Genomic DNA, 57,671 nt, shown 5'->3' on the forward strand with positions numbered 1-57,671 from the left:
CTTCCATCACGACGGATCACCGCCGGCGCATGAGCAGGCTTGGGAAAACGCACCGCAAAGGCAACCAGATCGCCGCTTCAGGCCGCCGAAAGCTCAGCGCCGTGCATCAAGCGGGCTAGCTGGGTTGGCCCGCAACCGTCAGGGCCGGATCTAGGCTCGACATTCTCGTCGCATGAGCGGCGTTGCAGATAGCCCTTCTTCGCCCGGTTACCCGTTGCGACAAAATCAGATCATCTGGTTTGCCCCAGATACCAGTCGAGGATTTCCGAACCCGTCATCATGGCGACGCCCTCGTGGCCAAGAATATAGTCGTAAAGCATCTCCAGATATTTGATGCGATGGGGCACTCCGGTAAGGAAGGGGTGGATGGAGATTGCCATCACCCGCGGGGTCTTGGCGCCATCGAGATAGAGGCGGTCGAACTGATCGACACCGCGCTTGTAGATCTCGTCGGAACGATGGCCCTGAACCGCCGTCATCACCACATCGTTGATTTCGACCGTATAGGGCACCGAGACGATCGGGCCGGTCTTGGTGTTCATCGTCACTGGCTGATCGTCCAGGCACCAGTCGCAGACATATTCGATACCGGCCTCGGCCAGACGGTCGAGCGTGGCGACGGTCTCGGTCAGGCCGGGGCTTTCCCAGCCGCGCGGGGCCTTGCCGGTCAGCACGCGGATGGCCTCGATCGTATCGGCGATAGCCGCGCGTTGATCGTCGACGCGGTGCATCGGTCGCTGGATGAAACCGTGGCCGATGAAGTCCCAGCCGGCCTCGAAAGCTGCCCTGCAAGCTTCCTCATAAACGCGGCAGGCCGAACCATTGACGGCAAAGCTTGCCTTCAGGTTACGGGCCTGCAAAACTTCCAGGAAGCGCCAGAAGCCGACGCGCATTCCATATTCGTGCCAGGCCCAGTTGGGAATGTCCGGCAGCAGCGGCTGTCCCATGGGCGGTGGCAGGACAGTGCGCGGCATAGCGTTGTCGGGCGACCAGTTTTCGACATTCACGATGGTCCAGACCGCTACCCGCTCGCCCTTCGGAAGATGCAGCTGCGGCCGCTTCGTGATCGGACTATAGGGTAGCCGGTTGCGAATGACATCGGGATCGATCGTATCGGTCATGGAAGCTCCTGACAGTTACTGGAACGAGGCGAAGGCGCTCGCGACTTCGCCCGTGTCACGGCCGGCCCCGACCAGCAGGGAAAGCAACAGCCGCGCCTTGTGCGCCGAAAGCAGGCCGGCGCCAATCAGCCCCCGGCCGATAAGGTCGATTTCCGAGCCCGGAAAGCCATAGGTGCTGGCGAAGATCGGCCCGCCGGGAACACGTGACGCCAGGATGACGGGCATCGCACGCGCCACCTGCTCGCTGGCGGCAACCAGCCCGCCCGGCAGGTGACCGGCGCCCATCGCCTCGATCACCAGACCCTTGTAACCCAATTCGGAAACGGCGCGGATCATGCGGTCATCGTCGCCGAGACCGACGCTTACCAGTGCGACCGGCCTCGCCTGCGGCGCCGGCCGGCCCAGCCCGGTATCGATGCGGGCAAGCCGCAGCGCAATACGCGCCCTGCCCTCGATGACATGGCCGAGCGGGCCGAAGCCCGGCGACGCAAATGAAGAAGGCAGCGCCTTGTGCTGCTTGGCAACGAAACGCGCGGCATGGATTTCGTCATTGAGCACGACAAGCACGCCCAGATCGCGTGCCGCGGGCGATGCGGCGACCGTCACGGCGGCCAGAAGATTGGCGTTGCCGTCGGCGCCCGCGGCGTTGGCGCCGCGCATGGCGCCAGTCACCACCACCGGGCTTTTACGACGATAGGTGAGATCGAGCAGGAAGCCGGTCTCGTCGATCGTATCGGTGCCCTGTACGACCACCACGCCATGCGCGCCTCCGTCGAGTGCCTGGTCGACCAGTTCATCGACCTGCCGCATTTGTGCGAAGGACAGCGAGGCCCCCGGCACCAAAAACGGCGTGGCGACGCTGATCGCCGCCACCTCAGCCAGTGCCGGTACCGCCGCCACCAGCTCCGCGCCTGAGATCGAGGGGGCGATGCCGGCGGTGCTCTGCGGCGCCATGGTGATCGTGCCGCCAAGCACGATGATGTGGACTTTGGGTCTGCTCATAAAGATTCCACCTGCATGCTGCGCGGACGGGCGATCAGCGCCCCTCCTCATTGCGCCAGAAGATCAGTTTCGCGTCGAGCCATTCCAGCAGGAAGTAGCCGCCGGCGCCGATCGCCGCAAGAATGGTGATGACGGCAAACACCCGGTCGATGCGCAATTGATGATTGTAGAGATCAACCAGATAGCCGAGCCCTTCAGACGCGCCGACGAACTCGCCGACGATGGCACCGATCACAGCGAAGGTCAGCGCCGCCTTGACGCCGGCAAAGATCACCGGCAGGGCGTGCGGCAGCGAGACCTTGTAGAAGGTCTGCAACTGCGTTGCCCTTATCGAGCGCATCAGCCGGCGCGCGTCCTCCGGCACACTTTCCAGCCCCACCAGCGTGTTGATGAGGACCGGGAAGAAGGCAATCACCACCGCCATCACCACTTTGGAGGTTTCGCCGAAGCCGAACCAGGCAATGAACAGGGGCGCAAACACAATCTTCGGAATGGCCTGGAAGCCGACGACGAAGGGATAGCTGACGCGCTTTACAGCAGGCCAGATGGCAAGCGCGGTGCCGATGCCGAAGCCGATCAGCGTGCCCAGCACGAAGCCGATCAGGATTTCCCGCAAGGTAACCGTGAAGTGGCGCATGAAGAAATCCTGCTGCACCAGCGTCAGCAGCGCATGAGCCACCTTGGAGAGCGGCGGCAGGATAATGGCCGAGACCAGCCCGGCGCGTGGCGCAAACTCCCACGCGGCCAGAAGGACCACGATGATGACCAGCGATATCAGCCGATAGCGCCATTGCTCGCTGAGCCCGCCGGCCCGCACGTTATTGGAAGCTGTTGCGTTGATGCTAGCCATGGCCATGCCCCAGGATTCCACGCACTTCGAAGATGAGATCGGCAAAGGCCTGTTTCTGCATCAGGCCGATTTCGCGCGGGCGCGGCAGGGCAATGTCCACCATGCCTGACACCTTGCCGGGGCGCGGCGTCATCACCACCACGCGGTCCGACATGAACACCGCCTCGGTTATGTTGTGGGTGACGAACAGCACCGTTATGCCGGCGGCCCGGGTGATGCGCATCAGTTCGAGATTCATCGCCTCACGGGTGAATTCGTCCAGCGCGCCGAAGGGCTCGTCCATCAGGAGCACTTCAGGTTCATAGGTCAGTATGCGCGCCAGCGCGACGCGCTGCTGCATGCCGCCTGAAAGCTGGCGCGGATAGGCGCCGACAAATCCGCCGAGGCCGACGGCCTCGATGACCGAACGCGCCTTGTCCCGGACCGCCTTGTCCTTGCGACCGAACACTTCGGCCGGCATCAGCACATTCTGCTCAACCGTCCGCCATGGCAGCAGGACCGGCGTCTGGAACATGAAGCCTACCTGCCTGGACGGTTCGCGAACGGCCACACCGTTGACCAGGGCTTCCCCGCCGGTGGGAGAAAGCAGCCCGGCCACCATGTTCAGGAATGTTGATTTGCCACAGCCGCTGGGTCCGACGAAGGAGATGAACTCACCCCGCCGGATGGAAAGATCCACGCCCTCGAGCGCCGTAACTTCGCTGCCGGAGATCGAAAAGGTCTTGGCTAGTCCGCGGGCCTCGACGATGGGCTTGGGCGGGGAAGCGAACCCCGGAGGACCGGGGTTCGCTTCTGGCGTCATGCTGTGCATCGTCACTGGCCTGCTATCGCCTTCCGGTCGAACGAATTGGCCGCCTCGAGAAGCGAGGAATCGAGCGCCTTCGAAAGGTCGACGTCGGCCGCAAGCGCGCCCTCCTCTTCCGTGCCCTTGCGCAGGAAGTCGTGATAGGCCTGGAACCCGTCGACATAATGCGTGCCGATCGGTTTGTCGGCGAGCGCAGCTGGAGGCGTCTTCAATATGCCGGCCGCGGCCCAGTTCTCGGCGGCCAGCTTCTCGACCTCGAATTCTTCCGGGCGCACTTTCTTGGCAATCTCCAAGGCCTTGTCGTCATGCGCTGCCGCATAGGCGACGCCCTTTGCGGCTGCGCGCAGGAAAGCGGCAAGCGTGTCCGCGTTCGACGACAGCGCTTCGGCCGTCACCACGACTCCATTGGCGGGAAAGTCCTGGGCTTCCTTGGGCAGGATGGTGACCATGTCGATGCCGCTCGCCTTGATCGCGGCGAGATCGAACAGGTTCGAGGAATAGGCGTCGACCTGGCCGGACTGAAGCGCATCCACCGTCAGCGCCGAACCGTCGCCCACCGACACGATGTCCACATCCACGCCTGCATTTAGGCCGGCGCCGGCCAGAACCGCGCGAACCAGCGGCACCTCGCCGCCGGAAAGGTCGGAGACGCCGATCTTCTTGCCCTTCAGGTCGGCAATGGTCTTGATGCCCGATTCTGCCGTGGCAGCCAGAGTGAAGATATTGGCGTATTGATAGGAAAAGACCCATTTCAGATCGTGGCCCTGGGCGACGGCATTGAGAAATGCGCTGGGTGCCGGCAGGGCGGCATCGGCGTTGCCCGCGAGCACCTGCTGGATGGCGGCGCTTGAGCCGCCGGCATCCTGAAATTCGACGTCCAGCCCTTCCTCGGCAAAATAGCCGAGCTCATCGGCGATATAGAAGGGATGGTACTGGTTCACGCTATCGACCGGGAACATGAAGCGGAACTGCTTCAGGTCCTCAGCCCATAGGCTGGTAGTGGTCAGAAGTGCGGCCAGAAGGCCCCCCGCCACACGTGCGGCTGCGGTCCGAGTGGTTTTGTTCATTTCCTCCTCCGTGGAAATCGTCCGTTTGTTTTTGACCCGGACCCTGGCGCGATTCCGTCGCCCTGACCGGACTAGATGGCGCTTGCGATCGGCAAGCTAATATATTAGATCATGGATATCAATAGTTGCTTTTCGACATCTTCCGCCGCTAGAGGAGGACTTTGACGTAGGATGTCGGCGCATGGCGCAGCCAGTCAGAACGGAGAACCGCATGGAATTGTCGGCGGAAGAACAGCAACTGGTCACGGCCCCCATCAGCCGCAAGGATGCGGTGCTGAAGCTGCTGCGCAACGCCATCATCGACGGACGGCTGCCGGCCGGTCAAAGGCTGGACCAGAATGAACTGGCGGCGCGCCTCGGGGTAAGCCGCATGCCCGTGCGCGAGGCGCTGAAGCAGCTCGAAGTCGAAAAACTTGTGGTCGTCTTTCCCTACAGAGGCGTGGAGGTCGCAAGCCTCGACCCGGCGACGATTGTCGAGATGTTCGAGATCCGCGTTGCCCTCGAAAGGCTCGCGGTCGGCCGCGCCGTCGAATGCCTGTCCGCGGCGGACCTCAAGGCGATGCGACAGACGCTGGAACTGATGGACGGGCATCTCGACGATGCCGCTGCCACCGCTCCATGGATGGAGTTGAACCACCGCTTCCACGCCACCATCAATTCGGCGGGGGGATGGCCGCATCTGGTTGAAACCATCGACCAGTATCGCGGCAATGTCGAACGCTATGTGCGCTTCTATCTCTCCGCCGGCGGGCGCGCCCGCTCGCAGGAAGAGCATTGGGAATTGCTGGCGGCCTGCGAAAAGGGCGATGTGGCCGGGGCACAGGCCGTCATCGAAAAGCATCTGCGCAACACCGCCACCGCGCTCATCGACGCCATCCGGCTTAGCGAAGGCCCGGCCGGGCGGCACACTGAAATCGGCCGGTGAAAGCACGACCAACAAGCAAGGCGCATCTTCAGAAGGTAACGATATGAGTTTTCAGTCTCAGGCTCTGTCTCGCATCGACGTGCATGCGCATTACTATTCGGCACGCTATGTCGATCTCATCGAGAGCGAAGGCTGTAACTGTGGCGCCTGCGTCAAACGAGATCCACGTGGACCGATCGTCGATGTCGGGCCGTTGCATGCAGGCCCGCTGCGGCCGCATTTCTTCGATCTCGATCTGCGCATCGCGGCAATGGACGAGCAGCGCGTCAGCGCGCAGTTCCTGTCCCTGACCCAACCCATGGTCTATTGGGCCGAGCCTTCGCTGGCGCGACGTCTGTCGGCAGTGTTCAACGACGATCTGGTGACCGCACACGAGCGCTATCCGAACCGTCTCTTCGGCCTGGCGATGCTGCCGGTACACCATGCAGGAGAAGCGCTTGGCGAGATCGAACGCATTGCCAAAGCGCCGGGAATCCGCGGCGTCTATATGGGCACATGCATCGGCGACATGGAGCTGTCGGACCCTTCGCTGTTTCCGGTCTATGAGGCGCTCGAAGCCGCCAGCCTGCCAATCTTCCTGCATCCGCTCAAGGTGATCGGCATGGAAGACCGGCTCAAGCAGTTCTTCCTTTCCAACCTTTTGGGAAATCCATTCGATACGGCGGTTGCCGCCGCGCATCTGATCTTCGGCGGTGTGCTCGACCGGTTTCCCAAACTCGACTTCGTTTTACCGCATGCCGGCGGCGCGCTGCCCTTCCTGATCGGCAGGCTGCAGCATGGCTGGACGGTCCGGCCCGAGCTTGCCCACATGGAAAAGGGGCCCGAAACCTATCTGGGCCGGTTCTACTACGACACGGTAGCGCATTCGGACGACGCACTTGCCTATCTGATCCAGCAAGTCGGCCCGCAGCGAGTGTTGCTCGGCAGCGACTACTGCTTCGACATGGGCTATGAGCGACCGGTCGAAGTGGTGGAAAAGCAGGCGCAATTGTCAGCCGCTGAACAGGAGGCGATCTTTTCCACCAATGCCGCTCGGCTGCTAAACCTTTAGCTGAGCCAAAGCGTCACCGCAGCGCTCGGAGGCTCATACGCCGCCGGCCATGGCTTTTCGCCGGCCGCGTCCCTCAACTGTAGCGTTTGGCCTGGTCGTCGTCGGCGTACCAGTCGAACAGCGTATCGGACAGATTGACGATGATGTTCTGGATCTGGGTGTATTCCTCGTAGGCGACGAGACCATTTTCACGGCCGATGCCGCTCATCTTGAACCCGCCCCATGGGGAAGCCGGATCGATCCGGTGATGATCGTTGATCCAAGTGATGCCGCACTGAAGGGCGTGCGCCACGCGATGGGCACGCGCTATGTCGCGGGTCCAGATGCTGGTGGCAAGCCCGAACTCCGTGCCGTTGGCAGCTGTCAACGCCTCTTCTTCGGTGTCGAACGGCATCACGCAGACGACAGGGCCGAAAATCTCTTCCTGCGCAATGCGCATCCGGGGTGTGACATTGGTGAATATGGTTGGCAGCATATAGAAGCCGGACGCAAAGGCGCTCCCCTGTGGCGGCTCTCCGCCGAAGGCCAGATGCGCACCCTCCTCTATCCCGATGTGCACATAGCGCTGCACCAGATCGCGCTGCTTTTTTGAAACCAGCGGTCCCATCTGCGTCGTCTCGATCTGCGGGTCACCCAGCCGGATCTCTGCGGCGCGGCGCACGAGTTCGGCCACGACCTGATCATGCATTGAGCGGTGGACCAGCAAGCGAGCACCCTGCACGCAGGTCTGCCCGCTGGCGATGAAGGACGCAAACAGCGTGGCAGCAACGGCACGCTGCACATCCGTATCCGGAAAGACGATGACGGCGGCCTTGCCGCCCAATTCGGCGGCCATCTTCACTAGGTTGCGGCCTGCAATCGAAGCCACCGCCTTGCCGGTTTCCGTACCACCGGTGAGATCGAGTTTGCGGATTCTGGGATGTGACGACAAGGCCAGGCCAGCGGTGGCGCCAAAGCCCGGAACGACATTGTAGACGCCGTCGGGCACCCCCGCTTCCTTCAGGATTTCCCCGAGCAGCAGTGGCGTTATCGGCGCGAGTTCGGACGGCTTCACCACCATCGCGTTGCCGGCGGCAAGCGAGGGCGCGACCTTCTTCGTCAAAATCAGCAGCGGATGGTTCCACGGCGTCACATGGCCAACCACGCCAAGGGGCACGCGGCGGGTATAGTTGAGGTATTCGCCGGCAAAGGGCGGCACCGTGTCCTCATGGGTGCGCGCCACAGCCCCGAAATAGCTGAACCATTCCGGCAGGCGGGCCAATTGCGCCGCCATCTCACGGCGCGGCCGGCCGATCTGATCAATTTCTATCGTGACGAGTTCGGGCAGGCGCCGCCGTAACAGTTCCGCAGTGCGGTGCATGATGTCGGCACGCTCCGCCCCCGTCAGCGCTGCCCATACAGGAAAGGCTCGCTCAGCTGCCGTCACGGCGACCTCTATATCCGCTGCATCGCCTTCGGCAACCTCCGCAACGATCGAACCGTCTTTCGGGTTCTCGACGCTAAAGCTTCGTCCTGATTTCGCCGGACGATAGCCACCGTCGATGGACAGGCCCCAATGCTTTACCGTCATTTCAGCATCCCCTTTAACTGCACCGGCCTCAATGCACGCCGAGGAAGCGCATCAGCGGGGCCTGGTCCTTCTTGACTTCTTCCACGCTTGCCGCATGCACCACCTTGCCCGTCTCCAGCACATAGATGCGCGAGGCAACGGAAAGAGCGCTGTAGAGGTTCTGCTCGACCAGCAATATGGCGAGCCCGGTCTTGCCCAGGTCGGCAATGATGGTCTCAAGATGCTGCACCATGACCGGGGCCAGGCCTTCCGAGGGTTCGTCCATCAGCACCAGCTCGGGGTCGATCATTAGCGAGCGGCCGACAGCCAGCATTTGCCGCTCGCCACCCGAAAGCTGGTTGCCGCGATGGTTCTTGCGCTCGGCCAGTCGCGGAAACATCTCCAGCACGCGGTTGACCGTCCAGCCATGTTTGGCGCTGGCGGGTTTCAGCATCGTCAGATGCTCGACGACAGTAAGCGACGGGAACAGCCGGCGACCTTGCGGCACCAGCGCGATGCGTTTCTTGGCCACTTCGTGAGGCGTGAGATGCTTCAGCTCCTCGCCCTTCCACAGCAACGAGCCCTCACGCATCTGCGGTTGCGCCAGCCGCATGATCGAGCGGATCAGGGTCGTCTTGCCCATGCCGTTGCGGCCAAGCAGCGCCACGACCTCGCCCGCCTTCACCTCAAGCGAAACGCCATGCAGGACATGGGCATCGCCATAGAAGCTGTGCAGATTGCGAACCTCAAGCATCGGCACGGGCCTTTCCGAGATAGACGTCTTGCACCAGCTGATTGTTGCTGATGTCCTCGGGCGAGCCCTCGGCCAGCATCTGGCCGTTGTTGAGGCACGTTACCTTGTCGACGAGATTGAGCACGAGTTCCATGTCGTGCTCGATCAGGACCATGGTGAGATCATGCGGCAGCGAACGGATGATGTCGGCGACCATGTGGCGCTCGGCCGGCGATAATCCCGCCGCCGGCTCATCAAGCAGGAGAAGGCGCGGGTTGGACACCAGAGCCATCGCCATTTCGAGCTGACGCTGCTCGCCATATGAAAGCTCATTGACAGCCACCGCGCCACGCTCACCCAGCCGCGACATCTGAAGGGCGGAGCTGACGCGATCGTGCTCCTCGCTCGTCAGGCGAATGGACCCCAGCATCGAGAATTTGCCGCGGCCGGTGCCACGCAGGGCAAGCTGCATGTTCTCGTCCACGGTCATCGTCGGAAACAGATTGGTGATCTGGAAGGTCCGGCTCATGCCCATGCGCGCACGTATCTGTGCTGGCTTGCCGGTCACCTCCTTGCCTTCGAAGGTGATGCGACCGGAGGTCGGTGGCCGGACGCCGGTAATGGCGTTGAACAGAGTGGTCTTTCCCGCGCCATTAGGCCCGATGACCGCGCGACGCTCACCACCTTTGACGGTTAGCGAGATGTCGTCGACCGCCTTCAGCGCCCCAAAGGCAACGACTATTTTGTTGAGGACAAGCGCTGGTTCTGACACGAGGCGGCTCTTTGTTCAGTGAAGAAGCAAGGCGCAGTGGCGACCGCCACTGCGCCTTCCGGAAGGCGGTACCCTATTTCTGGATGCCCTGGTTTTCGCGTGAGAAGGGTGGCTTTGCTAGGTACTCCTTCGGGTCATAGGTCCAGAATTGGGACACGGCCGGATAGGTCTCGATCGGCACGTTCCAGTATTTGCCATCCGCGTTCTTCACGACCTTACGGATATAGACGTCGTAGATCGGGTTGCCGTAGTCGTCGAAGCGGACCGGCCGGCCGAGCGGCGAATTGGCAAGCTCGCTCTTCAGCACTGCATCGATGAAGACTTCGCGGTCCGAGATGTCGCCCTTGAGCTGTTCGATGACCTGCCCGACCCACAACGCCCCCGAATAGTGCGAGAAGCCGTAAAGGGAAGGCATCTTGCCGTATTTGGCGCTGTAGGCTTTGACGAATGCCTGCGTCTCGGGGTTATCCGAGCCTTCGGCGAAATGCGCCGACGAGACGATACCGTCGCATTCTTCCCCAAGCGTGCGGATCACCGACTGGTCGGTGAAATTTTGTGCGCCGAGCAGCGGAATCTGACCCTTGAGGCCGAAATCGGAATATTGCTTCATGAAGCGTGCTGCGTCAGCGCCAAGCTCCATGGCGAAGACAGCGTCGACATTCATACTGGCAAGCTGGCCGATATAGGGGCTGAAATCGGCCGTATTCAGTGGGTTCCAGAGCTGGCCTGCGATCTCGCCGCCACCTTCAGTGAATACCTGGGCAAAGCCGGCGCACTGCTCATGGCCGAAAGTGTAGTCCTGGGCAATCGTGGCAATGCGCTTGTAGCCCTGCTTCAGCGCCCAATCGGCGAGCGGGCGCGGCATCTGGCTTGCAGTATAGCCGGCAACGCGGATGACGTTTCTCACGCTTTCGCGCTGGGTGAGGTCATCTGCCGCGATCACCGGGATGAAATAGGGTACGCCGTTGCCCTTCACATAGTTGGCGACTGCGAGCCCGGTATTGGCCAGAAGATTGCCGAACAGAAAGTCGACATTGGCCTGCTCGACGAGGCGGCGGGCCTTCTGCAGGGCAGTGTCCGGGTTGCCGGCATCGTCCTCCACGATGACCTCGACCGGGCGACCGGCAATGGCATTGCCTTTTTCCTCCCAGAGCATATTGAAGCCTTCGACGATCTCCTTGCCGCCGGCAGCCACGACACCACTCAGCGGAGCCATGAGCCCGATACGGATCGGCTTTGCCTGCGCAAATCCGATGCGCGGCGCTGCCAGCATGCCAGTGGCCGTGGCGGTAAGCGCCAAGCCTGTATTATGTAGGAATTTTCTGCGGTCCATGACTTCCTCCTTGTCGTTGTTCCGCGGTTGACGCGATTTGCGTTCTCAGTGCCCGACTATTGTTTCCACCCCATCAGCTTGCGCAGGGCGCCGAGCACGCCCTGCGGGGCAAAGATCATGGTGCAGATGAACATCAGGCCCAGAACCATCGGCCAGCGCGCTGTGTACTGGCTGACGAAATTCTCCAGAAGAATGATGGCGGCCGCTCCGATGAAGGAGCCGAACAGCGTGCCGACGCCACCGATGATAGCCATGAGAAGACCCTCGACCGACTGGGCCAATTGAACGGTCGACGGGCTGACGAAATCGTTGAACAGGGCATAAAGCGCGCCCGCCACTCCGGCAAACAGCCCGGTGATGGTGAAGGCGAGAAACATATGCGTGGCCGTGCCGTAGCCGAGGCTGCGCATACGGCTCTCGCTATCGCGGATGCCGCGCAGCGTCAGGCCGAAGGGCGAATGCACGAAACGCCAGATGACCAGGGTGAAAAACAGCACCGTCGCCAGTGTCATGTAGTAGAACGCGATCGGATCGGCGATGACGTCAGGGCGGCCCGCGCCGCGGATACCGTTCTCGCCGCCGGTCACGCTGGTCCAGCGCAGACACACACCCCACACGATCATTCCGAGCGCAAGGGTGAGCAGCAGGAAGTAGACGCCGCTGACACGCACCGCTAGTAGCGCGAAAACGGCAGCCGTGAGTGTCGCCGCAGCTATGCCAAGGATACATCCGACCCAGGGCGAACCGCCCATCAACGTGGTCCAGTAGATCACGACATAGGTTGAGATGCCGAAAATCGCCCCATGGCCAAGCGAAGTCCTCCCGGCATAACCGGCCAGTACGTCGATCGACATCGCCAGGAGTGCGAAAATCAGGATCTCGTTGGCGACACTCGTCTGGTAGCTTGAGACCAGGAGCGGCAGCAGCCCGAAAATCACGGCCAGCAGGGCAAGGAAGGAGAGAGGCGAACGCAGGGCCAGGGCAGTTGCCGAACGCATCATGTAGCTCTCCCAAACAGACCGAGCGGGCGAAAGGCAAGGATCGCCGCCATCGGGCCGAAAATCACGAAATAGGCGAGTTCGGGAAACATCACCTGCCCGATCGTGTTGAGAAGACCGACAAGCAATGCGCCGACGGCCGCGCCGACCAGGCTGCCGCTGCCGCCGATGATGACGATCGCCAGCGAGAAGACGAGGATTTCCGAATCCGCCGTTGGATAGAGCGTCAGGAAGGCGCCGCCGACCGTGCCGCCGAGGCCTGCCAAAGACGCACCCAGCATGGAGGTCGCAAGAAAGACGCGACGGATATTGATGCCCATCGCCTCGACCATCTCGGCATCATCGACACCGGCGCGGATAAGCGCACCGAGACGTGTGCGGTTCAGCAGAAGCCAAAGTCCGATAAAGGTGAAAATGCCCAGAACCAGCACGAACAGGCGATATTTTGGATAGAATGTGCCGCCAATATGCACGGCCCCGCGCAATATCGCCGGAACTTCGACCGAAAATGTATCGCCGCCCCAGATAACCAATGCCAGATCGTTGAGGACGAAGGCGACGCCGAGCGTCAGCAGGACTTCCCGCAGGACAAAGCCACGGACGAAGCGCAACAGGCCTTGATCGATAAACAGCCCAAGGCATGCGACCGCCAGCATGGAAGCCAGAATGCCGAGCGCGAAGCTGCCCGACATACCCGACACGGTATAGCCGACATAGCCGCCGAACAGATAGAGCGCGCCATGCGCCAGATTGACGATACGCAGCAGCCCGAAGATCAGGGTGAAGCCGGACGCGACGATGAACAATAGCGCCGCAAACGTCAGGCCGTTGAGTATCTGGACCAGATTGAGGCTGGCCATGGATCAGGCCGCGCCCGTCAGTGCATCGGGACGCTCGCCCAGATACCAATCGTGAATCTCCTCGCCGGTCCAGAAGGCGACGTCGGGAAGGCGGCTGATCTTTTCGAGGATTTGCCGGAAGTATTTGGCCCGGTGGGGAGCCCCCATGATGTAGGGATGGACCACAAGCGCCATGACGCGCGCGGAATCGGCGCTGTCGTGATAGATCTGCTCGAACTGATCCATCGCCCGGTCGTGATACTCGCTGGCCTTGTGATGCTGGATCAGCATCATGGCGACGTCGTTGCATTCCTGCGTGTAGGGAATGTTGAGGATTGGCCTTGTTCGGGTCTTGAGTGCCACCGGTTGATCGTCGAGCACCCAGTCGCACACATAGTCGAAGCCTTCTTCGACCAGCAGATCGGGCGTTTCCCAGGTTTCGGTCAGTCCGGGTCCGAGCCAGCCGCGCGGTCCCTTGCCGGTGAAGGCCTTGATCGCGTCCACGGTCTTGCGGATGTCTTCGCGCTCGTCGGGCACTTTTTGCATGTTCTTCTGGCCGAAACCGTGGCCCATGAACTCCCATCCGCGCTGCAATGCGGCGCGGGCAATGGGCTCGTAGGACGCAATTGCCTTGCCGTTGATGGCCAGAACCGCGCGAATGCCGTGATTGTCCAGCGCCTCGAGCAGACGCCAGAAACCAACGCGGTTGCCATATTCGTGCCAGGCCCAGTTGGGGATATCAGGGAGCGGCGATCCGCCGGCCGGCGGCGTCAGAACGGTGCGCGGCATGGTCTCACGCGGATCCCATTCCTCGATATTAACGATGACCCAAACGACCATCCGTTTCTTGTCCGGCAGCCTCAGCGGATCGCGTTCGGTGATGGCAGAAAATGAAATGCGTTCGGTGGGCAACATGGCTCAGGACACCTTCGGTCCGATGGAGAATGAAAAGGGGGCAAGCCCTTCGATGGATGCAGTCAGCTTGTCGCCCGGCACCAGAGGGCCAACGCCTGCCGGCGTGCCCGTCATGATGAGATCGCCTGGCTCGAGCCTGTATGACGCGGACAGGTTGGAGATGATCTCGGGCGGATTCCAGATCATCTGCGCCAGATCCCCCCGCTGCCGTTCGGCTCCATTGAGCGAGAGCGAAATTGCCCCGGCCAGACGATGCCCGATTGCAGCGACGGGATGAATTGGCCCGCATGGCGCCGACTGATCGAAGGACTTGCCGATTTCCCAGGGCAGGCCCTTGGCGAAGGATTCGCGCTGACGGTCACGCCGGGTAAGATCGACCCCTACCCCGTAGCCGAACACGACATCCAGCGCGCGCTCGACCGGAACGCCCGTAGCTGAACTCCCTATCGCCACCACCAGTTCGACTTCAAACTGGAGGTCGTCGGTCTGTGGCGGATAGGAGATATCCGTTCCTTCCGATGTCACGGAATCGGTGGGCTTTTGGAAAAAGAACGGGGGGTCGCGTTCATCGCCCTCCTTCATTTCCCTTATGTGCTCAAGATAGTTGCGGCCGACGCAATAGACCCGGCGCACCGGGAAACGATCCTGGCTGCCGACAATCGGCAGCGTCACGACATTCGGATTGAACAGCAGTGCCATCAGCGGGCCATTTCCACGCAAAAACACATCGACATATTCGGCAAAGCCTCCCCTGAAACACTGCCGAGTCCCTTGGCTGCAAGGTGGCGGTAATTTCTTGAAGTTGAAAATTATATGCATCTTACCCTCTGTCAAGCAATAATGTATACATTATGCATGAATCCTCATGTCGGGCGCCGACTTCCAAAAATGCAGCCTTCGCGCCGAAACATGGGAAAGATACGCCTTCCACCCTTGTGGAATCCGGGCGGATATGGAAGCCAACGAAATGCGGGCTCGAGGAACGTGTGCAATTGAAAGATGCGAGCATGAAGACGAATGCTGCCATGAATGACAGTGAAGCCACGACCCGTAGCGCATCCACGACCGAGGCGCTGCGCGGTGCAATTCTGGCGGGCGAGTTCCGTCCGGGAGAGCGCATGTACGAGTTCGGCCTGTCGCAACGACTAAAGGTTTCCCGGACGCCGATCCGCGAGGCGCTCAAGTCGCTGGCTGGCGAGGGGCTGCTGGATCATATCCCCAACCGCGGCTACTACGTGCGCGAATATTCCATAGACGACATCGTCCAGGCTTATGAGATTCGTGCAGCCCTTGAGGGGCTGGCGGCCAGGCGCGCCGCCCAGCTCGGCCTTGCCGCACAGGAGCGGGCCATTATCGAGAAGGCCCTGCACGACGGCGAAATGTTCCTGAAGCGGGACGCGTTCTCCCCCGCCGACCGTACCTTGTACGGGGAGATCAATGCCGCCTTCCATAATGCCATCCATGTGGCGAGCCAATCACGCATGCTACGCGACCAATTACGCCTGTCCCAGCAAGTCGCCCCGTCATCGCACCGGAACGTCATCGCTTTCGAACGCCTCGACGTGCGCCGCCGCCACGACGACCACCATCGCATTTATGAGGCCATACTCTGCCGCGATGCAGGGCGGGCGGAGCTGCTGATGCGCGACCACGTCGAAGGCGTGAAGATAGCCCTTATCCGCGCGATCTCGCGTGACATGCTGCCGACACCATGATCCCTTGAAAGTGGCTGCTGTGGGGTAAGTCCGGCTTGCAGCGGGAGCAGACGATCACCAGTCGGAACGGTGGGACAGGTGATCGGAGAGGAAGTCGAGGAAACTGCGCACCAACACCGACGTATTGCGGTTAACATAGATGGCGTGGATTTCGAGCCCGACCGGCTGAGGCGCTGCGGGCAGGACAATTTTCAGGCGGCCTTGGGCGATGTCGTCGCGGACCATATAGGTCGGATGCATGGAAATGCCCGCGCCGAGCAGGGCGGCTTGATGTAGCGCCGTGCCATAAGCAGCGCGTAGCGAACCGCTGACCGGCACCGAAACAGCCGATGCCCCTTCGCCCAATCGCCAGATATTGGTGGGTGATTTAATGGAATGGACGAGGCAATTGTGGCGGCGCAGATCGTCGGGTTCCTGCGGTTCGCCGTGGGTGCGAAGATAGGAGGGCGCGGCAACCAGGCATTGCGGGACCTGCGCGAGAAAGCGTGAGACATGGCTGGCATCCTTCAGCCCCGGCGCAATGCGGATGGACATGTTCAACCCTTCCCGCACGAGGTCGAGGCTGCCATCGTCCAACAGCAGTGAAATACCGACTTCCGGATTCAGCCGGGTGAAGACGTGGATGGCCGGCACCAGATGGGCAGCGCCGAAAGCCGGCGGCGCCCCGATCCTGATCTCGCCGCGGAGACTGCCGATGCTGGCGCGCACTTCGCTTTCCAGGCGCTCATAATCCCGGACCAGACGCAGCCCCCCTTCCAGGAAAGACTGGCCGGCCACTGTCAGCGAAACATGCCGGGTGGAGCGTGTCAGCAGCGCTACGCCCAGCATCTGCTCCAGGCTGGTGATGTGCTTGGACACACTGGAGCGCGCCATATGCAAATTGCGCGCCGCCGTCGTGTAGCTGCCGGCCTGTGCGACCTCGACGAAGACGCGGATCAGGCGCAGTTGGGGCATGGCATGATCTCGCTAGAGCATATGTGCGACCATGGCCCCTATTGCATATTGGGCAGGATGAGCGCGATGTTCGGGAAGGCGAACAGCAGCAGGATCAGCAGGATGTTGATCAGCCAGAATTGCACCGATCCGACATAGATCGTCTTCAGGCTGATCGACGGCACCGATGCCTTGACCGCGTAGAGGTTAAGTCCGACCGGCGGTGTCACCGCGGCAACCTCCATAAGCGACACCACGACCACGCCGAACCAGATCGGGTTCCAGCCCACCGTCAGCACGATTGGCATCACCAGCGGGATGGTGAGCGCCAGCAGGCTGGAGACTTCCATGAACATGCCCAGGACGATGTAGATGGCGATCAGCAGCAACAGAAGCGCGAATGGGCTGAGGTTCATCGCTAGAATGGATTCGGCGATCATATCGCTGAAACCGTTGAGCGCCAGGAAGCCGCTGAACACCATGGATCCGATGACCACAATGAACACCGATGCCGACATGTTGACCGCCTCGCAGCAGGCATCAACGAACTGGCGAAACCTGAGACGCCCCTGCAGCGCGGAAATGGCCGTGACCAGCAGGACCGCAACAGCGGCAGATTCGACCGGCGTCCATACACCAAACAGGATGCCGGCAATAACGGCTGCAATGACAAGCAGGAACGGAAGGACACCAGGCAGCAGTTCGACGCGCTCCTTAAAGCTGAAACGCGGGCCTGGAGGTCCGAGGCGGGGGTTGATCCTGCAGCGTATGACGATCAGGAGTATGTAACCCAGAGCCAGCAGCAGGCCGGGAATGACGCCCGCAATCAGCATCTTGCCGACTGATTGCTGCGCAAATATTGCATAAAGCACCAGCGTGATGCTGGGCGGGATCATGATCGACAGCGTTCCGCCGGTTGCGATCGCGCCGGTCGACATGCGCTCGTCATAGCCGAAGCGACGAAGTTCCGGCAATGCTATGCGGCTCATCGCAGCCGACGTGGCAACGCTTGAGCCCGTGATGGCGGCCATGCCGGCACAGGTGCCAACAGTTGCAACCGCCACGCCGCCCGGTAGGCGGCCGAAGCTGCGATAAAACAGATTGAACAAATCCTTGGTGATACCCGAGGCGGAGGCGATGCCTCCCATCAGAATGAAGAGCGGGATCACCATCATCGTATAGGAGCTGGAGATGTCCACGGCGTGTAGCAGCAGCAGGTTGAGGCCGGCAGTCCAGCTTCCGAGGAATACATAGGAGCCGACGATGCCCACCAGCGCCAAGGCGGCGCCGATGTGAACGCCCGCACCCAGTAGCAGCACCAGCAGCCCGAGTGACACGGCAAGCGAGAGGGTTACCGGGTCCATCTTCAGTGTTCCGCCGTAGAGTCGCGATGATCTTGTCGGGGCGTCTCGCCACGGCCGGCGAGCCGGCGCAGCGCCTCGACGCCCTGGAACAGCAGGGTGACGAGGACGAGAGCCGTCCCGGCCCAGATCATCCCCAGCGGTATCCATGTCGGAATTTCGATCATGCCGCGCAGCAGGAAGCGCCCCTCATAGGCCTTCTGGAATTCCCCCGTGGTGATCCACAAAAGCAGGCCGAATACGAGCAGCCCGGTGGCGACGTCCACCAGCGCCAGGCCGGCGACCGTGCGGCCGCGGACCCAATCGAAGATGATGTCCACGCGCAACTGCTCATGCCGGAAAAGCACCATTCCCAGCGGCAGGAACGTTGCCATCACCAGCAACACGCTGGAGACCTCGAAAACACCGGTGATCGAGCGTCCGGTGATCCACCGCAAGGTGACATCGATGCCCACCAGAAGCGAGATTGCCATGAGCGCCAGGGCACCGAGCACGGTTCCCAAGTGCAGAAGTCGGTTCAGATAGCTGGATAACCTGTGCATTGCGCCCTCCCGAAGTGAAGAGGCAGGGCGGCGCCGAATGCGACGCCGTCCTGCCCTTCCAGGGTTATTTTCCGTTGATGTAGGAATCGGCCAACGCCTGATATTTGGTCATGATCTCATCGCCTGGCAGCTTGTTTTCCTTCAGGACCTCGGCGGCCAGCGCCATGAAATCCGGCGCCTTGGCGGCAAGCGCGTCGGTGTCGTCCTGGCTCAGATGATGGATCGTCACCCCGGCCGCCTCGAATTCCCCGAATGCCTTGTCGGAATATTCGCGCACCTGCTTGGAAGCGACCGGCCCCATTTCCCTGGCAACCTTGGTGACAGCGTCGCGAACATCGGCCGGCAGCGCGTTCCAGTCGTCGAGATTGACCAGGTAGAGCACGGGCGCGATGGCAGTGAAGGCACCGGCACCCGGACCCGTGGTGAGCAGGTTCTTCGACACTTCCTGGAACTTGGCGTTCAACATGGCCGGCGGGTCGGTCATCGCGCCGTCAAGCACGCCGGTCTGCAGACTGGTGTAAATTTCCCCGAAGGCGACCGAGAGCGGCACCGCCCCGGCTGCTTCCATCAGCTTAGGCAACACATTGCCGAGCGTGCGGATCTTCTTCGAACCGAGATCTTCGAGCTTGGCGATCGGATCGTTTGAGATCACCGCATAGGCAGGCGACGGCACGAACAGCAGCGGCTTGAGGCCGAGCTTCTCATATTCGGCGGAAAATTCCGGCACCTCTTCAAGCAGCTTGGCGGTGAGATCGGCGATGTCCTCCAGCTCCAGCTTGTTGCCGTAGCGAAGATCAACCAGACTCGCCAGCGTGGCCGAGATCGGCAGCTGGCCGGGGAAGAAGGAGACAACGGTAGAGCCGAGATTGGCCACCTTGCCGCGAATGCCTTCGATCGTGTTTTCCGGCTTCAGCAGCGCACCGCCTGCCACATGCCTGATCTTGAGCTGGCCTTGCGTCTCCTCCTCGATACGCTTGAAGAATTCGTCGGCAAGCAGGCCGGTCTGGAAATGATCTTTCGCATAACCGTTCGAATAGACCCAGTTGATCTGCTCGGCCATGGCGAGACCTGACCCGCAGGTCAGGAGGGCCGCTGCCATCGCAGCCTTGATGAATGCCTTTATCATGAGTTCCTCCCTTTAGTTGACATTCGAAGATCGGGTCATTCCTGGACCAGGTCGTGGAGCGGAATCCCGAATGGATATTTTTCGGTGGTTTCCTTGGAAACACGGAAGTTGAGCAGGGCACCCTCAGTGCGGGCAAGCACGATGGTGAAATGCGAAATCGGATGCACGGAACGCACCAGGCAGCCTTCGATCAGATGACCCATATAGGACTTACCGGCATGGGTAACAGTCAGATGGATATGCAGGTTGGGCGTGTCCGCGTGATAGACAATGCCGGTGATGCTTTCGGAATCGTAGGTATCGCGCGTGATACCGATCGTGCCGACGCCGCTGCATTCGATCATACCCTCCAGCTCCAGCACGCCGGGAGGCGAATCCATATCGGTTTCCTTGATCGGCATGCTGAGCCGCGCCTTGCGCAGCCCACCCACGATGTTCAGGATGACGCCGCTGCGGATATTCTCGCGCCGACAAATCTCCATGATCTCGAGGTAGAGGTCGGCATCGGGCTCGAGCTGCGCCCAGATGACGTCGCCCATGCTGGCCTTGGCAATTATGGAAGGCATCAAATCAACTCCTTGCTTTCAGAAATTTTCTGGCCGTCGCTGGCCACGAAGCCATTGGCGAGATCGCGGACGATGCGCTGCGGATCGCGCCGGGCCGGTTCGCCGAAGCCACCGCCTCCGGGCGTCCGGCATGTGAAAGTGTCGCCGCTGGAAATGACGATGCCCTCGTCCTTGGCCAGCATGGGCGGGGTGTAGCCGTCCCCGGAAATCTCCATATCGATCCGGGTGCCGGCGGCCGGCAGACCACCCTCGATTCCATAGGGTTGGAACTTGGCGCGATCGCCGAGCACGGACAGGCGCGCTTCACCGCGCATGAGTCTGAGCTTGTATTCGACCCCCAACCCGCCGCGGAATTGGCCGGAACCCGCCGAGCCTTCGCGCAGGGCATAGCGCTCGAACAGGATGGGGGTCTGCTGCTCCACCACCTCCAAAGGCGGCGTCTTGGCAAGGCCGACCGTGCTGCAGGCATTGGAAAGGCCGTCGCCGCCCTGATAACCGCCAGCCCCACCGCCCGAATAGAAATAGAAGACGTAATGCTTCTTCTGGCCAGGATCGAAACCACCGATGGTGACGTTGATGGCCGAGCCGAACGGTGCACCCGTCAGCTCGCCCGGCGCGGCCTGCGCCATTGCCCCGAACACCACATCCACCACGCGTTGCGAAACCTCCGCCGCGCAGCCCGAGACGGGCTTGGGATAACCGACATTGAGGAAAGTCGTTTCCGGCGCGATGACCTCGACCGGATCGAAGCATCCGCCATTCATGGGGATTTCCGGATAGATGTGCTTGAGCGCCACGAACACGGCAGAAGCCGTGGTGCTGATCACCGAGTTCATGGGCCCGCGGCAAGGCGGGGACGAGCGGGAAAAATCGAAGACCAGGCGGTCCGGCTCCACGGTCAGGTCGAGCCTGATCCAGAGCGGATTGTCCTCCACACCGTCATTGTCCAGCGCATCCTCGAAACTGTAGCAGCCGGGCTTGAGGGTCGCGATGCGCTCAATCATCAGATTGGCCGAGGTCCTGCGCAGCGCGGCGATCGCCTCCTCGACCACTTCAAGCAAATATTCCGAAAGCAGCCGCTCGATCTGTGCCTCGCCCGCACGTAGCGATGCGATCTGCGCCTTCAGGTCGCCGACGCGCTGTTCGGGCACGCGAACATTGTCGAGGATCAGATCGAGAAGGTCCTGCTCGATCTCGCCGCCGCGGCAGATGCGCTGGCCACCGATGCGGATGCCTTCCTGCTGGACCTCCACTGCCCGCGTCACGAAGCCGCCCGGTACCGCACCGCCAATATCCGGCCAATGGCCGCTGGAGCCAAGGAAGCAACACAGCTTGCCTTCCACGAAGACCGGCATGATCAGCTTCACGTCCATCAGATGCGTGCCGCCCTTATAGGGATCGTTGATGATATAGATATCGCCCGGCGCATGCCCGCCCGGCCGGCGGGCGATAGTGGCGGCGGCATATTGCATGGCCCCGATATGGATCGGCATGCCGGTGGCGCCCTGCGCGATCAGCTTGCCGTCGACCGGATCGAAGATGCCCGACGCCCTGTCTTGCCCTTCCGAGATGATCGGCGAGAAGGCTGCTCGGTCGAGGATGACGTCCATCTCTTCGGTGATCTGCTGCAAGCGATGATGCAGAACCGTGAGCGTGATAGGATCAAGCATGGCCGGCCTCCTCGCGGGTGATTTCGAGATTGCCGAAGTCGTCGACCGCAGCGCTCCAGCCCGGCGGGATGATGATGGTGGTGTCGGACTGGTCGATACGGGCAGGGCCAGCGACATCCACACCGATGGGAATGGCCCAGCGATCATAGACCCGTGCCTCGTGCCAGGCGCCGCCGAAGCGCATGCGCGTGACGCCGACTACCGCATCTGCTGCGCTGCCTGTGCGGCGGATGTCGACCTTCAGCTCGATGCGGCTTTCGGCTGCGCTGACGGCCCGGACCCGCAGGTTGACGAGCCGGATCGGGAGCTCCGACACGCTGACCGAGAACGCCTTTGCATAGGCGGCCTCGAAGATGCGCGCGAGTTCGTCCGGCTCCACATTCGGTCCCGGCAACGGCACCAGCACGCGGTGAGTCTGGCCCTCATATTGAAGCGAGGCCTCATAGTTCAGCACGACTTCATCGCGGGCGAGGCCCTCGCCGTCGATGATGGCAAAGATACGCTCGCCCATCAGGTCGAACAGTTCGCGGATTTCCTTTGCGGAAATCCGGTCCAGGCGCTTCAGCACCGAGCGCGTGTCGTCGAAGCGGACGCCAGAGATGATGCAGCCAACGGCGGAGAACACTCCCGGCCAAGGCGGCACCACGACCGAGCGGATGCCGAGCTGATCTGCAATCGCACAGGCATGTACGGGACCTGCTCCGCCGAAGGGAAGCAGGCTGAACTTGCGCGGGTCCAACCCGCGCTCGAGAGAAATACTGCGGATCGCATTGGCCATCAGCAGGTCGGCCACCTTCAGCGAAGCTTCCGCTGCCGCTTCGGCGTCCAGATTAAGCTTTTCGCCAACGGCCTCGAACGCCTTCAGAGCACCGCCGATCGCCGACTTTGCATCACTTGAAATGCGCTCGACATCGATGCGTCCGAGCACGACATTGGCGTCGGCGACTGTCGGCTCGGTGCCGCCTCGCCCATAGCTGATCGGCCCGGGTATGGAGCCGGCGCTCTCGGGACCGACCGTCAGCAAGCCGCCGGCATTGACGCGAATAATGCTTCCGCCCCCTGCCCCAATCGTGTCGATGTCGATCATCGGAATCCGGGAAGGAATGCCGTAGGCTACCTCCTTCTGTTCCGACAGGATCGGCTCGCCGCCCATGACCAGGCCAACATCGAAACTGGTGCCGCCCATGTCGGCGGAAATGATGTTCCGGTTGAGCTTGCGGGCGATGAAATGCGCAGCCATCAGCCCGCCGGCCGGGCCCGACAGTACGCTACGGCAAGCCGCGCGGGCTGAATTCTCGGCGTTCAGCACCCCGCCGTTGGACTGCATGATGTGGAAGGGTCCGCTGAAGCCGGCCGAACGCAACTCCCTGTCCACCCGCTCCAGATAGCGGGAAATCAACGGCTGCAGATAGGCGTTGATGACTGTGGTCGAAGTCCGCTCGAACTCGCCGATCTCCGGCAGGACGTCATGGCTCAAACTGATGAAGACCCGATCGCCGAACTCGGCGATGAGCTCCCGGCATATCTCCTCGTGCTCGGCATTCACATAGCTGTGCATCAGGACCACGGCGATCGATTCCACGCCGTCGGCGATCAGCGCCTCGATCGCCGCTCTTGCGGCTGCGCGATCGAGCTCCACCAGCACCCGGCCTTCGGCATCCATGCGTTCGCGGATTTCCGAGCGGCGGCTGCGCGCGACCAGCGGCTGGAACTCGCCCTTCATCCCATAGGGTGTCGGCCGGGTGCGGCGCCCTAGTTCGAGTATGTCGCGAAACCCTTCGGTGGTGAGCAGGCCGGTGGCCGCCCCCTTCCTTTCAAGCAGCGCATTGGTGCCGACGGTGGTACCGTGGGCAATGGCCCGAAGCTCCGCAATGTCGCCCAATTGGTGCAACCCGCTCACGAAACCCTCGGCCTGGTTGCGCGTGGTGGGAACCTTGGTGACCTTCACGGTGCCCGTCGTCTCATCGACGACGCAGATATCCGTGAACGTTCCACCGACGTCGACACCTGCAACCAAACCCATGCTTCACTCCGCAATATATTTCGGCTGTTAGCGCCAACATGAAATTTGCTCCACTGGCGTGGTACGCTGGCAACTTTTGATATGTTATCGCTAACATGATTGATGTCAATAGGATCGAACGTCGATTTTGCCGCCCAGAGTTTCGGGAGCCGTCGCGGATAAGCCTTCAGGACGTATCGCGACAAGCCAGGGCATGCCGCCTTGGATCAATACCCATGATGATCGGCCAGACGCGGCGAGCGGGATTGTTTCTGTTTCACGAACAGCAAGATGCACCGGCGCCGGCTTTTCTTGCAGAGCGCTTCGTCCCAAGAATGACGGATCACGGCTCGGCGCCGGAAGATGGAGAGGAAGCATTGATGATGAAGGTAATACCGACCGGGGGAGCGCTTGGAGCACGCATCGAGGGCCTAGACCTGTCGCGCCCCCTGAAAGAGGATGAGGTCAAAGGGATCGTTCGTGCGGTGGGCGAACACGGCGTGATCTGCATTCCGGATCAGAAGCTCGAACCGGTTCATCTGAAGGCTTTTTCGGGCAATTTCGGCGAGCTGGAAGTCAACGTCGCCAGCAGCTTCCAGGAGAAGGATCACCCCGAGATCATGATCCTGTCCAATATGCGCGAAGATGGAAAGCCGATCGGCTTTGCCGATGCGGGGCAGGACTGGCACACCGACATGTCCTACAGCAGCACGGTCGCCTTCGCCAACATCCTTTACGGGATCAAAATCCCTCGGCGTGACGGACGTCCTCTGGGCTGCACCGCCTTTTGCGACATGCACAAGGCCTATGAGATGCTTCCGGACGACATCAAGCGCCGCATCGACGGACGTACTGCAACCCATGACTTCAACAAGTTCTGGGAGAAGATGCGCAGGGAAAAGGGCAGCGCCCGCCCGCCCCTGACCGAGGAACAGCGTCGCAAGAAGCCTCCGGTTTCGCATCCCATGGTTATGGCGCATCCAATCACCGGCCGCAGCGTGCTCTATGCCAATCCCGGGTATACCGTTTCGATTGACGGCATGCCGGCTGCCGAAAGTGACGAAATCCTGGAATTCCTGTTCACGCACCAGATACGGCCGGAGTTCCAGCACCAGCACCTCTGGACAGAAAACGATGTGCTGATGTGGGACAATTTCGGCACCATCCACAACGCTATTGCCGATTATGGGCCGGATGAGCACCGGCTGATCAAGCGCTGTCAGGTGATGGCGGACAAGGTTCTGGCCGACACCTTCGGCGTCAGGCCCGTCCACTGAAGCTGCACGGCCCGCCCGGCAAGAACCGTCAGGCGCTCTCGCGCCTGACGATCTCAAAACCGCAATCCACCACGGCTGGTCCCTCGTAGCGGCCGGCGATGCGCTCGAGCAGAATGCTTGCGGCACGCTGGCCGATCTCGACGCGCGGAACATGCACCGTGGTGAGCGAGGGGACCAGCTCCGCGGCAAGCTCGACATCGCCGAAGCCGGCCACGGCAATGTCCGACGGCACCTTCCTGCTGTTGCGCTGGGCTTCCATCAGAGCGCCGACGGCCAATGTGTCGGAGGAACAGAAGACCGCATCCACATCTGGCAGTTCCGTCAATATGTGCCGCATGGCTTCGCTACCCGCATGCATGCCGAACTGGACCTGAATCTCCAGGCGCGAATCGGCATCGAGCCCGAGTTCGGCGACCGCACGGCGATAGCCTTCCAGGCGCTGGCGCGCGCGGTCATTGTGAGGCGAATCGATCTTGACAAAGGCGATGCGCCTGTACCCCCAGCCATGCAGCGATCGCGTCATTTCATAGGAGGCCTGAGCGTTCGAAAAGCCGACGCTAACATCCAGCGGATAGCGCGGCTTGTTCCAGACCTCCACCACCGGCACCTCGGAATTTGCCAGGAGCTCCTTGGTCCTGGAGGTATGGGCGCCACCGGTTATGACGATACCGGCAGGGCGCCAGCCGACGAAGCCCGACAGCAAGTCTTCTTCCTTGTGGATGTCGAAGTCGGTCTCGCCCAGGAGCAGATGGTAATGATTGTCCGACAGATATTTCGAGATCGCCTGGATGGTTCCCGAGAAGACGGAATTCATCATGGTTGGGAACAGGGCGACGATCACCTGGCTGCGCTGGGACGACAGGCTGCGCGCCGCATAGTTCGGAACGAAGCCGCACATGCGGATCGCCTTCTCGATGCGCTCCAGCGTTTCCGGCGACACCTTGTCGGGGGTGCGAAGCGCGCGCGACACTGTCATCGTCGTCACGTCGGCCAAGCGCGCGACGTCCGCCATGGTCGCCATGCTGCCTTGGGCGCGCGCTGGAGGGCGCGCCATTTTGCTGCCGGGCTTGCGACTTTTAATGGTCATAGCATCTCATCCCCGCCCGAGCAGTTGCGGCCAAACAGTATCGCCGCCAATGCTCCATCCACTCTTCCAACGCAATTGCGGGCGCAAAACGCTGCGCAATCTGCCTTTCATTGCAAAGCGAAAAATCCCATCCCGACCGCATGGCCACGATACGAAATCGCTTTGCCATGTTATCGCTAACGCAATCCAGGATTTCAAGGGATGCCGCCGCACTCCATCAAGCAAACAAAGATTCCACGGAGACAGGAAGCAATGACGCCTGAAGACAGGATGCAAATCGAATTGCAATGCACGCGACTGGTTACGGCCTTCGCAGTCAATCTCGACCTGCGTCGCTATGACGAGGTGATCGCCCTTTTCACGCAGGACACCGTCTACAGGCCGCGCCAGACGACCTTTAACGGTCATGAAGGGGTGCGAGCCTATCTTGAGTCCCGTCCCCGACACCGCGTTTCGCGGCACGTGATCAGCAATTGCCTAGTGGATGTGCTCAGCCCCGACGAGGCAAGGGGCTTTTGCGTCCTGACGTATTTCGTTGATGAAGGTCCCGTCGCCGAGGGCGAGCCCGCTCCACTTGCGGGCGCAAGGCTGATCGGCGACTATCATGACCGTTTCGTGCGCACGCCGGACGGGTGGCGCATCGTCGAACGGATCGGCGAGATTGTCTTCGAACGCAAATAGAGGCGGCCGCCTTCTTCGGCAAGCGGCCGTGTTGCCGGCAAGCGGCGGGAGCTGCGCCCGCCGATCCGCACGGGATCAACCCTGTATTTCGGCCTTGGCCAGGGCGACGAATTCCGCGTCGGTTACGGCCCGCTTCAGGCGAACGGCTTCTTGCTTGATGGTTTGCAGCATCTGCGCCATTTGCGCCTCGGTCAGATCGAGGCCCAGCTTCTCGGCCTTGTATTTGACCGAAACAAGCCCGCTCTTCTTGCCGAGCAGGATGTCCCTCTTCTGGCCGACCAGCACCGGATCGTAGGATTCGGCCGTGTAGGGGTTCTTCAGCACACCGGCCACCACCATCCCCGCCTCATGGCGGAATGCATTATAGCCGACCACCGCCTTGTTGGCGTGCACGGCAATGCCGCTCAGCCTGTCCACCAGCTCCGACACTTCCTTGAGGCGCGAAAGCTGGATGCCGGTATCATAACCGCACAGCACTTCCAGCGCCATGACGACTTCCTCCGTCGAAGCGTTGCCGCAGCGCTCGCCGATGCCGTTGATCGTGGTGGAGACATAGTCGGCGCCAGCCATCACGCCGGCCAGCGTGTTGGCACAGGAAAGGCCGAAATCGTTGTGGCAATGAATTTCCATCGCCAATCCCGGCGCCGCTTCCTTGACGTTCTCGACGATGAGCCGGATCGCCTCGGGCAGAGCGCAGCCGGTGGTGTCGACGATGCGCAGGCGATCGACAGCCTCGCGGCGGGCGAGCTCCGCCGCCACCTTGCGCAGGAACGGCAGATTGGCGCGGGTCGTGTCGAACGGGCTGTAGACGACGGCGAGGTTCTTGCTTGCTGCATAGTCGATCAGCGCCAGCATGCGGGCGATATAGTCGGCTTCGCTGATGCCCTTAAGCTTATATTCGCGTTCGATGTCGCTGATGGGAAAGCTCAGCCGCACGCCCCACACGCCAAGTTTCGCGGCCATATCGATATCGGCCTCGAGCCCCCGGCAAAGCACGCTGATCTTGGCCTTCAGGCCGAGCTCGCAGATCGCCGCGATCGCTTCACGATCCTCCTCGCTGCTGGCCACCGTTCCGGCTTCGATCTCATAGACGCCGAGCTCCTCCAGCGCGCTGGCGATCTCTACCTTGTCGTCGCGATCAAGCACGATGCCGGCCTGCTGCTCGCCGTCGCGCAGCGTGCAATCCGCAACCCGGATCGTGCGGCCGTTCAGCCGCGAAAGCTCGGCAGCGGTGTTGAAGGGACTCGGCCAGCGGCCATTTTCGGGAGTGAATTGCATCTCTGGATACCTTTCATTGCGGCGGCCTCAGCGGCCAAACGAAAGGGAGCGGCGCCCGCAAGCGCTGGACCGTTCCCGCATTTGTCGGAGTCATGTCCGCGCGTCCGTTTGCGCGGACCTGATCGGTTCAGGTTCTGATCCGGTAGTTCCCGTACTCGGATACGGTCGCGACAGCGCCGGGCGGAACAACGATGGCCGTCAGCGGCTCCTCGATCAGCGCCGGGCCTTCCACCACATGGCCCGCTCGAAGCGCTTCGCCCTGATAGACCGGCACGTTTTCGATGCGGCCGGCATCGCGGAAGAAGGCGGAGCGCCCGCCGGAGGGGCGCGGCTCGCCATTGCCTCTTTCGCTTTGCGACAGCGTTATCTCAGGCACCAGACCGATCGCCTTGACGTTGATCTCGATGATTTCCACGACATCGGCGGCGCTGCGCACATTGTAGAGGCGCTCATGCAGGCGGTGGAAATCCTCCACCATGGCCGCCACGTCACCTGCATCGGCGAAGCGGTCGGTCTGCAGCGGCAAGGTCAGCTGCCAGACCTGGCCCTGGTAGCGAGCCTCTGCCGTGAACTCGAGGCAGCGGCGCTGGCCTTCCACACCCATTCGGGCGAGATAGGCTTCCGCTTCTGCCTTCAGTTCCGCCAGATTGCGGTTGACCGCATCGAAGTCAAAGGCGTCGGATCGCGTGAAGACGCTGCGCCCATACTGGTTCTGGACGTTGCTGGTCAGAATGCCGAAGGCCGAGAGCACCCCGGCAAAGCGCGGCACGATCACTTCCGCGATGTCGAGTTCGCGCGCGATGGCCACGGCATGGAGCCCGGCCGCCGCGCCGCCGGCCACCATGACATACTCACGCGGGTCGATGCCGCGCTTGATGGTGATCTCCTCGATCGCCCCCACCATCGACTGATCGCAGGTGACGCAGACGAGTTCTGCCGCCTCGTCGATCTCTACTCCCAGCGGCTCGGCCACGTCCCGCCGCAGCACGGTCCTCGCCGCCTCGGCATCGAGGGTCATGGTTCCAGCGGCAAAGGTCTCCGGGTTGAGGTAACCGCGCACGACATTGGCGTCAGTCACGGTGGCGCGGATGCCGCCACGGCCATAGCAGGCAGGCCCCGGACGCGAGCCGGCACTTTCCGGCCCGGTATGGACGAAGCCGCCGGCATCGACGCGCGCCAGGCTGCCGCCGCCAGCGCCGATCGTTAGCACCTCCACGCTTGGCACGCCGAACGAGTGCCCGGCAATGACGCCGTCGCGATGGGTGGGGATTTCCCAGCCGGTGACGATGCTGACATCGAAACTGGTGCCGCCCATATCCACCGTGACGATGTTGCCGCCCTCGATATTTTCGAGGCGCGCGAAACGCCGCCCCGATTCCGGCGCAGCCGAAGGACCGGAAAAGCAAAGATAGATGGGCTTTGCCTGGACATCCTGCGGCGAGGTCTGGCCACCGCTCGACGTCACCAGCGTGAGCACGCCCTTGAACCCTTCAGCAGCAAGACGCCCGGAAAGCGTGCGCACCGCCTCGTTGACGATCGGCTTCAGGGAGGCGTCAAGCGCGGTCGCCGAGGTGCGCCGGTATTCGCGGATGCTGGGACTGACCTTGTGGCTCAGGCTGTATGGCAGGCCAGGGGCCATCTCCTCGATCAGGGCCGCAAGGCGCTCCTCATGAACGGAATTGGCCACGGACCAGATCAGGGCCACCGCGATGGCGTCGACCTTCCGGTCAAGAAGCTCACGGATCGCCCGGCGTGCCTGCGCCTCGTCGAGCGGCTTAACGACCCCGCCTTCCGCATCGATGCGCTCGTCGATCTCCACCGTCAGCCGGCGGGGAATATAGGGCCCGGGATAATCCACCTCTACATTATAGGTGTCGTCCTTTCCACCCTCGCGGATGAGCAGCACGTCGCGGTGGCCGCGGGTGCACAGAAGTCCGGTCCTGGCGCCCTTGCCTTCCAGTACCGCATTGGTCGCTGTGGTGGTGCCGAAGGCGAATTTGCGGCAGTCGCCCATCACCTCTCTGAGACTCAGGCCGAGCGCTTCCGCAGCCCGGGCAACCGCGTTGATCGTGCCGTCGATGATGTTGCCCGGCGTCGTGGGAGACTTGACGCCCTTGACCATGCCGGCATCCGACTTGATGACGAGGTCGGTGAAGGTTCCGCCGACATCGACTGCGATTTCATAGGCCATGTCAGGCTGCTCCCATTTCCTTCCGGCGCGCCGCGGTTGCGGGCGCATCCACCGTGTCGATCCCGTCCTGCCCCGTCAGCACGACGCCATAGGTCTCTTCCAGCCTCGACCGCGAGATCCAGCCTTCGCGGTAGTCCCTCAGCACCCTGGCCGGGTCGCGCTCGAGCGGGCTGCCGTAACCCCCGCCGCCGGGACCGTGCGAGACCAGTGCCTCTCCCGGCTGGATCACCACGTCGCCAGTCGACGGCAATTCGATCTCACTGCCGTCCTTGCGACGCATGCTCACCTGCGTCGCCGCACCTGCCTCGCCGCCACGTACGCCGAGCGGTGGAAACTGCCGTGCCGCCGCGCCAAGCGAGAAGGTGACGGGATTGTCTCGACTGGCGAAGACGCAGTAGGCACCCGGCGCGCCCTGATGGCGGCCCGCTCCCCCGCCATCTTCGCGGATGGACAGCGCCTCGACGAGAATGGGTTGCTGCTGCTCGACGACCTCGACGCTCGACTGCCACAGGATTCCCTGGGAGGAGACGCTGCCATAGGTCAGCCAGCCATCGTGGCGCGCCAGCGCCGGCCCGCCCCAGTAGCCCATGATCACCTGATTGACGAAACGGCGCCCGTCATAGCGGAAATCATCACCACTGACGACGGAGCTCGATCCAGGCAGGCCGATCGTGCCATAGGCCGAGCCGGTGCCGTCGATGAGCTCGGCAAAAAGCGCCTGGATATGCGATCCGAGCAGGTGGCACAGATGCGTGGTGGCCGACGAAGTTGCGGCGGGGAATTTCGGCTTTCCGATTGCCGAGCCCTCACGCATCTTGACTTTGACGCGTTTGAAGGAACCCGCGCAGCGCGGAATGTCGGAGCCAAGCTGGCCCAGCACGTTCATGCGGCAGGTCGCCAGCACCGTACTTTCGCTCATATTGATGCCGAGCGGCAGGTTGTCGACATTATCGGTCAGGTCGACATGGATTTCGCCGGCATCGGGTTCGATCGTCAGTTTCGCGGTGAGCGGAATCCCGTCCAGATAGTCCGCAAGCATGGAATCGTAGCGGACGGTGCGGCTGATGCTGCTGGCCGGCAGCTTGCGGATCGCCTCCACGCACATCGTCTCGGCATAATCCTGGTATTTCCTGAGAAAGCCCAGGACCACGTCGCGACCATATTTGCCGCAAAGCTCCTTGAGGCGCTTCTCACCGGTGCGCACCGCCGCCAGGCAGGCCAGATAGTCGCCATAGAACTGCTCGGGCGAGCGGATATTGGCGCGACAGATGTCGGTCACCTCGGTCACGTCCTGATAGTCCCGCTGGATGCGCAGGCACGGAAGCTTGAGACCTTCCTGATAGACGTCGCGACAATCCGGACCATAGGTCGTGGGCGTGGGAAAGCCCATGTCGCCGAAATGCGCCCGCGCGATGCAGTAGAAGACAAGCTCATCGTCCATGAATACCGGCACGCAAAGCGTGAAGTCGCCGCAATGTGTGTTGCCATGATAGGCGCTGTTGTTGACGAAGCAGTCGCCGGGTCGAATCGCCTCGCCGAACTTTTCCTTGACCGCCATCGGGATCAGTTCGATGGCGCCAACATGGACGGGCAGACCGAGCGCCACGCTGACAGAGCGGAAATCCGCATCTGTCAGGCTGCAAGAGAAATCCATTGCCGTGTTGAGGACGCCGGAGCGCCCGGACTTGAACAATGCATTGACCATTTCGCGGATGATGGCCTCGAACCTGCGCCGCAGCACCACCATGGTAAAGAGATCGAGCTCTTCGCTCGTGTCGGTATCATTTGCAGTCAGCATCGGGATTCCATTTCTGCCTTTGGATACGCCTTACTAGTGCGGTGGCCCGGCCGAGGGCCATTCATAGTTTTTGATGACAGCCATTGCCCGCGATTATGGTGGCGGCCGCATGCGGCCTTGACCGGAGAGGTCCGGAAAATTACTCACTCTGCAAGAGGATCGTCGATAGCGCAGAACCAAAGCGGCCGAGGCGCGCATTGAAACGTTGCCATTGCCGCCAGAAGGCAAAGAACTGCGATAACGTGATGCGTGGTCGGTCGGAACCGACGAAGGAGAGGCTCGCATGCTGATAACCCTGGACCTTCGCCAGATCCGTTATTTCATCGCCCTGTTCGAAGAAGGCAGCATCACGCGTGCGGCGGAGCGGCTGCATGTGGTGCAACCGGCCGTCAGCATGCAGATCCGCAAGCTCGAAGCGGAATATGGGCTGACGCTGTTCGACCGGACCAGCCAGGGCGTGCTGCCCAACGAGATCGCACGCGACTTCTACAAGATCTGCCTGCGCGTCATGGAGGATGTCGAAACCGCGCACCACTTCCTTGTCGGCGCCAATGGCCGCGTCATGGGTGATATAGCTGTAGGCGTTCCGCCGACCCTGTCACTCGGCACGATGGCGCGCATTGTAAGACGCTACTGCGAGAGATTTCCCGAGGTGAAGCTACGCATCCTGGAGGGATACAGTTCCAGCATCGTCAGTTGGCTCGAAAGCGGCGAGATCGATATCGGCGTGCTCACCAACGAGTATAGCGAGACGAAACTGTTCAGCCGGCCCCTGATCGAGGAGGAACTGTTCGCGGTGGCGGCCAAGAATCATCCGAAGATTCGGGCAAGCTCTATCAACGGCCGGGAATTTGCCGCGCTCGACGTCATCCTGCCATCGGAGCCCAACCTGCTACGCCGGCTGATCGACACCTCCTTTGCAGAAGCAGGGGTCACGCTGAAGCCCGTCCTGGAAATCGATTCGCTGGCAACCGTGCTTGAACTGGTCCGCAACGGCTATGCCACCCTGCTGCCGGGACATGCCATCGCCGACCTGCTGGACCGGTTCGATCTCCAGGCGCTGCCGGTCGCAGAACCGGTCATCAAGCGCAAGCTGATCGCCTGTTACAATTCGCAGAAGCTCTTGTCGAAGGCGGCGGAGGCCTTCATCGACACGTTGCGCGAAGACCTGTCGCAGTATGGCAAGGCAGCGGATGATACCGCCGCCCCGGAACCTCTGGCCTGAGGCTCCGCGCATCGCAAAAATAAACAAGACCGTTGGGCGGCGTGCCGGCTTTGCGTCAGTCCTTGTCGGGCGCCGTCGAAACCATGGATTGGCGCGTGGCAAAATCGCGATACCAGCCGGCGAGGTCTGAATCATCGGCTACCCACCCCACCTCCGGGAAGCGAAATTCCAGCCATCCGAGCGCGCAGGCAACAGCGATTTGACCCAGATCCGGCTCATCCTGACACCACGCCATGTTTCCACCCAGGTTGGCCAGCGTATCCTGAACCCTCTCGAGCTGCCGGGCGATCCAGTCCGGCGACTGTTCCGATTCCGGCCGCAGACTTTCGGAGCGCATCAACAGGCCAGCCTCCAGCAGGCCGTCGGCAAGCGCCTGCGTCGTCAGCACGGCCCAGCGGCGGTGTGGGGGCAGGAAACGGCCTGCCCCCGGAAGCTCCTGGCAGATCCAGTCACAAATCAGGGACGACTCGAGCAGGCTGAGCCCGTCTCCGGTGACAAGAGCAGGCACCTTGCCGAGCGGGTTGTGTTCGCGCAGATCGTTGCCGCGGTCACGCGGCACGATCCGGTCGAACAGAACCCGGTCTTCGAACCCGGTTTCGTGGATCAGCACCCGCACCTTGCGGACAAAAGGAGAGGTTGGCGACCCAAGCAGCCGCATCTTCATTATCGTCACTGCAATATCTCTGTTTGCGAGGCTGCCGGACTCAGGCAGCCTCCGTTAATGCCTAAAAAATCACTGATAGGCCCATGTGGGCAGCCACAGCGCTATCCCCGGAAAGACGAGCAGGAGGCCGATCATCAACATTATTGTGAGGACAAAGGGTGCCGCGCCGATCATGACATCGGCAAGCGACCCGCGCCCACGCACACTTTGCACGACGAACAAATTGACCCCCACCGGCGGCGTGATCAGCGCCGCCTCCAGCAAAAGCGTCATGACGACGCCGAACCAGATGGTGTCATAGCCGGCAGCCACGACGACCGGCACGATGATCGGCACGGTGATCAGCATGATCGACATGCCTTCAAGGAAGCAGCCCAGTACCAGATAGAAGGCCACCAGGATCAGCATCAGCGTGACAGGACCGATATCGAGGCCGTGGATGAAGGCGGTGATGTTCTTGGATATGCCCAGGAATGTGAGCACAAAATTGAGAATGGTCGATGTCAGGACGATCGCTACCACCATTGCGGTGGTGCGCATCGTGCCCTCCACGACGGCCTGCAGCATCTTCAGGTTCAATGAGCCTGCCTGGAAAGCAAGACCCAGCGCCCCAACCACGCCGAATGCCGCCGCTTCGGTAGGGGTGGCAATGCCAGCATAGATCGTCAGCACCACCAACCCGAAGATGAACAATGGCGGCAGCAGATCGGGAAGCACCGCGATCCGGCGAGACCAGTTGGTCACCGGCGGTATGCCAGACATCGACGGACGCAACCAGCAGGCCACCACAATGGTCAGCATGAACATGACTGCCAGCGCCAGGCCGGGTATGGTTCCGGCAAGATAGAGGCGGGGAATGGACGTATCGGTCAACACCCCATAGATAATCAGGATAATGGAGGGCGGGATCAGGATGCCGAGCGTTCCGCCAGCCGCCAGCGAGCCGAGGAACAGGCGTTCGCCATAGCCTCGGCGCTTTATCTCCGGGATAGAGACGGTGCCGATGGTGGCAGCGGTGGCGACGCTCGAGCCGGAGGTCGCAGCAAAGAGAGCACAGGCGCCGATATTGGCATGCATCGTGCCCCCCGGCAGCCAGGACAGCCATTCGACGAGCGCTGCATACATGCGCTCTGCCAGGCCCGAGCGCACCATCACCTCGCCCAGCAATACGAAGAAGGGAATGGCTACCAGCGATTCCGAGGCCATGCTTTGCCAGGCGACATCGCCGAGCATCCGGTCCAGCGGGATCGGCGTGAAGAATATCGCCAGCGAGAAAGACAAGACCCCGAGAGCTGCCGTCACGGACACCGAAAGCGCCAGCAGCGCAAGGAGCAGGATCAGGCCAAAGGTGATCATTTCAGATGCTCCAGTTCGGCCTCGACCTCATCGGCCGGTGCAAAGACGCGCGTGGACCTTTCGCGTACCGCCTGGATGCCAAGATGAAGCGCGATGATGACGGCGCTGGCAAGGCCGAGCGCCCACAGGGCCTGAGGAATGTAAAGCTGCGTTCGACTGGGCGTCGGTGAGCGCGCATTGGTGACATAGGACTCCCAGGCAAGTTCGATCGCGCGGTAGGAGATGGCGACAAACACAAGCAGGAATGCCGCCCACGCCAGCACATCCAGCACTGCCTTGGCGCGCGGGCTGCATTTCTCGCGCAATACCGAAATTCGGATATGCGCCCCCTGCATGAGCGCCCAACCGAAGGCCCAGGCCGAGCAGATCGCGAAAAGATAGGAGGAGAACTCGTGAACCCCGCCGAGCGAAAAGCCGGCGAATTTGCGAACCAGCGTTTCGGCCGTGATCACGAATGACATGAGGATCAAGGCCGATCCGGAAATCCAGACCATAATTTTGGCGCCCCGTTCCACGAAACGGGGCGCGTCTTCAGATGTTTTGCTCATGAGAGCACGCCTATTTTATTGAGGTATGGTGACGTTTACTGCAGCGCCGGCGGTCTGGTTCCAGGAGGCGGTGCATTCGGCGCCGCAACGCTCGGCGAAGCGCTTGAGGACAAAATCGTTCAGGACCGTCTGGCGCAGTTCCGCATCCTCGGGGCTCGTGCGCACCAGGGTCATCTTCGCCGCTTCGCCATGCTGGCACTCCGGCCCGTCGAGGCGTTCACCGGTCAGGCAGGCGATTCCCTGCTGTTCGTCGGAATGTGTCGCAGCCCAGGTCTTTTCGGAAAAGAGCCGCGCCTGCTCGTCCAGGAGCTTTTGCGTTTCGCCGTCCAGTTGATCCCAACGAGACTTGGTCATGCCCAGGAAGCCTATGGCGCCGCCGATGGGCATCTCGTAGAGATAGTTCACCACGTCGAACCATTTGGCATTGTACATCGCGATGGCGCTGGCCATCGCGCAATCGACGACGCCACGCTGCAGCGAAGTCGGGACCTCGGCCAGCGGTATCGAAACGCTGACGGCGCCAAGGCCCTCGACCATATCGCCCTGGGTGGTAGCGAAGACGCGGATCTTGCGGCCCCTCAGATCCGCGAGACTCTTGAACTCATCACGGCAGGCGATGACCGGCAGCGGAAAAGGATAGCTCGTGACGAGCTTCAGGCGGTGCACATCCGCCATGGCCTTCTCGATCACTGCCGAGTGGGCCTCGACCACCTTGCGCTGGTCCTCCGCGCTGCGCGAGACAAGCGCCAGGTCGAAGCCCTCGAAAATCGGATCGCCCGAAACGATGTAGGCATAGAGGGCGAAGCCGGCATCATAAGCGCCGGTCGACAAAAGCTTGATGGCTTCGGAGCCGCTGAGGCCAAGATCGTTGATCGCCTGCATGTCGGCTGTGATCTTGCCACCCGAAGCCTGCGGGATCGCCTCGTTCCACAATGGCGCTTCGTAGTCGTTGTACATGGAGGCATTTCCCCATGTGCCAATGACCTTAAAGCTCTGTTCCGGAACATCGCCGGCTTGCGCGAAAGATGTCGTCAGGGCAAGGAAAAGCCCTGCGGCCAAGTGTCTGTTTTTCATGTTCACTCCCTAGGTTTGCCTTGCTCGCAAACTGAAGAGCAGCCGCGATAAGTCAAATCAGACATGTTGATATGGCCTATCAGGAATTGTTTGGAGTGAACCCGGCGGCAGAAAATGGCCGGTAGCCACAGCCGGAATCCGACCGCCACGGCCGCCTTCACTCCCCGAAAAAGCCATGCGTTTCAATCGGTTCTGAATATATCGGAAGAGACTTGCGATACGCACGTTAGTCCGCACAACTGCATGGTACGGCGGAACTCATCGTGCAGAATATCGAGCGCGCGGATCGCGCCAGCCTCGCCATTAGCGCACATACCGTAGAGTGTCGGCCGCCCAATCAGCACCGCCTTCGCTCCGAGGGCCAGCGCCACCACTATGTCGGTTCCCCGCCGGATGCCGCCATCGACCATGACCTCGAGTTCGCTGCCGACGGCGCTGGCAATGGGACCCAATGCGTCCAATGTGGCAAGGCCGGCATCGAGCTGGCGTCCGCCATGGTTCGACACCACCAGCGCGTCGCAGCCAAGTCTCGCTACGCGTTCCGCATCGGACACACGCATCACGCCCTTGACGATCAGCTTGCCGTCCCAGAGGTCCCGCACCCGCCTGAGGTCGTCCCAATCGAATGAAGGATCGTAGTTGCGGCCGACGGAGGAGGCCAGCGCCTTGGAATCGGTAGCTGTCGCATCCAGGCCGATTAGGTTGGGCATCTTCGGCACGCCGCGCAGCAGCATCGGCAGGGACCATTTCGGATGGAGCGCGAAGTCCAGAAGGTTGCGGCGGGTGAAGCGGAACGGGATCGAAAAGTCGTTACGGTAATCCCGCTCGCGCTTGCCGCCGACGGGCAGATCCACCGTAATCATCAGCGCTTCGAAGCCCGCCGCCCGCGCTCGGGCGATCAGCTTTTCGGTAAAGGCACGATTTTTCAAGATATAGGCCTGGAACCAACGCCGCCCTTTCGGAATGGCCGCAGCGATCTCCTCGATGGAAGCCGTGGCCGAAGTCGACAGGCCGTAAGGAATGCCGGCCTTGGCGGCGGCGCGGGCAATGGCGATGTCGCCCTTGCGCCAGCCGAAGCCGGCCGCCCCAGTTGGCCCGACCGCGAGGGGAAGCGCCGATGGCTTGCCGAGAATGTCGCTGGCAACCGAAATCTCGGATACGTCGCGCAGCACGTAAGGCACCAGCCTATGCCCGGCATAGGCTGCCCGATTCGCCCTCAGTGCGCGCTCATCTTCCGCTCCCCCGTCGAAGAAGTCGAAAACGGCGCGCGGTAAACGGTCCCGCGCCCTGCTTCGCAGATCTTCGATGGAGTAAGCTGATCGGCTGCCGGCCACGGACGTGAGAAATCGCATTGTGTCACTTTCGTTTGGGGGAACGGGTTTGGCGGCCGCCGTGGTGGCGCAGCCGCGGCACGGTCAAGCCCGACCATGCACGCCCGCAATTTTGATCACTTGGAGATTTGCCTGATCCGTTTTCCATTTTGTGCAAAGGCAGAACATAGCGCTATGTTAGCGATAACATCGACTAAAATCAATCACCACGACGATGTGTGGGACACAGCCGATGAGGGGCAATTTTGGATTCGGTCTCAACCATACGGTTGATGCCAACACCGAGGTGGCCCGATACGCTTTGTCCATAGGCCGGGCAACAGAGAACGCGCGTCGTTTTGACCCCGGCGGCTTTCACCGGAACTCTCACCGCAACCGTCTTCGGCGCTCCGCTCGATAAGGGCTTCGCGTCTCCACCGGTTGCTCAACCCGCGCCCTACGGCGTAACAGAAACGGCCGAGGCTCTAACCGCCGCTGGATGAAAGTTCAGTGGCATGTATGGACGTATATGGACCCCGCCCGATTGCAACAGGCCGGCGGAATTAGGATCAACGGTCACAACTGCTGACGTATATCCGGCTTCCTGATGCGGCTCGATACTCTTCGCCGCGAGCCCCGATGGGTATTCGCTCGCTTCCACCTCAACGGCCCCCAGACATTGGTCGAAGCCATGCCGGTCCACACACCAGGTTCGGGAAGCGACGGGGTGACCGTTTCGCCATCTCCTGCCATTTGTTGCAATTGTCGGGGGAGATCCTCCTTCTTTCCTTCTGCGCAGTCTTGACCTCAGGCCGCTTTCACCGACAACCCGCGTTCGTAGAATGTGTCACCGGAGAGCATGGCCCACACGATCCGTGCGTTCTTGTTGGCAAGCGCGACGGCCGCGACGTTGGGATGTCGCCGTTGCCGTAATTTGCCGAGCCACAGGCTCCGTGGATCCTGCTTGCCGCCAGCACGCCCCAGAGCGGCGCGAGCGCCATGGATCATTAGCGTGCGCAAATATCGGTCGCCGCGTTTGCTGATGCCGAACAATCGGGCCCGTCCGCCACTCGATCGCTGCTTCGGCACGAGCCCCAGCCAAGCCGCGAACTGGCGACCGTTCTTGAAGCAGGTTCTATCGCCCACGGCGGCGATCAAGGCTGTCGCTGTCACTGGGCCGATGCCTTCGATCTTGCCGAGGCGTTGGCACTGCTCGCTGCGGCGGAAGATGTCCAGTATCCGCCGGTCATAGCTTGCAATGCGATGATCGAGCTCGGCCATTTCCACCTGCAACTCCCTCATCAACGACCGAACCAGCTCGCTGAGGCCATCAGCGCTGTCCCCGACAATTTCGGCGAGGCCGCGTCGCAGTTGTGTGATGTCACGAGCAATGACGATCCCATGCTCCGAAAGAAGACCGCGAACCTGATTGACGAGCCTGACCCGATCAGCGACCAAGCGCCGACGAATGCGATGGACCGCCTGCACCGCCAGCTGATCGACGGATTTCGGCGGCACGAAGCGCATTGACGGCCGGCCGACCGCTTCGCAGATGGCTTCCGCATCATTCCGGTCATTTTTGTTGGATTTCACATACGGCGTCACAAACTGAGGGCTAATCAGCCGTACCTCGTGACCGAGATCGGTGAGCACTCCTGCCCAATAGTGCGCTCCATTCGAAGCTTCCATCCCGACCAGACACGGTGGCAAATTGGCAAAGAAACGGGCCACCGCATCACGACGCAACGTCTTTCGCACTATGACTTTCCCGTGGCTGTCGACGCCGTGAACCGCAAAAACATATTTCGCCAAATCCAGACCTATCCGAACGACCTGCATGACATCCTCCTTCATCGCAGTTGACGTTCGAGATTCCACCTCGCCGGGAGGGCGGGGTCCATACCATTGGCCTCCGCGTGGCAAGGGCTTTTCGGCGCTTCTAACGATTGGTCGGGTGCAGGCATGTATACGGCCTTTGATTGCGGCGCATTCATGCCGCTGGCCCTGATGTAGTCCGCTGATCGGATCCCAGACAGGTCAACGCGCTTTCAAGCGGCACCCATTGATCGGGTTTCTCCGATCCCGGCTCGACCGTTCGCCATCACACCATCAGCACCTCACCAATTTCTGCATCCTCCGCGACCGGGTTAAAGGGCGACGGCGGCCTCAAAGCGCCTGCCCGTCGTCATCAATGCCCAGACGATCCGCGCCATTTTATTCGCCAGGGCAACAGCGACGACATTATACGGCCTCTTCGCCAGGAGCTCGGCAGCCCAGCGCGTCGGCGCGGTTTTGCCGTTGCGGCTGAAGCGGAGGACCGCATGCGCTCCGACGACAAGAAGCCGACGGAGATAGGGATCGCCTTGTTTGCTGATCCTTCCGAGGCGGTCCTTGCCACCCGATGAGTTCTGCCGCGGCACCAGGCCTATCCACGCCGCCAACTGCCGGCCGGATTTGAAGAGCGACGCGTCTACCACTGTCGCGGTGATCGCACTGGCGGTGATTGGGCCGATTCCAGGGATCGTTTCGAGCCGTCGGCTCAGCTCGCTCGAGCGATGCCAAGCATGAATCTGGCGATCCATCTCGCTGACCTTCTCGTGCACCTCCCGCAACTGCCCGATCAGCGGAAGAAGCGCCGACCGCGCAAGCGGCGGGATAAGATCGCGATCATCGTCTTCGACCAACGCCATCAGCATTCCGACGCCGGCAATGCCCTGTCGCGTCACGATGCCGAACTCTGCCAGGTGGCCGCGCAAGGCGTTCACCAACATTGTCCGCTGCCGGATCAGAAGCTCGCGCACCCGATGTAGCATCAGCACACTCTGTTGCTCCTCGCTCTTCACAGGAACGAAGCGCATCGTCGGCCGCGCCACTGCCTCGCAGATCGCCTCGGCATCCGTCGCGTCATTCTTCTGCCGCTTCACGTAAGGCTCACATGAGGAGAGCTGGATCAAGCTGTTTGTTCAAGTCATGTTTTTCTCCGCGGATTTCGGATCCCGGGGCCGAACCCTTCGACGGAACGCGCGTCGAAACTGACCTGCGCGCTCAAGCTCACATACGGTCGCCAGGGATGTTGGCCGCACCATCATTCCGCATCCTGCGGACAGGGTTCAGGAGGACGGGACCATTCTTAACTACGGCGTGTAAGGCCAAACCCTACGCCGGTTCGTCCCCCCGGATCCGCCGGAACTGATCAGGTTCCGGTGGAATTGATTGCAGGTTTCCAGGTCGACAGTCAGACGGTCTTCGTTCTGGCGCCTTCGATCACCACGCCGCTGGTCGCATACTTCCACAAAGCAACAAGCAGTTTCCTCGCCAGGGCGACGATCGTGACTTTCCTGGTGCGCGGGCCGAGCCGACGGACCCTTTCGTGATACCATCGCGCAAGCGCCGAGTCGGGTTGATGACGCAGCCAAAGCCAGGCCATTTCCACGGCGATGGCGCGCAGACGGGGATTGCCCGCCTTGGAGACACCCTGTTCGTGGTTGATCGTGCCACTCTTCCATGGTGTAGGCGCAAGACCGGCATACGCTGCGACCTGCCGCCTGTTCGCGAATTGCCGGAACAGGCCTTCGGTCCACAAGGCGCCGGCAAAACCGGCGCCAATGCCCTTGAGCTCAAGCAGCATCCGAACCGGCTCCGGTGCGGAATCGGAGACCGGAGCTTGCTCCAGGAGGGCATCACGCTCTGCCTTCACGGCCTCGATCTGCTGGTTCAGCAACTCAATGATTTCAAGTTCACGCAGGGCTAGCGCCTTGAGGTGCTTCGGAAGTGCCCGCCCATCTCCGGTATGCAGATTCTCCAACCGTTCCCGGCGGTCCTTATTCCGAGGCTCGTACTCGTCGATCCCTTGTGCGAAGAACAGGCCCTTCAGCCGGTTCACATGACGGATGCGCTCGCCGATGAGAGTCTTCAGTTCCCGGCAGACACGCCGGCGATCCTCCTCTTCCGGTGTCGGTACGCAAACCATCGAACATACCCGTGGTTCGCCCCTTTTCCACGCCATGAGCGTGCGCACAAGCGCCTCTCCGTCGATCCGGTCTGTCTTGGCGCGGCGATGCCGGCGCGAAACCGCGATCGAGGCTGGGTCAACAACGTGGCTCTCGACCCCTTCCGCGACTAAGGCACGGTGAATCCAGAACCCGTCCAGCCCGGCTTCCTGGATCACGATCACCGGAACAATCTGGCCGGTCCGGTGCTGGACATTGCGTTGCAGATCCGAGAACCGCTCCAGCAGCCCCAGCATATCCCCGCCACGCACCTGGTGTCTCGACATCTTGGAGCCCACGGGCGTTGCAAGGGCGGTGACCAGCCAGGTCGAGCGGCTGAGTTCCAGAGAAACGAAAATCGCGCCGCACTCAACGGGCGCAATCGTATGCGTGGCAGTCTTCCTGGCAGTCTGCATGGCGAGGATCTCCATCGAGAAAGTTGGGCGCCCCTATCCTTTCAGAGCTAAGGGTGCCGGTCTCCTCCTCATGGAATCTTGACGTAAGACGCGGGCATCAGCCGAACCTCGTGGCCCAGCGCCATAAGAACCCGAGCCCAGTGGTGTCCGGTCGCGCAAGCCTCAATGCCGATCAGGCACGGCGGCAGTGCCCTGAAGAATCCAACGACATCGTCGCGGCGCAGCCTGCGGCGGCTCACAATCGCGCCAGCACCATTGATCCCGTGGACCTGGAAGACATGCTTGGCGATGTCCAGCCCAACTGTGGTAATCTTCTCCATGGACGGCTCTCCCTCATGTGACTTTCGACAGCCACACTTTGGCACATTGCGATGCCGGGAGCGGAGGCCGTCCACCACATCAGGTCAGGCCGAGTTTACCGAGGAGGGCACCCGCGTTACGTACTCCAACTACAAGCGGCCGGGCGGATCGCAGGACGAGCAGAAGCGGTTTCAGAAGGTCCAGTCCAGCTACTCTAGGACAGTCATCGACTGTTATGCCCTCGATTTCCGCAGGAAACCTTCAAACATCGCGAAAGCCGTAGAGAGCCAGTCGCTCGTTAACTTGTCGGGTGGGCGAGGCCAACATCTTTGTTGCTGCTGCACTGGCGGCGCGTCAGCGTCGCGGCTGTGAAGAAACCGCTTTGTTCTGATCTATTGGTTCAATTTCCATTCTTCGCCAGCGATAGTATGTCGCCATTGAAATCCCTATGGCACGAATCGCTTGCAGTACCGATTTTCCGTCGCTTATCATCAGGTCTGCGCAATGAAGCTTATTCAGAATTTCCTTCTCGGTATGCGGCTTCCTATTCATTTCAACCTTCAGAAGCAGAGCAACAGAAAAACCCTTCAGTTTTTCTTGCGACGTATGCTTTTATCGAGAACGAACACGCAGTAACCTATTGCGCGTGCCTGTAGACGAGCATGCGTACGTGGCCATGCCGCGTCAGGATCTTCCGATCGCGACGTCCTCGCCCCAGCGCTTGATCCTTCCGGTTTCAATTCCGAAAAGATCCAGCGCTCGACCCACCGTATGATCCACAATGTCTTCGATGCTCTCCGGCCGCGCGTAGAACGCCGGCACCGGGGGCATCAGTATCGCACCCATTTCCGCCACCTGCGTCATGGTACGAAGGTGACCGAGATGAAGGGGCGTTTCCCTAACCAGAAGCACCAGCTTCCGACGCTCTTTCAGAACCACGTCAGCCGCCCTGGAGAGCAGGCTGGACGTAACCCCGGATGAAATCTCGGACAGGGTCCGAATGGAGCATGGTGCAACGACCATCCCATCCGTCCGGAACGACCCGCTCGAAATGGCCGCTCCAATGTCATCGATCCGGTAAGTGACGTCGGCCATTGCCGATAGCGCAGCCGGACTCATGCCCAGTTCGTGTGCAATCGTAATCTGCGCGGATCGTGAGATGACCAGATGGCTCTCGACGCCAGCCACTTTGAGCGCTTGAAGTATCCGCTGACCATAGATGGCGCCAGAGGCACCGGTAATGGCCACGACGAGCCTTGAATATGCCATATCGCATTCCTCCCGGCACGTGCTGCCGGTACACCTGAAGCCCTTGGTTTATGTTTTGGGTGGTGTGGGCCGCCGTCAGTGCCGACGGCCCAGCATCAAGCTCCGGCCGAAGCGAGTTGTCCGCGATCCGCCACCGCTGCCCCTTGGGGGCGCACCGACCATGAGGTGAGCCGGCGTTCAATGAAATCGGAGACGGAATACATTCCAACGCCCATAATGCTGACAACGATAAGCGCAGCAAACACCAGCGGCACGTTGAAGTTTGAGCTGGCAACCAGCATGACGTTACCGATTCCGCTGTTGCCGGCCACAATCTCAGCAATCACCGTTCCGACGAACGCCAACGTGATCGCGATTTTGAGCGAGGCAAAGAAATAGGGGAGCGAGCGGGGGATTCCCACTTTCAGCGTAATATCCCGCTTTGTGGCGCCCAGCGACCGCATAACCTCAAGCAGCTCCGGCTCTATGGTTGCGAAAGCAGTTGCGACGTTCGCGACCACGGGGAAGAACGACAGCATGAACGCCGTCAAAACTCCGGGAACCTTCCCCACGCCAAACCATATGACGAAGATCGGGACCAAAGCGGCCTTGGGCACACTGTTGAAGGCGATCAACAGAGGGTAAAGCGCACGATATGCAAGCCTGGAAGATCCCACCAGAATTCCCAATATCATGCCGACGACAACGGCGACTGCGAAACCCATGAAAGTAGTCCATAGGGTGGATAAGCCGTGCACAGACAGCGCAAATCTATACTCATAGAGGGCAGCAATGGCCTCCCACGGCGAAGGAAGCACATAGTTCGGCACGTCGAATACCAGAACCATGGCCCACCAGAGCAGGACTGCCGCCATTGCGGTCAGCCAGGGCGCAAACCTTTCACACAGATGCCCGATCATGATGTCTTCCCTAAACTTATGTGGTGGCGCAGATCCTGGACCAACTCGACAAACTGCGGTTCGAACGTCGTCTCAAGCGTGCGGGGGCGAGGAATATCGACCGAGCTCGTCTTGATTATACGCCCGGGTCTCGAACTCATGACGCTGACCTTGCCTGCCAGGAAAGCAGCCTCGCGAAGCTCGTGGGTGACAATGATGATCGTGCACTTTCGGAACTCCCAGAGTTCCTGCAAAACGCCCCACAGATCCTCACGCGTAAACGTATCGAGGGCGGCGAACGGTTCATCCAGAAGCAGAATGGACGGTTCGTGGATCAGCGCGCGACAGAGCTGGGCACGCTGCTGCATACCCCCGGAAAGTTGCCAGGGCATCTTTTCAGCAAAGCCGGCAAGACCGACCTTCTCAAGTAGAATATCGGCACGCTCCCGGTTTTTTGCCCGGTCCTGCCTGTGTCTGCCGCGGTACGGCTCGACGATTTCCAGTGGCAACATGACGTTGTCGCGAATGTTACGCCAGGGAAGCAAGGTAGCGTTCTGAAAGGCCATCCCCACTATCTTGAGCGGGCAGGTAACCTCCTGCCCGCTCACTTTGACTGAGCCTCTGCTCGGACGGATGAGGCCCGCAATGAGTTTAAGCAAGGTGGACTTTCCACAGCCGCTCGGACCTACCAGGGCCAGGAATTCTCCGTCCTCGATCGTTATGCTGGTGTCGGATACGGCCAATGTATCGTTCACCGTACTCTTTTCACCGGGCTTTCCGTAAACAAGATCAACGTTTGATATCTCGATAAAACTCATCGCCTCTGCCTTATCCTGTATGTGCGCGGCAAGTGTGCTTACTTCACAAGTCTTTCACTTTGCGGTGGCAGGAACGACGGATCGAACATTTCGTCGAGAGACGGCTTTCGGGGCAATTTGTATGCGTCGGAGATCAGGTCAATGTCCTTCTGCAGGCGCTCACGATCGAAATCGCCATAGCCCTTTTCCAGCACGGTGTCGGTAATGATGCAGCATTCCATTGCGACCCGAAGACGCTCGCGTTCAATGTCCGCATTGAGCAAAGGCTCATAGGCAAGGGCCGCCTTCACACCATCCTCTGGATCTTTCACCAGATCGCGAATTCCCTTAATCGTCGCGCGAATGAACCCGCGAACAGCTTCCGGGTTCTCTTTCATGAATGCAGGTGAGACGGCGACGGAGTTTGAATATAGTTCGAGACCGTAGTCCTTATACATGAAGTATTTGATCTCACTCTCCGGAACGCCTTTGGCCTTCAACTCCAGCAGCGAATTGAAAACCTGGCCAGGGATCGCGTCGACCGACTTTTGTGCCAACAAAGTTTCTCGAAGGCGGGGATCAATATATTCCACCTGGACCGACGACATATCTATGCCGTTAATTTCGGAGAAGATCGGGAAAAGCTTGAAGGTTGAATCGTGAGCGGCAGATCCGAGTTTCTTGCCTTCAAGTTGCTTGGGTTCCTCGATCCCGCTCGACTTCAAGACAAAAATCGAGGCTGGAGCTTCCTCATATCCGCTCAGGACGGCCGGGAACGCCTGTTCCGGATTCTTCGCATTGAAGTCCATAAGGACGTTGATGTCTGGAAATCCGATGTCGTAGACGCCTGCAGCAATCTGACGGACCACCTCCGCAGATCCCTTACCAGGATCGATCGTTACATCGAGTCCCTCTTCCTTGTAGTAGCCCTTCTGTTTGGCGATAAGAAACGCTCCATGGGTTGCACCAGGAATCCAATCGAGGGTGAATCTTATCTTTGTGTCGGCAAGCGCTGGCGCCGTAACCAACGACGCAATGACGGCGCCAGCAGAAAGAATCTGCAGAAAGCTTCGCATGATGGTTCTCCTCCCTTTAATCATGCTGATTAGTCACAGGCTGAAATTGGCACTCTCCAAAATCGATCTTGCGCGTGCACGCTGCTCATCCGAAATCGTCAGCCGCTCGGCAAAGCCCGCCTCCGTGGGCGCCGTGGCATCGATCCCCATTTTGGTAACCGTGAAGGTCACGGGATCCGACGTCGGGTCGATGATCGCGGATTTGACGCCAGGAACCATGATGATATCTTTTTCCGCACGGACCCTTGTGGCGATCGCCCACATCACGTCTTCCATGTCGTAAATGTCGACGTCTTCATCGACCATCACCACGTACTTCGTATAAAGTTCCGTCCCAAGCGCTGACAGCATCGCCATTTTCGGCTCGCCTTCAGACACCTTCTTCATCGACACGATCGCCATGAAGGCACCGCAAGTCTTGTGCGGTACGTGGACGGCTTTCACATTCGGGATGTTTTTGCGCAGAGCGTTCAAAATCTCGCCCTCGCGCGTGATACAGGAGATCAGGATGTGGTCGCGCGACATTCCTGCCACGACGCTATGGAAGTAAGCGTCCCGGCGCATTCTTATGCGCTTGGCTATGAAAATGTTTTGCGTGCTTCGATACGAGGCATAGCCGGTGAACTCACCAAACGGCCCTTCCGGTTCATGTTCATTGGCAAGGATTTCGCCTTCGATGACTATCTCTGCGCCGGCTGGCACCTCGAGGTCGCCAACACCGCACTTGGCCAGCCGGTAAGGCTCTCCGAAAAGCCCACCAATGATCTCGAACTTACGCACATTCGGCGGATAGGCATAAACCATCGAGCCCATGTAATGGAGCGGATGATTGCCTATCACAATCGCCGCCGGCAGCGATTGGCCCTGTTCCTCCGCCCTGCGATGGAACTCGTACATCCGGCGGCGAGAATGGAGGGAGATGCCAAGTTTGTTCTTTCCCTTGAGCATAAGGCGGTGAAATCCAGTCGTATCGATTCCCGTGACGGGATCCCTGGCCGTCACCTGGCCGGCAGTAATGTAAGGGGCCGCATCTACTGAGAACTGATGAGGGATCGGCAGTTTGGTAAGATCAACATCATCCCCTTCGATCACCACCTCATCCCAAGCTCCCTTCGACACCAATTCGCACGGAATGTGTTTCTGGCTCCGTTCACGAAATGCGTCCGCAATGTCTGCAGGCTCGACGCCAAGGCACGATGCCAACAGCGTTCTGTTACCCGCGATGTTGGTCACGATCGGCATTGAATGCCCGGCGACGTTCTCGAAGATCACCACGGGGCTTTTGCCGGCATGGTCGAGTTCAAAGACCGCAGACGTGGTTTCCAGATGCGTATCCACCTGGCCTTTGATGCGCAAAAGCTCATGGGGAAACCTGGTTTCGACGTGGTGAAGGAAGCCCCTGAGGCTTTGATTATCGATGGTCAATATATGGCTCCAAGCACAAAACTGATTATCTTACTAAACACAGCATATTTAGGATAAAAATGAAATTCAACCATAAAATTGATTTTTTTGAAATGGCGCATTATGTCGGCGGTTGGACGGGATGCTCCCGTCCTGCGGAAAGGGATGCTGAATGGATCGCAGAGGTAGAGTTGAGCAGACCGGAGGAAGAGGTGACCGCAAGCCGATTGACGACCTTGTGGAGAGCGGCCCGCATTGGGCGTATTCGCTCTCCCTCTACCGCAAGGAGGGCGTCCCTGCGGCTTGTCTGCTCCTCCAAGACACCTATGGCGTAGACGTCAATATCTTGCTTCTTGGCCTTTATTGCGCAGCCCGGTTGGATATTGGCCTGACGGGCACGGATATTGCGCTGCTCGACGAGGAGATCCGTGAGTTTCGCGAGTGCGTTGTTTTACCATTGCGGGTTTCACGCCGGCGACTGAAGGACATGCCGCTCGGGGTGTCAGGCGAGACTATCCGCAACAAAATCAAGGAAATCGAACTTCGCGCCGAACAATTGGAGCAGGCCATCATAATGAAATGGCTGGACGATGCAAAACCAGTCTCCTCCGCACCAAACATAGCGGCGACCGCGAAAATCATCGTCGATCACTTCGCCAGAAAGATCGGGAAGACAGATGCCTTTCGGCTTGATCGCCGCGCGGCCGAGGCGATTTCATTGATGGTAAGTGCAGCAGCGTAATTGGAATCGAGCGATGAAAAAAGACAGCGAAGTTGTACTTCTTGACCCCGCCACCGACGCACCGATAGGCACGATGGAGAAGCTTGCGGCACATCAGGAGGGTCGCTACCACGCTGCGATTTCAATTCTTCTTGTCGATCCGCAGGGACGACACATTTTGCAGCAGCGCTCCGCCAGCAAATATCACGCACCGGGTCTCTGGTCGAATGCCTGCTGCAGTCATCCCTATCCTGATGAAACCAATGAAACGGCAGTTGTCCGGCGGCTGGAGGAGGAGTTGGGCATACGATGCCAGCCTTCGCACTTTGGAACCGTCCGCTATCGTGCTTTCGTGCCGGCTCCTACCAGCGCTTGCGGCAGCCTGATCGAGTATGAGCGCGTTGAACTTTACTGTGCAGAGTATTCAGAAGCGATCCAACCAAACGACATCGAGGTGTCCGCGATCAGAACCGAGTCCTTCCGTAATGCCACCCTCGCTCGGGCTGACTACACGCCATGGTTCAAGCTGTATATGCGCCTGTTCGGTCCGCATATCAGGCGTTTCATGACAGACACGATCTCGCGCCGAGCTAGGCCGGTCGATTTTGGCTTTCACGACCTCACGGTAGTAAACATTTAAAGCCCGAACAGACGCCCCTGTCGGTTCAGTGTCAGGCCCTCCTACGTTTGTCCAAGCCAATGTTCGGCCGGTTGTATAAGATCGATTCTATGCTACTTAATCGATTTTCTATGCCTACTTGTCGAACGGGAAAGATGTCATCCGATGTCAGAATCTACCCAAGCACAGATTGCTTATGAGCAGTTGCGTGCCGACCTGCTGGCGTGCCGGCTTGTACCTGGCGAACGCATTCGCATGAACGAGGCTGTAAACCGTCTCGATGTGAACCTGGGCGCTGTTCGAGAGGCACTTTCCCGGCTGGCCGCCGAAGGCCTGGTAATCGCCACACAGCAACGCGGGTTTCGCGCTGCACCTATATCGGTGCAAGACCTGAAGGACCTCACACCTGTACGGATCGAGATTGAAATCAGTTGCCTTCGTCGTTCGCTGCGTAACGGTGATCTCAGCTGGGAGACACATCTGGTAGCCGCGTTCCACAAAGTATCAAAGACGCCGATTTTTGACGAGGGGAACCCGAAGCGTGCGTCCGAAACCTTCGCAAGCGCTCATGACGAATTTCATGGCGCATTGGTGGCCGCGTGCGACAACAGTTGGCTGCTGCGCATCCGCGATACGCTCTACACACAATGGGAGCGGTATCGCCGCTTGGCCGTACAATTGCCCCGTACCGAACGCGATCTGAATGCTGAGCACCGCGAGTTGTTTAACGCAGCCATGGAACGCGACGAGAACAAGATAGCATCGCTGATTTCAGACCACTTTAACAAAACAACAGAAATTCTTCTTTCTGCAACGGATTTTCTGGATATCAAGAATGATTGCTCTTCCTGAGCTATCCTGAGACCGCCCATCGTTCACGCTGGCGAAGATGCCGCACCGTTTGCTTGTTCAAGCCAGCGCAGCACGACCGCCTCGTCAAGGTCGAGCCATTGGGGCCGCTTTCGCATTCGGCTGCGAACACTCGCAAGCTCTTCGGCGAGCCGGCCCTGGTTCCAGGCGGACAGGATCAGCGGATGAATGTAGCATTGCCGGCAAACGGCACGCGTGTTGCGAAGCCGTGCCGCGACCTGGTCGATGACGCTGTTTGCGGCGCGCGCCATTCCGCTTTTCGTATCGGGGCGCGCGGTTTCGGCAAACAGCCTGGCGGCGGTCACCGTTCCACCCCACGTCCTGAAATGCCGGGAACTGAAGTCGGCGTTGCTGGCGGACCTGATATAGTCGTTGACGTCCTGGGAGGCGATCGTACGGCGTTGTCCCTCATCGTCGGAATATTGAAAAAGCTGCTGGCCAGGCAGTTCCTGGACACTTTTGACGATATTGGCGATGCGGCGGTCGCTGATCCTGAGCTTCCATTCCTTGCCGGATTTGCCGCGAAAGGCGAAACGCAGCGTCGAGCCGGAAACGTCGACATGCCTGTCTCGAAGCGTCGTCAGCCCGAAACTGCCATTGTCGCGGGCATAGCTTTCACTGCCGATGCGGATCATCGCATTGTCGAGCAGCCAGACTATGGATGCGAGAACACGTTCGCTGCACAAGCCACGCCTGCGCAGATCGGCATCTATACGCTGCCTCAGCCGCGGCAGCGCGTGCGCGAAATCGATAAGGGAGGTATATTTGAGGCCGTCGCGATGCGCTGTCCATTCGGGATGGTAGCGGTATTGTTTTCGCCCCCGCTGGTCGCGGCCCGTGGCCTGCAGATGGCCCTTGGGATCGGATGAAATCCAGACATTTTCCCACGCGGGTGGAATGGCAAGTTTTTTGATTCGATCGAGGATGACTTGATCCCCCACCCTTATTCCCTTGGCATCCGCATAGTAGAATCCCCGGCCTGCCCGCCGCCGTAAGATACCGGGCTCGGTGTCGCTGCCATAGGTCAGCGAATGTTTAGTCCGTGCCCCGACAGGCGCTGACCTGGTCATGAGCATCCAGATCTCCTGGCCATCGCTGCTCACACGGTTCCAGTCCATCTTTTTCGCTCCCGTTGCCACCTCGCGAAGCAACGGACGAGACAGGGATCGGTTCGCGTCCGACAAACGAAAAGGATAAACCGTGGGTGAATTGTTTGCGCAATTAAAGCCGGCTTGGCTGCATCATGGCTTCACCCCTTCTTCATCACTTGAATGCGAAACGCCCGGCCCAGTGTGAACCGGGACGGGCTTGGGAATATGGCAAGCAACGCTGCGTTCACATGGCGCTGATCTTGCCGCAGAATTCCTTGAACTTGACCGATTCAGTCGTTGCGCACTGTTCTTTGAGCATCTTCTGGTTTTCAGCGCTCATTGCCGCCCAGGCGGTCTTCATCTCTTCGTCGGAGCGCATCGTGGTCATGGTGTCATCGGTGAAGAACGGGCCGGTCATGGCCGGGTCTTCCAGCGTGTGCAACTTGTCGGACTGCGTCGTATCTGGTGCCGCTGTAGTCGCTGACTGTGCTAGGGCAGCACCTCCAGCAAGCATGAGCGCGATCGCAGCAGCTGAAGCGAGTTTCAGTTTCATCACGAACTCCTTTTTTCCGTTTTTCAATGATCGAAGTCGAGACGATCAGGGGGCCAACGGGTCAAAAGGAGACAGGTTCCTGCAAGAGCGCAGAATGTCAGCCCTATTTATTGTCGTTGTTCGTCCGGTCAGCCGCCAGGCTGGGATTGTAAGCAAAGTATCGGCGGACGCATGGCAGGGTCATATACCCATGCAGAGATATTTGATCTCAAGATAGTCCTCGATCCCGTATTTGGAGCCTTCGCGACCATTTCCACTTTCCTTCATTCCGCCAAATGGAGCAACTTCCGTCGAAATCAGACCCTGGTTGATGCCCACTATGCCGAATTCAAGTGCTTCCGCCACGCGCCAGACACGGGAAATGTCGCGCCCGTAGAAATAAGCGGCGAGGCCGTATTGTGTGCTGTTGGCGAGGCGGATTGCCTCTTCCTCGGTTGAAAACCGGAAAACAGGAGCCACCGGCCCAAAAATCTCCTCTCGGAATATGTCCATCTCGGGCGTGGCCCCGGCAATAACGGTAGGCTCGAAGAAGGTCCGGCCGAGAGCATGACGCTTTCCGCCAGCAGCAACCCGGCCGCCATGCGTGATTGCATTGCCGATCAGTTGTTCGACCTTTGCAACGGCGGTCTGATCGATGAGAGGCCCGATCTCGGTTCCCTCCGTCATGCCATCCGCGACCCTGAGCCGGGCAACCCGCAGCGCAAGCTTTTCGACGAAAGCATCGTAGATTCCATCCTGGGCAAACAGCCTGTTGGCACAGACACAGGTCTGGCCGGCGTTTCGGTATTTTGAAACTATGGCGCCCTCCACGGCAGCATCGAGATCGGCATCGTCGAACACGATGAACGGGGCGTTGCCACCAAGCTCCATCGAGGTGCGTTTCACCGTGGCCGCGCACTGCCTGATGAGCACCTTGCCGATCTCGGTCGAGCCGGTGAATGAGAGCTTGCGCACGATCGGATTGGCGGTGAGTTCACCGCCAATCTCGCGCGCTGCGCCGGTTACGCAGGACAGCACGCCCTTGGGCATACCAGCGCGCTCGGCAAGCACACATAGCGCGAGGGCCGAAAGCGGTGTTTGGCTTGCGGGTTTTACCACCATCGTGCAACCGGCCGCCAGTGCGGGGCCAGCCTTGCGGGTGATCATGGCGGCCGGAAAATTCCAAGGCGTGATGGCCGCGCAGACGCCGACGGGCTGCTTCAGCACCACGATCCTGCGATCGGAGGAGAAGCCGGGGATCGTATCGCCATAGACCCGCTTGGCCTCCTCCGCGAACCACTCGATGAAACTTGCGGCATAGGCGATTTCGCCCCGGCTTTCCGCAAGCGGCTTGCCCTGCTCGGCCGTCATGATGACAGCAAGATCTTCCTGGTTCGCCATGATCAACTCGAACCAGCGACGCAGGATCGCGGCGCGCTCCTTGCCGGTCCTGGCCGACCAGGGTGCGAATGCTGCCTGCGCGGCCTCGATCGCCGCACGGGTTTCAGCCGCCGACATACTGGGGACGACAGCAATCCGCGCCCCGGTCGAGGGATTCGTCACCATGATCGTCGTGCCCGCCGCCGCAGCCTGCCATTGCCCGCCTATGAAGCACTCTTCGCGCAACAGAGTGGCATCCTTCAATGCAAGTTCGGACATGATGGTATTTCCCTGTCGGATGATGTCGGATTGTTGGAGCGTGCCCGATCGGATGCTCGGCCCGCTATTGTTTGTTCTGTCGCATTTGTGCGACGCCAAGTGATTTAGGCGCCGGCAGCTTCCATGACCGTCAGCGCGTTCCTCAGCCTGTCATCGATCGGCGTGGGCCGTCGTGTTTTCCTGTCGACATAGACATGGACGAAGAAGCCTTCGGCGGCGGCGGTGTGCGCATCGTTGCGAAACAGGCCGATCTCGTAGCGCACCGAGGAGGTGCCGAGTTTCGCCACCTTGAGCCCGCAGGTGATCAGGTCCGGATAGCCCATCTCGGCAAAATAGCGGCAGCCGGTTTCCACCACCAGGCCGATGCGCGCGCCGCCACCGATGTCGAGCAGGCCGTTGTCGATCAGCCAGCCGTTCACCGTCGTGTCGAACAGCGTGTAGTGGACGGTGTTGTTCATGTGGCCGTAAATGTCATTGTCCAGCCAGCGGGTGGCAATGGTGCGGAAGGCCCTGTAGGCATCGCGCGTGGAGGGGGCAGGCCGCTCGCTCATCTCTTCACCATGCCGCCCGGTAGATGGAAAGCGCGTCGGCCTCGGAAAGCGTGCGCGGATTGTTGACCAGAAGCCGCGTCTGCTTCATCGCATCCGCCGCCATCTTCGCCAGATGTTCTTCGCCGATGCCGACATCGCGCAGGCGCGGCGGCAGGCCGAGCTTGCCCGCCAGCGCGGCCAGTTCCGCGATGAAGGCACCACAGCGCCCCTGCACACCCTGCTCGCGCTCCAGATGCGGGAAGGCATCGGCGGCGATCTCGGCGTAGAGATGGGCCGCCTCGGGCGCGTTGAAGCGCAGCACATGCGGCAGCACCAGCGCATTCGACAGCCCATGCGGCACGTGGAAGGTGCCGCCGATCGGATAGGCCAGCGCATGCACGGCCGCCACCGGCGAGTTGGCAAAGGCCTGGCCGGCCAGCATGGAGCCGAGCAGCATGGCGCCGCGCGCCTCGACGTTGTTGCCGTCAAACACCGCTTTCTCGATATTGGCGCCGAGCAATTGCAGCGCCTGCCGCGCCAGCATCTTGGACAGCGGGTTGTTGTTGGCGCTCCTCGAGGCATAGGCCTCGATCGCATGCACCATGGCATCGATGCCGGTGGCGGCGGTGATCGCCGGCGGCAGGCCGAGCGTCAGTTCGGCATCGAGCACGGCAATGTCGGGCAGGATGATGGGGGACGACACCCCGCGCTTTTCCTCCTCGCCCACCGTGATGATCGATACCGGCGTCACTTCCGAGCCGGTTCCCGCGGTGGTCGGCACCAGCACCAGCGGCAGGCGCGGGCCCTTGGCGTTGCCCACGCCCCAGGCTTCGTCGAGAACTTCACCCGAACCGATCAGCAGGGCGGCAAGCTTGGCGACATCGAGCGAGGAGCCGCCGCCGAAGCCGACGACACCGGCCACCGCGGCCGCCCGCCCGGCTTCCACCGCCTTCAGCAAGGTCGCCAGCGACGGATCGGCCTCGACCGCATCGAAGACCGTGACCGCAATGCCCTCGTCCTCCAGCGAGCGCAGCGCCCGATCGCAAAGCCCCAACCTGCGCAGCCCCGGATCGGTGACGAACAGCACCCGGCCGCCGAGCCCGGACCCGGCAAGCCTGCCGAGGCGGCCGGCCGCCCCTGCCTCGAAGATGATGGACGACGTCGTATTGAAGCGGAAGGAGTTCATGTCGGTTGTTCCATGTGCAAGCGGTCAGGCGGCGGTGGTTTCGACAAGGTTACGCAGCTTGAAGCGCATGATCTTGCCCGAGCCCGTGCGCGGGATTTCCGGGACGATATGGACCGCGGCGGGTACCTTGTAGGCAGAGAGAACCGTGCGGCAATGTTCAAGCAGGATCGTTTCCTCGATCCGAGCTCCCTCTTTCGGCACGACAAACGCAACCGGAACCTCGCCCAGCGTGGCATGTGCCACGCCGACCACGGCGCAGTCGCCGACGCCGGCAAAGGGCAGGATCGCCTCCTCTACCTCCGCAGGCGCGATGTTCTGGCCGCCGCGGATGATGATCTCCTTAAGCCGGCCGGTAATGGTCAGGAAGCCGTTTTCGTCGCTGCGTGCCAGATCGCCGGTGTGATACCAGCCATTGCGCAGCACAGCGTCGGTGTCTACCGGCTTGTTGTGATAGCCGAGCATGAGATTGGGGCCACGGCAGACAAGCTCGCCCTCCTCGCCAGTGGCCACGTCAAGGCCGCTGGCCGGGCTGATGAGACGCACGGCAAGGCCAGGCACCGGCAGGCCGCAGGAGCCGTGGACGCGGTTCTTTCCCGGCCAGTTCATCGTCACCATCGTCGAGGTTTCGGTGATACCGTAGCCGTCAAGAAGTTCGACACCGAAATAGGCCTCGAAATCCCGGTTGAGCCCGGCCGGCATGATGGCGCCCGCCGAGACGCAGCGCCGAAGACCCGGCAGCGCGGTCTGGCCGGCCTTCTCTGCCGCCTGCAGGAGATAGTGGAACATGGTCGGCACGCCCGGCAGCAGCGTGAATTCGCCGCCGGCAAGCCGGTCCAGCGTGCCCTGCGTCGAAAACCGCTCCATGATGTGCTCGCTGGCGCCGCTGGCGATGATGCCGAGCACGCTGATGTTGAGCGCATAGGAATGGAACAGCGGCAACGGGGAGAGCACCCTGTCGTCACAGTCCATACCCAGGATCGGCGCCCAACAGGCTGCGACGACCCACAGCATGCTGCGCGTGGTCAGCATCACCCCCTTGGCCTTGCCGGTGGTGCCGGAGGTATAGACGAGATAGGAAACCCGATCGATATCATCCGGCTCAAGCGCAATCCCGGTGGCCGGAGCGGCACACAAGGCCTCGAAGGCAACTGTGCCGGGAGCTTGTGCGCCGACGAGGATCCGCGTCTCCACTGCACCGGTCGCTGCTTCCTTTTCCACTCGCGAGACGATGAAACGACAGGCGGCATCCTCGATGCGGTAGGACACCTCGGAAGACGTCGCCTCATAGCTGATCGGCACCGCCACGCCGCCGGCCCGCACGATGGCAAGGCAGGAAATAACCCAATCCACCGAATTGGGCAGCCAGATCGCCACGGTGCCGCCGGGCACAAGTCCAAGCGCGCGCAGTTGGGTGGCAAGGTTGACGGTCATCCGGTCCAGTTCGGTATAGGTGACCGCACTGCCGTCGTCGGAAAATGCCACCTTGTCGGGAAAGCGTTCGGCCTGTCGCCGCAGAAGCTCGCAAACCGGCGCAACAATCTCGGTTCTTATCATTTCTTCCTCCCACGCACCGGCTTCAGACCATGCTGAAGCCGCCATTCACGCTGATCACCTGCCCCGTCACCCAAGACGCCGCGTCCGAGGCCAGGAACGTCACCATCGGCGCCACATCCTCAGGCTTGCCAATGCGGCGCAGCGGATAGGACTTGACGATCTTCTCGCGGTTCTTCTCGAGGAAATCGGCGTCGGAATGCGCTGTCTCGATCAGCCCCAGCGAAATCGTGTTGACCGTGATGTTATTGCGGCCAAACTCCCTGGCGAGCGACTTGCCGAGCGCGATTGTGCCGCCGCGCGCGGCCGCGGCAAGCGCCAGGTTTGCCTCGCCAATGCGCGAACTGTCGCCGATCAGATTGAGGATGCGCCCGCTGTTCTGGCGGATCATGAGCGGGGCAACCGCATGGCAGCAATTG

General features: G+C 60.8%; 53 protein-coding genes and 2 pseudogenes (1 of these 55 running past the window's edge). 10 read left to right on the forward strand and 45 right to left on the reverse strand.

Going from position 1 to position 57,671, the window contains the following annotated elements; all coding sequences use genetic code 11:
* Positions 1-230: 230 nt before the first annotated feature.
* From EET67_RS18270 to EET67_RS18290, 5 genes are read right to left on the reverse strand one after another with little or no spacing between them, the layout of a single operon-like run.
* Positions 231-1,121, reverse strand: a complete 891-nt coding sequence (locus tag EET67_RS18270; protein ID WP_128627648.1) for a polysaccharide deacetylase family protein — start codon at positions 1,119-1,121, stop codon at positions 231-233.
* Between the two features lie 15 nt (positions 1,122-1,136).
* Positions 1,137-2,123: an asparaginase gene (locus EET67_RS18275; RefSeq protein WP_128627649.1), complete on the reverse strand. Its 987-nt coding sequence runs from the start codon at positions 2,121-2,123 to the stop codon at positions 1,137-1,139.
* A gap of 34 nt (positions 2,124-2,157) precedes the next feature.
* Entirely contained in the window at positions 2,158-2,979 is an 822-nt protein-coding gene (locus EET67_RS18280) for an ABC transporter permease (protein WP_128627650.1), read from the reverse strand.
* Positions 2,966-3,775: an ABC transporter ATP-binding protein gene (locus EET67_RS18285; RefSeq protein ID WP_128627651.1), complete on the reverse strand. Its 810-nt coding sequence runs from the start codon at positions 3,773-3,775 to the stop codon at positions 2,966-2,968. Before EET67_RS18285 ends, EET67_RS18280 begins: the two co-directional genes overlap by 14 nt.
* A gap of 11 nt (positions 3,776-3,786) precedes the next feature.
* Positions 3,787-4,845, reverse strand: coding sequence for an ABC transporter substrate-binding protein (locus tag EET67_RS18290; RefSeq protein WP_128627652.1), 1,059 nt, complete (start codon positions 4,843-4,845; stop codon positions 3,787-3,789).
* 181 nt (positions 4,846-5,026) lie between these two features.
* On the opposite strand from EET67_RS18290, the gene EET67_RS18295 reads away from it, so the two are divergent.
* Complete coding sequence (locus tag EET67_RS18295; protein ID WP_128627653.1) at positions 5,027-5,770, forward strand: GntR family transcriptional regulator; 744 nt, start codon at positions 5,027-5,029, stop codon at positions 5,768-5,770.
* Between the two features lie 43 nt (positions 5,771-5,813).
* Positions 5,814-6,821 carry an amidohydrolase family protein gene (locus EET67_RS18300; RefSeq protein ID WP_128627654.1) on the forward strand — a complete coding sequence of 336 codons (1,008 nt, stop codon included), beginning with the start codon at positions 5,814-5,816 and terminating at the stop codon, positions 6,819-6,821.
* Positions 6,822-6,894: 73 nt separating this feature from the next.
* Here EET67_RS18300 and EET67_RS18305 read toward each other — a convergent pair whose 3' ends face one another.
* From EET67_RS18305 to EET67_RS18340, 8 genes are all read right to left on the reverse strand, one after another.
* On the reverse strand, positions 6,895-8,391 hold the full coding sequence (locus EET67_RS18305) for an aldehyde dehydrogenase (RefSeq protein WP_128627655.1): 1,497 nt from the start codon (positions 8,389-8,391) through the stop codon (positions 6,895-6,897).
* Positions 8,392-8,419: 28 nt separating this feature from the next.
* Positions 8,420-9,124: an ABC transporter ATP-binding protein gene (locus tag EET67_RS18310; protein WP_128627750.1), complete on the reverse strand. Its 705-nt coding sequence runs from the start codon at positions 9,122-9,124 to the stop codon at positions 8,420-8,422.
* Positions 9,117-9,875 (reverse strand): ABC transporter ATP-binding protein, encoded by a 759-nt coding sequence (locus tag EET67_RS18315; protein ID WP_128627656.1) that lies wholly within the window; start codon positions 9,873-9,875, stop codon positions 9,117-9,119. Before EET67_RS18315 ends, EET67_RS18310 begins: the two co-directional genes overlap by 8 nt.
* 73 nt (positions 9,876-9,948) lie before the next feature.
* Positions 9,949-11,208 carry an ABC transporter substrate-binding protein gene (locus EET67_RS18320; protein WP_128627657.1) on the reverse strand — a complete coding sequence of 420 codons (1,260 nt, stop codon included), beginning with the start codon at positions 11,206-11,208 and terminating at the stop codon, positions 9,949-9,951.
* A 56-nt stretch (positions 11,209-11,264) separates the two neighbouring features.
* Positions 11,265-12,209 (reverse strand): branched-chain amino acid ABC transporter permease, encoded by a 945-nt coding sequence (locus tag EET67_RS18325; protein ID WP_128627658.1) that lies wholly within the window; start codon positions 12,207-12,209, stop codon positions 11,265-11,267.
* On the reverse strand, positions 12,206-13,066 hold the full coding sequence (locus tag EET67_RS18330; RefSeq protein ID WP_128627659.1) for a branched-chain amino acid ABC transporter permease: 861 nt from the start codon (positions 13,064-13,066) through the stop codon (positions 12,206-12,208). The genes EET67_RS18325 and EET67_RS18330 overlap by 4 nt, the downstream gene beginning before the upstream one ends.
* Positions 13,067-13,069: 3 nt before the next feature.
* Entirely contained in the window at positions 13,070-13,960 is an 891-nt protein-coding gene (locus EET67_RS18335; RefSeq protein ID WP_128627660.1) for a polysaccharide deacetylase family protein, read from the reverse strand.
* 3 nt (positions 13,961-13,963) lie between these two features.
* Positions 13,964-14,659 (reverse strand): fumarylacetoacetate hydrolase family protein, encoded by a 696-nt coding sequence (locus EET67_RS18340; RefSeq protein WP_128627661.1) that lies wholly within the window; start codon positions 14,657-14,659, stop codon positions 13,964-13,966.
* A gap of 308 nt (positions 14,660-14,967) precedes the next feature.
* Between EET67_RS18340 and EET67_RS18345 the strand changes: the two genes are divergently transcribed.
* Positions 14,968-15,675, forward strand: a complete 708-nt coding sequence (locus EET67_RS18345; protein WP_165899955.1) for a GntR family transcriptional regulator — start codon at positions 14,968-14,970, stop codon at positions 15,673-15,675.
* A 54-nt stretch (positions 15,676-15,729) separates the two neighbouring features.
* Here EET67_RS18345 and EET67_RS18350 read toward each other — a convergent pair whose 3' ends face one another.
* The 7 genes from EET67_RS18350 to EET67_RS18380 all read right to left on the reverse strand — a co-directional run bounded on the left by EET67_RS18350 (position 15,730) and on the right by EET67_RS18380 (position 23,896).
* Positions 15,730-16,629, reverse strand: a complete 900-nt coding sequence (locus tag EET67_RS18350; RefSeq protein WP_128627663.1) for a LysR family transcriptional regulator — start codon at positions 16,627-16,629, stop codon at positions 15,730-15,732.
* Positions 16,630-16,667: 38 nt separating this feature from the next.
* Positions 16,668-17,972 carry a TRAP transporter large permease gene (locus EET67_RS18355; protein WP_165899956.1) on the reverse strand — a complete coding sequence of 435 codons (1,305 nt, stop codon included), beginning with the start codon at positions 17,970-17,972 and terminating at the stop codon, positions 16,668-16,670.
* A 2-nt stretch (positions 17,973-17,974) separates the two neighbouring features.
* Positions 17,975-18,511, reverse strand: a complete 537-nt coding sequence (locus EET67_RS18360) for a TRAP transporter small permease (RefSeq protein ID WP_128627665.1) — start codon at positions 18,509-18,511, stop codon at positions 17,975-17,977.
* Between the two features lie 64 nt (positions 18,512-18,575).
* Positions 18,576-19,637 (reverse strand): TRAP transporter substrate-binding protein, encoded by a 1,062-nt coding sequence (locus EET67_RS18365; protein ID WP_128627666.1) that lies wholly within the window; start codon positions 19,635-19,637, stop codon positions 18,576-18,578.
* A 35-nt stretch (positions 19,638-19,672) separates the two neighbouring features.
* The gene (locus tag EET67_RS18370) at positions 19,673-20,203 is read right to left on the reverse strand and encodes a PPC domain-containing DNA-binding protein (RefSeq protein WP_128627667.1); all 531 of its coding nucleotides are present in this window, start codon (positions 20,201-20,203) and stop codon (positions 19,673-19,675) included.
* Positions 20,203-21,873 (reverse strand): hydantoinase B/oxoprolinase family protein, encoded by a 1,671-nt coding sequence (locus EET67_RS18375; protein ID WP_128627668.1) that lies wholly within the window; start codon positions 21,871-21,873, stop codon positions 20,203-20,205. Before EET67_RS18375 ends, EET67_RS18370 begins: the two co-directional genes overlap by 1 nt.
* Entirely contained in the window at positions 21,866-23,896 is a 2,031-nt protein-coding gene (locus EET67_RS18380; RefSeq protein ID WP_128627669.1) for a hydantoinase/oxoprolinase family protein, read from the reverse strand. The genes EET67_RS18375 and EET67_RS18380 overlap by 8 nt, the downstream gene beginning before the upstream one ends.
* 359 nt (positions 23,897-24,255) lie before the next feature.
* On the opposite strand from EET67_RS18380, the gene EET67_RS18385 reads away from it, so the two are divergent.
* Positions 24,256-25,152 carry a TauD/TfdA dioxygenase family protein gene (locus EET67_RS18385; RefSeq protein WP_245451041.1) on the forward strand — a complete coding sequence of 299 codons (897 nt, stop codon included), beginning with the start codon at positions 24,256-24,258 and terminating at the stop codon, positions 25,150-25,152.
* Positions 25,153-25,180: 28 nt separating this feature from the next.
* On the opposite strand, the gene EET67_RS18390 is transcribed toward EET67_RS18385, so the two are convergent.
* Positions 25,181-26,239, reverse strand: coding sequence for a LacI family DNA-binding transcriptional regulator (locus EET67_RS18390; RefSeq protein ID WP_128627670.1), 1,059 nt, complete (start codon positions 26,237-26,239; stop codon positions 25,181-25,183).
* Positions 26,240-26,491: 252 nt separating this feature from the next.
* On the opposite strand from EET67_RS18390, the gene EET67_RS18395 reads away from it, so the two are divergent.
* Positions 26,492-26,920, forward strand: coding sequence for a nuclear transport factor 2 family protein (locus tag EET67_RS18395; RefSeq protein ID WP_165899957.1), 429 nt, complete (start codon positions 26,492-26,494; stop codon positions 26,918-26,920).
* A 75-nt stretch (positions 26,921-26,995) separates the two neighbouring features.
* On the opposite strand, the gene EET67_RS18400 is transcribed toward EET67_RS18395, so the two are convergent.
* The 3 genes from EET67_RS18400 to EET67_RS18410 form a co-directional block, all read right to left on the reverse strand.
* Positions 26,996-28,198 (reverse strand): LeuA family protein, encoded by a 1,203-nt coding sequence (locus EET67_RS18400; protein WP_128627672.1) that lies wholly within the window; start codon positions 28,196-28,198, stop codon positions 26,996-26,998.
* 127 nt (positions 28,199-28,325) lie between these two features.
* Positions 28,326-30,389 (reverse strand): hydantoinase/oxoprolinase family protein, encoded by a 2,064-nt coding sequence (locus tag EET67_RS18405; protein WP_165899958.1) that lies wholly within the window; start codon positions 30,387-30,389, stop codon positions 28,326-28,328.
* Between the two features lies 1 nt (position 30,390).
* A complete protein-coding gene (locus tag EET67_RS18410) occupies positions 30,391-32,187 on the reverse strand; it encodes a hydantoinase B/oxoprolinase family protein (protein WP_128627674.1) in 1,797 nt (598 codons plus the stop codon).
* Between the two features lie 283 nt (positions 32,188-32,470).
* On the opposite strand from EET67_RS18410, the gene EET67_RS18415 reads away from it, so the two are divergent.
* Complete coding sequence (locus EET67_RS18415) at positions 32,471-33,412, forward strand: LysR family transcriptional regulator (protein ID WP_128627675.1); 942 nt, start codon at positions 32,471-32,473, stop codon at positions 33,410-33,412.
* A 55-nt stretch (positions 33,413-33,467) separates the two neighbouring features.
* On the opposite strand, the gene EET67_RS18420 is transcribed toward EET67_RS18415, so the two are convergent.
* The 9 genes and pseudogenes from EET67_RS18420 to EET67_RS18460 all read right to left on the reverse strand — a co-directional run.
* Positions 33,468-34,076, reverse strand: coding sequence for a glutathione S-transferase N-terminal domain-containing protein (locus EET67_RS18420; protein ID WP_245451064.1), 609 nt, complete (start codon positions 34,074-34,076; stop codon positions 33,468-33,470).
* Between the two features lie 69 nt (positions 34,077-34,145).
* A complete protein-coding gene (locus tag EET67_RS18425; protein WP_128627677.1) occupies positions 34,146-35,432 on the reverse strand; it encodes a TRAP transporter large permease in 1,287 nt (428 codons plus the stop codon).
* A complete protein-coding gene (locus tag EET67_RS18430; protein WP_128627678.1) occupies positions 35,429-35,980 on the reverse strand; it encodes a TRAP transporter small permease subunit in 552 nt (183 codons plus the stop codon). The genes EET67_RS18425 and EET67_RS18430 overlap by 4 nt, the downstream gene beginning before the upstream one ends.
* Positions 35,981-35,995: 15 nt before the next feature.
* A complete protein-coding gene (gene dctP / locus EET67_RS18435) occupies positions 35,996-37,054 on the reverse strand; it encodes a TRAP transporter substrate-binding protein DctP (protein ID WP_128627679.1) in 1,059 nt (352 codons plus the stop codon).
* 182 nt (positions 37,055-37,236) lie between these two features.
* Positions 37,237-38,406 carry an alpha-hydroxy acid oxidase gene (locus tag EET67_RS18440; protein WP_128627680.1) on the reverse strand — a complete coding sequence of 390 codons (1,170 nt, stop codon included), beginning with the start codon at positions 38,404-38,406 and terminating at the stop codon, positions 37,237-37,239.
* Positions 38,407-39,171: 765 nt separating this feature from the next.
* Entirely contained in the window at positions 39,172-40,203 is a 1,032-nt protein-coding gene (locus tag EET67_RS18445; protein WP_128627681.1) for an IS110 family RNA-guided transposase, read from the reverse strand.
* 308 nt (positions 40,204-40,511) lie between these two features.
* Positions 40,512-41,318: pseudogene (locus tag EET67_RS18450) on the reverse strand (IS110 family RNA-guided transposase); the annotation flags it as partial.
* A 281-nt stretch (positions 41,319-41,599) separates the two neighbouring features.
* Positions 41,600-42,769: an IS110 family RNA-guided transposase gene (locus tag EET67_RS18455; protein ID WP_245451043.1), complete on the reverse strand. Its 1,170-nt coding sequence runs from the start codon at positions 42,767-42,769 to the stop codon at positions 41,600-41,602.
* 77 nt (positions 42,770-42,846) lie between these two features.
* Positions 42,847-43,089 (reverse strand): annotated as a pseudogene (locus tag EET67_RS18460) (IS110 family transposase); the annotation flags it as partial.
* Positions 43,090-43,398: 309 nt separating this feature from the next.
* Between EET67_RS18460 and EET67_RS18465 the strand changes: the two are divergent.
* Complete coding sequence (locus EET67_RS18465; RefSeq protein WP_128627682.1) at positions 43,399-43,725, forward strand: hypothetical protein; 327 nt, start codon at positions 43,399-43,401, stop codon at positions 43,723-43,725.
* A 28-nt stretch (positions 43,726-43,753) separates the two neighbouring features.
* On the opposite strand, the gene EET67_RS18470 is transcribed toward EET67_RS18465, so the two are convergent.
* The 5 genes from EET67_RS18470 to EET67_RS18490 form a co-directional block, all read right to left on the reverse strand.
* Positions 43,754-44,338, reverse strand: a complete 585-nt coding sequence (locus EET67_RS18470) for a UbiX family flavin prenyltransferase (RefSeq protein WP_128627683.1) — start codon at positions 44,336-44,338, stop codon at positions 43,754-43,756.
* 95 nt (positions 44,339-44,433) lie between these two features.
* Positions 44,434-45,237, reverse strand: coding sequence for an ABC transporter permease (locus EET67_RS18475; RefSeq protein WP_128627684.1), 804 nt, complete (start codon positions 45,235-45,237; stop codon positions 44,434-44,436).
* Positions 45,234-46,034, reverse strand: coding sequence for an ABC transporter ATP-binding protein (locus tag EET67_RS18480; protein WP_128627685.1), 801 nt, complete (start codon positions 46,032-46,034; stop codon positions 45,234-45,236). The genes EET67_RS18475 and EET67_RS18480 overlap by 4 nt, the downstream gene beginning before the upstream one ends.
* A 38-nt stretch (positions 46,035-46,072) precedes the next feature.
* Positions 46,073-47,089 (reverse strand): ABC transporter substrate-binding protein, encoded by a 1,017-nt coding sequence (locus EET67_RS18485; protein WP_165899959.1) that lies wholly within the window; start codon positions 47,087-47,089, stop codon positions 46,073-46,075.
* Positions 47,090-47,122: 33 nt separating this feature from the next.
* Positions 47,123-48,514: a UbiD family decarboxylase gene (locus EET67_RS18490; RefSeq protein ID WP_165899960.1), complete on the reverse strand. Its 1,392-nt coding sequence runs from the start codon at positions 48,512-48,514 to the stop codon at positions 47,123-47,125.
* A gap of 151 nt (positions 48,515-48,665) precedes the next feature.
* Between EET67_RS18490 and EET67_RS18495 the strand changes: the two genes are divergently transcribed.
* The 3 genes from EET67_RS18495 to EET67_RS18505 all read left to right on the forward strand — a co-directional run bounded on the left by EET67_RS18495 (position 48,666) and on the right by EET67_RS18505 (position 50,685).
* Entirely contained in the window at positions 48,666-49,235 is a 570-nt protein-coding gene (locus EET67_RS18495) for a TIGR02444 family protein (RefSeq protein ID WP_128627688.1), read from the forward strand.
* A gap of 13 nt (positions 49,236-49,248) precedes the next feature.
* Entirely contained in the window at positions 49,249-49,854 is a 606-nt protein-coding gene (gene idi / locus EET67_RS18500) for an isopentenyl-diphosphate Delta-isomerase (RefSeq protein ID WP_128627689.1), read from the forward strand.
* A gap of 144 nt (positions 49,855-49,998) precedes the next feature.
* Complete coding sequence (locus EET67_RS18505) at positions 49,999-50,685, forward strand: GntR family transcriptional regulator (RefSeq protein ID WP_128627690.1); 687 nt, start codon at positions 49,999-50,001, stop codon at positions 50,683-50,685.
* Between the two features lie 23 nt (positions 50,686-50,708).
* Here EET67_RS18505 and EET67_RS18510 read toward each other — a convergent pair whose 3' ends face one another.
* From EET67_RS18510 to EET67_RS18540, 7 genes are all read right to left on the reverse strand, one after another.
* The gene (locus EET67_RS18510) at positions 50,709-51,779 is read right to left on the reverse strand and encodes a DNA topoisomerase IB (protein WP_245451045.1); all 1,071 of its coding nucleotides are present in this window, start codon (positions 51,777-51,779) and stop codon (positions 50,709-50,711) included.
* A 259-nt stretch (positions 51,780-52,038) separates the two neighbouring features.
* A complete protein-coding gene (locus tag EET67_RS18515) occupies positions 52,039-52,347 on the reverse strand; it encodes a hypothetical protein (RefSeq protein ID WP_128627692.1) in 309 nt (102 codons plus the stop codon).
* 180 nt (positions 52,348-52,527) lie between these two features.
* Positions 52,528-53,985: an NAD-dependent succinate-semialdehyde dehydrogenase gene (locus tag EET67_RS18520; RefSeq protein WP_128627693.1), complete on the reverse strand. Its 1,458-nt coding sequence runs from the start codon at positions 53,983-53,985 to the stop codon at positions 52,528-52,530.
* Between the two features lie 104 nt (positions 53,986-54,089).
* Positions 54,090-54,536, reverse strand: coding sequence for an acyl-CoA thioesterase (locus EET67_RS18525; protein WP_128627694.1), 447 nt, complete (start codon positions 54,534-54,536; stop codon positions 54,090-54,092).
* Between the two features lie 4 nt (positions 54,537-54,540).
* The gene (locus EET67_RS18530) at positions 54,541-55,701 is read right to left on the reverse strand and encodes an iron-containing alcohol dehydrogenase (RefSeq protein WP_128627695.1); all 1,161 of its coding nucleotides are present in this window, start codon (positions 55,699-55,701) and stop codon (positions 54,541-54,543) included.
* Between the two features lie 24 nt (positions 55,702-55,725).
* Positions 55,726-57,255, reverse strand: coding sequence for a class I adenylate-forming enzyme family protein (locus tag EET67_RS18535; RefSeq protein ID WP_128627696.1), 1,530 nt, complete (start codon positions 57,253-57,255; stop codon positions 55,726-55,728).
* A 22-nt stretch (positions 57,256-57,277) separates the two neighbouring features.
* Positions 57,278-57,671, reverse strand: the 3' portion of a protein-coding gene (locus EET67_RS18540; protein ID WP_128627697.1) for an SDR family NAD(P)-dependent oxidoreductase. Its footprint extends 362 nt past the window's final position; the window shows 394 of its 756 coding nt (coding positions 363-756); its start codon lies beyond the right edge, outside the window; its stop codon occupies positions 57,278-57,280.

Source organism: Borborobacter arsenicus, from assembly GCF_003934165.1.
Lineage (GTDB): Bacteria > Pseudomonadota > Alphaproteobacteria > Rhizobiales > Rhizobiaceae > Pseudaminobacter > Pseudaminobacter arsenicus.

Coding starts and splice junctions, on each gene's coding strand:
- EET67_RS18270 (WP_128627648.1), bottom strand. CDS start 1,121: ATGACCGATACGATCGATCCCGATGTCATTCGCAACCGGCTACCCTAT.
- EET67_RS18275 (WP_128627649.1), bottom strand. CDS start 2,123: ATGAGCAGACCCAAAGTCCACATCATCGTGCTTGGCGGCACGATCACC.
- EET67_RS18280 (WP_128627650.1), bottom strand. CDS start 2,979: ATGGCCATGGCTAGCATCAACGCAACAGCTTCCAATAACGTGCGGGCC.
- EET67_RS18285 (WP_128627651.1), bottom strand. CDS start 3,775: ATGACGCCAGAAGCGAACCCCGGTCCTCCGGGGTTCGCTTCCCCGCCC.
- EET67_RS18290 (WP_128627652.1), bottom strand. CDS start 4,845: ATGAACAAAACCACTCGGACCGCAGCCGCACGTGTGGCGGGGGGCCTT.
- EET67_RS18295 (WP_128627653.1), top strand. CDS start 5,027: ATGGCGCAGCCAGTCAGAACGGAGAACCGCATGGAATTGTCGGCGGAA.
- EET67_RS18300 (WP_128627654.1), top strand. CDS start 5,814: ATGAGTTTTCAGTCTCAGGCTCTGTCTCGCATCGACGTGCATGCGCAT.
- EET67_RS18305 (WP_128627655.1), bottom strand. CDS start 8,391: ATGACGGTAAAGCATTGGGGCCTGTCCATCGACGGTGGCTATCGTCCG.
- EET67_RS18310 (WP_128627750.1), bottom strand. CDS start 9,124: ATGCTTGAGGTTCGCAATCTGCACAGCTTCTATGGCGATGCCCATGTC.
- EET67_RS18320 (WP_128627657.1), bottom strand. CDS start 11,208: ATGGACCGCAGAAAATTCCTACATAATACAGGCTTGGCGCTTACCGCC.
- EET67_RS18325 (WP_128627658.1), bottom strand. CDS start 12,209: ATGATGCGTTCGGCAACTGCCCTGGCCCTGCGTTCGCCTCTCTCCTTC.
- EET67_RS18330 (WP_128627659.1), bottom strand. CDS start 13,066: ATGGCCAGCCTCAATCTGGTCCAGATACTCAACGGCCTGACGTTTGCG.
- EET67_RS18335 (WP_128627660.1), bottom strand. CDS start 13,960: ATGTTGCCCACCGAACGCATTTCATTTTCTGCCATCACCGAACGCGAT.
- EET67_RS18340 (WP_128627661.1), bottom strand. CDS start 14,659: ATGGCACTGCTGTTCAATCCGAATGTCGTGACGCTGCCGATTGTCGGC.
- EET67_RS18345 (WP_165899955.1), top strand. CDS start 14,968: ATGAAGACGAATGCTGCCATGAATGACAGTGAAGCCACGACCCGTAGC.
- EET67_RS18350 (WP_128627663.1), bottom strand. CDS start 16,629: ATGCCCCAACTGCGCCTGATCCGCGTCTTCGTCGAGGTCGCACAGGCC.
- EET67_RS18355 (WP_165899956.1), bottom strand. CDS start 17,972: ATGGACCCGGTAACCCTCTCGCTTGCCGTGTCACTCGGGCTGCTGGTG.
- EET67_RS18360 (WP_128627665.1), bottom strand. CDS start 18,511: ATGCACAGGTTATCCAGCTATCTGAACCGACTTCTGCACTTGGGAACC.
- EET67_RS18365 (WP_128627666.1), bottom strand. CDS start 19,637: ATGATAAAGGCATTCATCAAGGCTGCGATGGCAGCGGCCCTCCTGACC.
- EET67_RS18370 (WP_128627667.1), bottom strand. CDS start 20,203: ATGCCTTCCATAATTGCCAAGGCCAGCATGGGCGACGTCATCTGGGCG.
- EET67_RS18375 (WP_128627668.1), bottom strand. CDS start 21,873: ATGCTTGATCCTATCACGCTCACGGTTCTGCATCATCGCTTGCAGCAG.
- EET67_RS18380 (WP_128627669.1), bottom strand. CDS start 23,896: ATGGGTTTGGTTGCAGGTGTCGACGTCGGTGGAACGTTCACGGATATC.
- EET67_RS18385 (WP_245451041.1), top strand. CDS start 24,256: ATGATGAAGGTAATACCGACCGGGGGAGCGCTTGGAGCACGCATCGAG.
- EET67_RS18390 (WP_128627670.1), bottom strand. CDS start 26,239: ATGACCATTAAAAGTCGCAAGCCCGGCAGCAAAATGGCGCGCCCTCCA.
- EET67_RS18395 (WP_165899957.1), top strand. CDS start 26,492: ATGACGCCTGAAGACAGGATGCAAATCGAATTGCAATGCACGCGACTG.
- EET67_RS18400 (WP_128627672.1), bottom strand. CDS start 28,198: ATGCAATTCACTCCCGAAAATGGCCGCTGGCCGAGTCCCTTCAACACC.
- EET67_RS18405 (WP_165899958.1), bottom strand. CDS start 30,389: ATGGCCTATGAAATCGCAGTCGATGTCGGCGGAACCTTCACCGACCTC.
- EET67_RS18410 (WP_128627674.1), bottom strand. CDS start 32,187: ATGCTGACTGCAAATGATACCGACACGAGCGAAGAGCTCGATCTCTTT.
- EET67_RS18415 (WP_128627675.1), top strand. CDS start 32,471: ATGCTGATAACCCTGGACCTTCGCCAGATCCGTTATTTCATCGCCCTG.
- EET67_RS18420 (WP_245451064.1), bottom strand. CDS start 34,076: ATGAAGATGCGGCTGCTTGGGTCGCCAACCTCTCCTTTTGTCCGCAAG.
- EET67_RS18425 (WP_128627677.1), bottom strand. CDS start 35,432: ATGATCACCTTTGGCCTGATCCTGCTCCTTGCGCTGCTGGCGCTTTCG.
- EET67_RS18430 (WP_128627678.1), bottom strand. CDS start 35,980: ATGAGCAAAACATCTGAAGACGCGCCCCGTTTCGTGGAACGGGGCGCC.
- dctP (WP_128627679.1), bottom strand. CDS start 37,054: ATGAAAAACAGACACTTGGCCGCAGGGCTTTTCCTTGCCCTGACGACA.
- EET67_RS18440 (WP_128627680.1), bottom strand. CDS start 38,406: ATGCGATTTCTCACGTCCGTGGCCGGCAGCCGATCAGCTTACTCCATC.
- EET67_RS18445 (WP_128627681.1), bottom strand. CDS start 40,203: ATGCAGGTCGTTCGGATAGGTCTGGATTTGGCGAAATATGTTTTTGCG.
- EET67_RS18455 (WP_245451043.1), bottom strand. CDS start 42,769: ATGCAGACTGCCAGGAAGACTGCCACGCATACGATTGCGCCCGTTGAG.
- EET67_RS18470 (WP_128627683.1), bottom strand. CDS start 44,338: ATGGCATATTCAAGGCTCGTCGTGGCCATTACCGGTGCCTCTGGCGCC.
- EET67_RS18475 (WP_128627684.1), bottom strand. CDS start 45,237: ATGATCGGGCATCTGTGTGAAAGGTTTGCGCCCTGGCTGACCGCAATG.
- EET67_RS18480 (WP_128627685.1), bottom strand. CDS start 46,034: ATGAGTTTTATCGAGATATCAAACGTTGATCTTGTTTACGGAAAGCCC.
- EET67_RS18485 (WP_165899959.1), bottom strand. CDS start 47,089: ATGCGAAGCTTTCTGCAGATTCTTTCTGCTGGCGCCGTCATTGCGTCG.
- EET67_RS18495 (WP_128627688.1), top strand. CDS start 48,666: ATGGATCGCAGAGGTAGAGTTGAGCAGACCGGAGGAAGAGGTGACCGC.
- idi (WP_128627689.1), top strand. CDS start 49,249: ATGAAAAAAGACAGCGAAGTTGTACTTCTTGACCCCGCCACCGACGCA.
- EET67_RS18505 (WP_128627690.1), top strand. CDS start 49,999: ATGTCAGAATCTACCCAAGCACAGATTGCTTATGAGCAGTTGCGTGCC.
- EET67_RS18510 (WP_245451045.1), bottom strand. CDS start 51,779: ATGCTCATGACCAGGTCAGCGCCTGTCGGGGCACGGACTAAACATTCG.
- EET67_RS18515 (WP_128627692.1), bottom strand. CDS start 52,347: ATGAAACTGAAACTCGCTTCAGCTGCTGCGATCGCGCTCATGCTTGCT.
- EET67_RS18520 (WP_128627693.1), bottom strand. CDS start 53,985: ATGTCCGAACTTGCATTGAAGGATGCCACTCTGTTGCGCGAAGAGTGC.
- EET67_RS18525 (WP_128627694.1), bottom strand. CDS start 54,536: ATGAGCGAGCGGCCTGCCCCCTCCACGCGCGATGCCTACAGGGCCTTC.
- EET67_RS18530 (WP_128627695.1), bottom strand. CDS start 55,701: ATGAACTCCTTCCGCTTCAATACGACGTCGTCCATCATCTTCGAGGCA.
- EET67_RS18535 (WP_128627696.1), bottom strand. CDS start 57,255: ATGATAAGAACCGAGATTGTTGCGCCGGTTTGCGAGCTTCTGCGGCGA.